The following is a 44,187-nucleotide window of genomic DNA, read 5'->3' on the forward strand; positions in this document are numbered from 1 at the left end:
CTTTTGTCTACAATCTGAGATAGCTAACAGATGTTAGCTATCTTCCTTCTGGTAATATTGAATTAATGTTTGCCTTTTCTCCTTTCAGCTAAATCAGCTGTAAGTTGCGCTGTACGTTTTTTGTTTAATGGATAACAGAATACAATAATTAGGAACACAACAGCAAGTATGATTGCAGGTACTAGAGTTCCAAGTGTATGAATTCCTTGAAGCGTATCAGCTGTTTGTGCTTTAAGAGTTGGATTATAACCAACAGCTGCGATTGCTGCACCACCAACGCCGCCAGCTACTGCTTGACCAACTTTACGTGCCATAGAATAAATCGAGTAAACGGTTCCATCTTCACGTAAACCAGTTAAATACTCATGATAATCAATAACGTCAGTAACAAAAGCCCAAATGACAAGGTTGAAAATTCCATAACCAAACATCCCAATTGTTAATACACCAATAAATTGTGTTCCAGTTAAATTTGGAAGGAAGTACAAAATCGCATATATAACTGTTGCTATTAATAAGCCACCAGAAGCCACTTCTTTTTTACCAAATTTCGCAACTAATGGTTTAACAAATGGCATACCTACAAATACTGCAATAGCTTGAAGAAGACCAACCATACTTAGTGCTTTCGCATTTCCGAAGTAATCTTTAAATAGATAAACGTTTACTGCACCAATTAGCATAAAGCAAACCAAGAACAATAATGAAGCAATGAGGAACCAAATTAATGGTTTGTTTTTTCCAAGACCTTTCATTGTTTGTCCCAAATTCACTTTTGGTTTAGTTGTTTCATCCATTACAATTCGTTCAACCGATAATTTATAACAAGCCATATAACAAGCAAGTGCAAGTCCACCGAAAATTAATGCAGCTAATATGAAGCGATTAGCATCTGGTTTGTTGTTAACAAACAAAATCATAGGGCCAACCACGTTAATAATTAAACCAGCCAAGTTTCCACCTAATGTTCTCCAGCTTGATAGTGCTGTACGTTCAACAGGATCGCCTGTGATAACTGAAGCCATTGATCCGTAAGGAATATTAACTGTACTATATAGTGTTCCCCAAATAATATATGTTACGTAAGCATAAGCAAGATAAAATCCATCTGACATTCCTGGAATGTGAACAAACATTAAAACACCACAAATAACAAGCGGGAAAGACATTCTAAAAATCCAAGGCCTGAATTTGCCATTTTTCCCTGCTTTTCTTGTATCAATAAAACGGCCCCATGATACGTCTGCTACTGCATCCCACAAACGGGCAAGTAAGAATAATCCACCGACTGCTGCAGGATTAATATGAAAGACATCTGTATAAAAAACCATTAAGAATGCGGCAACTAGAACAAAGAAGAAATCGTTCCCCCAATCACCAAACATATAACCAAGTTTGTCTTTCATTCCAAACTTTCTAAATTCATTTGCAGAACCTTGTACTACAGCGGCTTTTTTTGCAGTTTGACTCACTTTTGACCCCTCCATTATGCATTTAGTTTTTAATCTAACCCGATTACCTATACCTTTAAATCCTTAAAACTTTTTGAACCTTCAGTACTTTGAAATCCCTTTCAAAGATTATTAAAAAAATATTAGTGCATTTCTTTTAATTAGTTTATTGAACTAATTAATTAGTATAGTTGTATCTTATCATCGACTATTTACTCAGTCAACAGATTTTTGTAAGCGTTTAATAAAAAATTTTTCCAAATATTAAGGTCCCTTCTCTTACGTGATTAAGTGCTTAAGATAGTTTGTAGTCAGAAGTAGTATATTGATGTAATTAAAAAAAAATTGACACTAACTGTTCAAGAACGTCACAAGGGAGCCTTTTTTAATCTAACTTTGTCATAAATATCTAATTCATAGTATAATTGGAAAGATGCAAATAATTTATGAAATAATATTGCACAATAGCTCTAAGAACTTTATTCACTATTCCAGGAGAGTATGCATGTTAAAAGATTTTGTTTCAAATGCCTCACTATTAATTGCTTCCTTTTCTATTATGGGAGTGTTATTTAAAGATAAGCCAATTAATTCTTCCTCTCCGCTATCCTCAAAATTATATTGGGGATTTTGTTTTGGAGTTCTAGGGAATATCTTAATGTCGTTTAGCATTCAAATTAACGTAAACACGATTGCTGATCTACGCCATTTGGCAATAGTGATCGCAGCAACTTTCGGTGGGTATATCCCAGCATTATTGGCTGCTGTTCTTATTGCAGCAGGAAGAATCCTTCTTTTTGGTATGAATGAATCTTCCTTATTGGGAGCAATCGGGGCTGTATTAACAGGCATCCTCTGTGGTGGAATCGCAACATTAAACTATTCCAGAACTTTAAAGGCTTTCATAATGAATCTGATTGGTTTATTAATTGTTTCAATCATTTTCATTATCAGAATTGATAACTTCCAAATGCTCAAAAGTGTTTTAACCATACATTATTTAATTTCTCTCATTGGTGGTTTTTTTGCTTATCATTTTTTTGTTTTCGTGGTGAAGTCATACGAAGTACAAAATCAATTAAAGCATAATGTCATGAAATTGAAGGAAACAGAAGAACGTTTTCGCCTCATAGCTGAATATTCAAGTGACATGATTACAATGCACAACGAAAAAGCCGAATATATTTATATTTCACCCGCTGTAAAAGAAATTATTCATTTTGAGTATCCTGAACTTCTCGGAAAAAAAATGGAGGTTTTTATTCATCCAGATGATGTTGTACAAACAAAAGACATGTTTGAAAAAGCACTTCATGAGGGTGGGGCTGAATCAACCTACAGGTACCGTACGAATATAGGAGATTATGTTTGGATTGAATCTACTTTAAAAAGCGTTCATTTCGAAGAAGATGGAAGTAAGAAAGTCATTATTGTATCAAGAAATATTACTGATCGAAAACTTACCGAACAAAAACTACAAGAGGCAAATCAATTACTCAATCAACTATCCTACTCAGATGGACTAACAGGGATTGCCAACAGAAGATATTTTGACGAAACACTTAATAAAGCATGGGCTAATTCTTCTATAAGTCATACGCCAATCACATTAATTATGTTTGATATTGATTACTTTAAAAAATACAATGATACATACGGCCATCTAACTGGAGATTTTTGCTTACAATCAATTGCACAAGCTATTAACAATCAAATGGCTGTTAACTCTCATTATACTTTTTGCCGTTATGGAGGTGAGGAATTTGCTCTCATCTCTCCTTCTACCACCATGGAGGAAGGGATGAAAATTGCTTATCAAATTCAGGAGACAATTAAGTTACTTAAAATTCCTCATATTAGTTCTGACATTGCTGATATTGTTACGTTAAGTATTGGATTTGCCACAATGGTTCCAACAACTTTAGAAAAACCGCAAGCATTAATTCAAATGGCTGATTCGGCATTATATTTATCTAAGACAAAAGGTAGAAATACAATTTCATCTTCTCATTTAAGCATGGAAGGCTTGTAAATAATACAAGCCTTCCTTTTTTTATCAATTCAAAACATATTTTTCTAAATATTATGCAAATTTTGTTGTATAATGCGGAAAATACATGTAAAATTTTCCTATCAGCCCTTTTTGGATGGTGAGACAATGGAAATTACGAAACATCTTTTCTTAAACCTCTCAATATATATTATTTTATTGTTTTTTTGTTTAATTTTTTTCGATAATTTTAGAAAATTCACCCTATCCAAACCCTCACTTACGATTTTTTTTATTGCTATGTTATGGTTATGTATCAATTTCTCATACAATCCGATTCCTTATGCCAGATATGATTTAAGGATTATTCCTTTGGTTTTGGGGGCCCTTTATGTTGGAATTGGCCCGATTCTTATAGGAGCAATTATTATCATACGGGGTTTCTATGGCTTTGATTCAGGCTTTTTTCAAACCATTATGTTTTATGTACCTCTCACAGTAGTATTTTGGCGATTATATCCTTGGTTTTTAAAGCAAGTGCCAGCACGCCGCATTTTCGTGACAGTATGTTTGGGAATGATCCTCGGCATAGTGACAGTCATTGGGATGAGCTTCGCCCATCCCCATTCCTATTGGCTGGATGCATGGACTGCGTTCTTATTCATTCCCTCTCTCGGAATTGGGATCATTTCCTATGGGATTGAATTTGTTAGAAGAAATAATGAAATGCAGCAACAGCTGATTAAAGCTGAAAAATTAAAAGCAGTCGAACAAATGGGAGCGGCCATTTCCCATGAGATTCGTAATCCACTAACTGCAGCTAGCGGGTTTGTTCAGCTCCTTCAAGATGATTACCTTTCAAGGCAAAAACGGAAAGAATATTTATCGATTGTAAAAGAGGAGTTAATTTCGGCTGAACGGGTTATCCAAGATTATTTAACCTTTGCAAAACCATCGCTTGAGGCATTTGAGGAACTAAATGTAAAAAGTGAATTACGGCAATTAATAAATATACTTCAGCCCTTAGCCAATCAAAATTCAGTCGAGATTAGCACAGACTTTTCAGTGATTGGATTCATAAAAGGGGATGGCCAGAAATTCCGGCAATGCTTTGTGAATGTCCTCAAAAATGCGATTGAAGCAATGCCTAATGGAGGTTATTTAACTGTCACAACGGAGTATAGTAAAAACAATGTAACCATTAGTGTGAAGGACACAGGTGTTGGAATGACCATAGAACAGCTGGAGCGATTAGGAGAACCATTTTATTCCACAAAAGGAAAAAATGGAACAGGCTTAGGTATGATGGTGGTTTACAGCATTGCACGTGCAATGGATGGTACGGTTTGGGCTGAAAGTGAAGTGGGAATGGGAACCACTTTTCATTTTAAATTTCCAACGATTTCGTCGATAATGAAAAAAGAAAATATTATCATTTAAAAAACAAACCGACAGAAGATTAACTTTTGTCGGTTTGTTTTCACTTTATTTACCAATAAACATTTGGGTCCAGTGTTTGCCTGTCGCTTCAAATCCTACCCCAATATGAGTAAAATTTGAACTTAAGATATTTTTACGATGCCCTTCACTGTTCATCCAAGCAGTTACTACTTCTTGTGGCGTTCGTTGTCCTTGTGCGATATTTTCACCTGCAGATTTATAAGTCACGCCAAAGTCTCTCATCATGTCAAATGGTGATCCATAGGTAGGGCTTGTATGTGAAAAATAATTTTTTTGCTGCATATCCAACGATTTTTTCTGTGCAACACTGTTTAACTGTGTGTCCGCCTTTAAAGCTGGAAGTCCGTTTTTACTGCGTTGGGCATTTGTTAAGTCAATTACTTGTTGTACGTATTGACTAACTGTCCCAGTGGCAGGTGCATTATTTTGTGTAGCAGCTGGCTGTTTTGGTGCCGGTTGGGCTTGTGGTGGTGCTGGCCGTTGTTGCTTCGGTGCTGGTTGCTGTTGAATTGGTGCTGGTTGCTGTTGAATTGGTGCCGGTTGTTGTTGGACTGGTGCTTGTTCATTCGGTCTTTGCTGCTGAATATAAGGTTGGATCTGTTGGAGTGCCAAATTACCTAGTCTAGGATCGAGACGAATAAACTGGTACTTTGCATCTCGGATTAATACCGCTCTTGTATGAGGGTATTGATTACTGTTCAAATTTGTTTGATATGCAGAAATCATATCATCATTGTTGTTGTAATTCTTCTTGTTTTTTCGTTTATTGTTATAAAAATTTACATCAGAATCAGATTCGCTGTTATTATTGTTCGTATAATCCTCAGTTAAAGGACCATTGTGGTCGATCCCATCATCTCTCCCATTACGTACATCCATATAAGGGGTATTGTTTCTGTTATTCGTGTTCATTCCTATACGATTTGACCCTTGATCATTTATCTCTTTATTATCATTGTTATTACAAGCAGCAAGGCCCATTGTTAAGACCGCTGTTAACAGTAACCCAACTGGTTTTTTTATCAATCGAAATACCTCCTTCTGAAATTCATATTACTTTTATAGTGTTAATGTTTTTCAAAGAAAGTATTGATGGAAAATAAACGTATTTAATAATCGGGCATAATAACAATTTTCCACAAAAAAAACCAACTATTGAAACTGTCGGCTTGTTTTTAAGGGTCAATTTTCCAGCATCGGAATTCGGCCTTTATATTTGTTAATAAGATCTCGATTATGTTCTTCGGCACCATCTGCATTGCCACTTTTAAAGATTGGCGGTTCAAAATTATTTTCAATCATTAGGCTGATGGCTTCAACCATTATTCCGTTAACAATTGCTGTCCCTACAACCGTTGAACCTGAACCAAAGTTTACACCAATTGACTCGTGCTCCATTAATGCATCACCCACTTTAATATGATTATCAATGGAAAGGTCAGCCGTATGATACAAATATTTACCATTTTTATGTCTTGACTTCACGGTTTTTGTATAAACATACGATGTGACGCTAATGACAAATGCACCTTTATTTTTAGCAATCTCGGCCACATCAATTGGCACAGGATTCCTGCCAGAGGTTGATGCGACAATGACAATATCTTGAGGTTGAATCTTAACATTTTTCATGAATTGTTCTGCAAAATCATTTTCTTTTTCTAATTGAGAGGAGCGAACCGCCCCTTTATGCAGCATTAAATCTTCTATTAGGATTGGATTAATTGGAACCAATCCTCCAGCTCGGTAAAATAGTTCTTCCCCAAGCATATGGGAATGTCCGCAACCAAAAACATGAACAATCCCATCCTTTTGGATGCACTGGGCCACTTTCTCTGCAGCTGTTTTGAGGTTTTCATTTTCATCTTTTTCGATTAAACTTAATAATTCTTTAAGCTTAGAAAAATAAAGATTGAACAAGGTAAATAATCTCCTTTGTTTTCAGCGTTTCATCTGAATCATAAACTTGTAACGATCCGCACGATATACAGATTTAACAAATTCAACCGGGGTATTATCTTTAAGAAAAGTATTTCTTTGGATTAACATAACTGGTGACCCTTTGGTGATCTTTAAATAATTTGCCTCACTTTGGCTGGCAATTGATGATTCAATAATCTGAGAAGCGCTATCAATTTTTAAGTCTAACTGTCCTTCAATATGTGCGTATAGGGATTTATTTACAATTTGTTCCGTAAGTCCTTTAACGAGATTTGCTGAAATATAATTTGTTTCTAAGGCCATTGGGACACTATCTGCCATACGAATCCGTTTGATTTCATATACGGGTCCATATTCAGAAATCAAAAGCTGACCTGCTATTTGTTTTGTCGCCGGAATAATTTCAAAGTGGATTAATTGGCTCCCTGGTTCCAATCCTCTTGCCTTCATATCTTCTGTGAAACTTGTTAATCCCTGAAGGGGCTGTTCGATTTTTCTTTCTGCAACAAATGTTCCTTTTCCTTGCAAACGATATAAATAGCCCTCATTTACTAACTGTGTAAAGGCCTGTCTAACGGTCATCCGGCTAATTTGATATTTCTCCGCATATTCTCTCTCAGGAGGAAGAGAATCACCAGGTCGCAATTCGCCGTTTTCAATTAACTCTTTGATATATCCTTCAAGTTGATAATAAATTGGAATGGGAGAATTCTTATTAATCATTTTCCTCCAACTGCATCCTTTCCTTTACATTGGCACCTTTGCGCTATAGTGAACCTTTAGATCTGCTATTGCCTCTTTATCTGCAATAATTGTAACACAAGGGTGATTTTTCAACACGGATGCAGGAAAACTTTCATTAATTTCGCCGTTTAAGAGTCTAAAAAGTGCTTCTTTTTTCTTATCACCTGAAACCAGTAGAAGAATTTCTTTGCTTTTCATAATGGTTGAAATCCCCATCGTAATCGCTTTAGTAGGAACCTCTTCGATTCGGTTAAAAAATCTTGCATTTGCTTGAATGGTCGAAGGTGCTAACTTTACAATATGCGTTTTGGAACCAAAGGAAGTTCCTGGTTCATTGAATCCAATATGCCCATTACTGCCAATTCCGAGAATTTGTAAATCAACGCCACCATGCTTAGCAATTAAATCTTCATAACGATTGCATTCTTCTTGAAAATCAGCAGCAATTCCGCTTGGAATATTTGTTTTAGCTTTATTCATATCAATATAATTAAAAAGTTGGTTATTCATAAAATACCGGTAGCTGTTCTTATTATCACCTGATAGTCCCATGTACTCATCCAAATTAAAAGTGGTTACTTTCTGATAAGAGGTCCCATTCATTTTGTGATCCTCGATTAGACTTTTATAGGTTCCGATTGGTGTCCCACCTGTTGCCAATCCAAGTTTAATACTTGGATTCTGAACTACCTTTTCAATGATAAATTCAGCCGCTCTATTACTCATTTGTTGGTAATCTTTTACTTCAATAATCCTCATTTTGAGTTTTCCTCCCTTTTAAATGCAAGCGACCCATGGCAAAGTGTCATATAAACTTCCATTTCTTCATCAAGAATGACAATGTCTGCATCTTTTCCAACAGCAATACTGCCTTTCCGATCATAAATATTCAACTGCTTTGCTGGATTCACGGAAGCCATTTCAATTGCATCTTCAAGTGGACAGCCAGTATAAGCAATAATATTTTTTACTGCATGCCCCATTTTCAAAATACTTCCAGCAAGAGTTCCGTCCTCAAGGACTGCTTTTCCATTTTTTACTGTTACTTCTTGACCACCAAGATCATATTTACCATTTTTCAAACATTTCGCCCGCATGGAATCGGTTATTAAGATTAACCCTTCACTTTGCTTTTGTTTGAAAGCAAGTTTTACCATTTCCGGACGAACATGCACCCCATCCACGATAATTTCAGCTTTTAATTCATCTCGTAAAAAAGCTGCACCCACGACACCGGGTTCACGGTGATGCAGCCCCCTCATTTGATTAAAAAGATGGGTTACGTGGTTTGCACCAGCATCAATGGCTTCGTTAACTTCATCATAGGATGCATCTGTGTGACCAATTGATGCAATGATCCCATTTGACTTTAAATATCGAATCATTTCTAATCCACCTGGCTGCTCTGGCGCAAGTGTGACAAGTTTAATATTCCCTTTTGTAAGGTTTTGCCACTTTTGAAATAAAGCAAGGTCTGGGTCAATAATATGCTGTATCGGCTGTGCCCCTGCTCTTTTTGCGTTTACAAACGGCCCTTCAAGATGGAGGCCAAGTATTTCGGCCTTTCCATTTGGTTTCTGCTTTTCAATGTATTGCGCTGCATTTATTAAAGCATTTTCAATTTGTTTACCTTCTTGGGTCATTGTTGTGGCTAAAAAACTTGTGGTTCCTTCTTTCGGTAGAGCTGTAACCATTGTGTCTAGTGCTTCCATAGTGGCGTCCATCGTATCAGCACCATTGACCCCATGAATATGAACATCGATTAAACCGGGAATTGCTTTATAGTGCCCAGGAAGCTCAATAACTTCAAATTCATTCTCCTTTTCAAGTTCTTCCATTGATCCGATTTCCACTATTTTTCCGTTATTTATTTTAATAAATCCATTTTCAATTAATATATCTTCTGCATAAACTTGGATTCCCTTAAGCAAAATATGATTAAATTTTTGAATCATTGAAATTACTTCCTTTCGGGTATTTCTATACTATATATTAGCATTATCATTTTCTAGTTGTCTATACCAATTTAATTGAATCGATAAACTTAAATTTTCCATCTTTCGCCCATCAAGTATGGTAAAGGAATTTAAATATCTATTATTGAATTAAAAATTGGTATAGACATCTATAAGTATTTAGTGATATATTTACTAATGGAAAAGCGCTTTCACTAGAATGACTTTTAAAAAGGAGAGAACTATTATGTTAGGCTTTTTACAACGGATTGGTAAAGCATTAATGCTTCCGATAGCAGTATTGCCTGCTGCAGGGCTATTGCTTCGGTTTGGACAACCCGATTTACTAGATATTCCATTTATTGCGAATGCAGGAAACGCGATTTTTGCAAACTTAGCATTAATCTTCGCGATTGGAGTAGCCATTGGTTTTTCAAAGGATAACAACGGTGCCGCTGCATTATCCGGTGCAATAGGTTACTTGGTTTTAACTGAAGGAACAAAAGCAATTGATAAAGATATTAATATGGGAGTTCTTGGAGGAATATTAGCCGGGATTATTGCGGGATTATTATACAATCGCTTCCATGATATAAAGTTGCCTGAGTGGTTAGGCTTCTTTAGTGGCCGAAGGTTTATTCCAATTATTACTTCCATTGCAATGGTTCTTTTAGCTGGAATTGCCGGATTTGCTTGGCCGCCGATTCAGGATGGCATTAATGGGCTCGGCAACTGGATTATTGGCTTAGGAGCAATCGGGTCAGGTATTTTCGGTTTTTTAAACCGTCTGCTCATTCCTTTAGGCTTGCACCATGTATTAAACAGTTTATTCTGGTTCCAATTTGGAGAGTATGCTGGTAAAACCGGAGATATTGCACGTTTCTTTGCTGGAGATCCATCTGCGGGCGGTTATATGACTGGATTCTTCCCAGTTATGATGTTTGGACTTCCTGGTGCAGCGTTTGCTATTGTAGCTGCCGCAAAATCGGAGAAAAGAAAAGCTACATTAGGAATGTTTATTGGTCTAGCATTGACTTCATTCCTCACAGGGATTACAGAACCAGTTGAGTTTTCATTTATGTTTATTGCTCCATTATTATATGGTGTTCATGCTGTTTTAACAGGATTATCCTTTGTTATTACATCGATGCTTGGAATTCGTGATGGCTTCACTTTTTCTGCAGGTGCTATTGATTATGCATTAAACTTTAACATCGCTGAAAAGCCATTATTGTTATTAGTAGTAGGTCTTGTCTACGCCGTTATTTATTTCGTTATTTTCTACGGATTAATTAAAGCATTTAATATTAAAACACCTGGCCGTGAGGATGATGACGAAAACTTCGATAATGCGACTCCCGCTGCCACTGTTGGTAACAATGAATTTGAAACGATGGCTTATCATTTTATTAATGATATTGGTGGAAGAGAAAACATTACAACAATTGATAATTGCATAACACGCCTTCGCTTAAATATTAAAGATATGGAGAAGGTAAGCGAATCTGCCCTCAAAGCGCATGGTGCTAGAGGAATTATGAAATTAAATAAATCCAATCTGCAAATCGTGGTTGGGACTGAAGTAGAATTTGTTGCCGATGCTATGAAGAAAATTGATATGGACAATGTAAATCTTGATATAATTCCCAACGAAGACACATCAGTGAAAGAGAATCGGAAACTACCTCTTTCGGAAAAAGAATTTATTATGCCTATTGAAGGAGAAATTATTCCACTTCATGAGGTTCCAGACCAGGTCTTTTCACAAAAAATGATGGGTGATGGTTTTGCAATCGTTCCATCTAAAGGTTCAGTAGTTTCACCTGTTGACGGTGAAATCATTAATATATTTCCAACAAAACATGCCCTTGGACTCAAATCAAAACAAGGATATGAAATTCTCATCCATGTTGGGATGGATACTGTGAATTTAAAAGGAGAAGGTTTTACAGTTCTTGTAAAAGAAGGCGAGCAGATTACAAAAGGGCAAGAAATTCTAAAATTTGATTTAGATTTCATCAAGAAGTCAGCTCCATCTACTGTTACTCCTATTATCTTTACGAACCTAACAAAATTAAATGTAAAGAAACAAGGACACACGCCTCAAGGTCAAAGCGGTATTCTATCGATTGAATAAAAAAGAACGACAGGTGTCAGGCACCTGTCGTTCTTTTTATTATGCGAATAGTTTCGCTTCTTCGGCTTGGAAAAAGCTCTTCATCGCATGAAATACATGAAGTCCATGTTTATATGATTGAATTTATTTAATCAATCTTATAAATGGCAGTATGTTTACTTTTCTTAAAGAAAATTTTTTTTATTTGGTGCAATCACATCGCATCCGCATAATATGGATGAAAAATGACATCTTTTGATACATTTACAAAAAACAGGTTATAGTATGTTCTGATTTGCTTCAGGAAATGGTAAAATAAATTATCTATAAGTAAAGGCACCTGTTTAGTTAGGTGCCTTCATTACTTCAAAGGAGACATAAATGTTTTCTTCATTTTCATTTTTTGAGATATTTTTTAACAAATCTAGATGGATTTCCTTAATTCTTACTGGTCTGTTAACCGCGTTTGCTAGCGAAATCAAAGTAATTCCTTTCAATGGGGAGGCTTTTCGTTTCGGATTAGGAAGTATTACTTTTTTTCTAATAATTCTTATTCAGCCACCAGCTTCATTAGCTCTAACTGGGTTCTTCACTGGCATGATTGTCGTTTGTTTTCGCATTCTTGGAGATTTGATGATCGATCCCGTTCCTTTCTTGGCAAGCATAAAGAATCATCTGCCTGCATTTCTGTTTTATTTCTTGTTTGGTTTAGGGCTCAGCGTGATTAAAATAGAGAAATACAAAACTTTTCCCCTTCTACTTGGTTTTTTGGCTGCAGGAATAGAGTTTATCGCAAACGGCGCAGAGCACCTGATGCGCTACCTGTTATTAAATCATAAGAACTCAGGTTTTAGCGAATGGGCAATATTAAGCGGGGTTGCCTTATTCCGGAGCTACTTCGTTGTAGGACTATATAGTTCCATAACTGTTTCGGAACAAAAAAAACGAATGCAAGAAATGCTCGAAGTTGGATCGGAATTATATTCGGAAACTCTCTACCTTCAGAAATCAATGAATCATATTGAACAAATCACGGCATCTTGCCATGATTTATATCGAAAATTAAAGAAGAGCAATCAGGGCGAGCTAAGCGTGCAAGCATTGCTCATTGCTCAAGAAATACATGAAGTGAAAAAGGATTCACAGCGGATACTTTCAGGTCTGTCCAAGATAACGATTCAAAAAAGTAATGATGATCTTTTTCTTTCTGATGTGCTAGGATTTGTGGTTACAGCAAATGAAAAATATAGTGAAATGTTAGACAAAAAAATCTTGTTTAATCTGACAATTTCTACTGATTTTTATACCCATCAAAAAATACAATTACTGGCATTATTGAATAATCTGACCGCTAATGCTGTTGAGGCCATTTCGGAAAAAGGAAAAATCGATATAGATATCTTCGAGGAACTAGAGTTTATTTCTTTCACTATAAAAGATTCTGGAAATGGAATTCCCGAAGAGGACCTTTCAATCATCTTTGAACCTGGCTATACAACAAAATTCAATAATCATGGGGTTGGTGCAACAGGGATTGGTCTATCTCATGTACATGAAATTGTTCATACTCTTCAAGGCCAAATTGAAGTAGAATCACAAGATGAAGGTACTACTTTTCGAATCAAAATTCCTACCGATAACATAAGAAAGAAAGGTGAATAAAACTGAGATATTTTATAGTAGACGACGATAAAGCAAGTCGTAGAATGCTAAAGAAAATCATTTCAGAGGGCAAGCTAGGAGATGTAGTCGGTGAAGCAGAATCTGGCGCCCATTCGCTTCCGCTCATCCTTTCGATCCGTCCAGATGTTGTCTTAATCGACTTTTTAATGCCTAATCTCGACGGAATTGAAACAATTGAACAATTGAGGATTCAAGGATTTCAAGGACAATTCATCATGATTTCTCAAATCGAAAATAAAGAAATTGTCGGTGAAGCTTATGAAAAGGGTGTTGAGTTCTTTATTCATAAACCAATCAACCGATTAGAAGTACAAAGCATTCTGAAAAAAACAGTAGGACAATATCGCCTTAGACAATCGTTAATGACTATTCGGGAATCCCTGGCATACATGGAATCAGACAAGTTTACGCAAAAACAACGAAGTGTGAAAGAAATCGTATATTCCATATTAAATGATATGGGGATTATCGGAGAATCAGGAAGTGGGGATATGGTATTGATGATGGAATTTTTAATAAATCGCAATGATTCCACTGCACTATTGCCCCCTCTCAAGGATTTATACGAAGCTATTTCCAGTTCGAATAAAGCAGACATCCTGGATATTAAAAAAGAAACGAAATCGATTGAACAGCGTATCCGCAGAGCCATTATAGCAGCACTTAACAACTTGGCTTCATTAGGAACATTGGATTATACCAACCCCAATTTTGAATATTATGCACCCCGTTATTTCGATTTTCAAGAAATAAGGGTACGAATGAAAGAAATGAATCAAAATAGCAATGAAGCAACAAAAGTAAAAATTAATATTAAAAAGTTCCTCCAAGTTTTGTTCCTTGATACAGTAGAAAAATACTCTCAAACTTCATAAAAGAAACGATTTATTTCCCCAGATCTTTAGCAAAGTTCTGGGATTTTTTCTGTCGATTCAAAATAAGGTAAATATTTTATAATCAGTTATGTCGGATTTAGTAGGATTTAATAATCTCCTTATATGATTAACTTACATTTTAAAATTCACAGAAAAATTAGTAAGCGTTTACACTCTATATTTTAAGGAGGATATTGGATGAAAAAATTTAAGTTTGGCTTAGGTTATCAAATACTTGTTGGATTGATTTTGGGGATTATTGTCGGAGCCATTTTTTACGGAAATCCTGCAGTTGCAACCTATTTACAGCCCATTGGTGACATCTTTATTCGAATGATAAAAATGATTGTGGTTCCCATTGTTATTTCAACACTAATCCTTGGTGTTGCCGGAACCGGGGATATGAAAAAGTTAGGTAAACTCGGTGGGAAAACCATTCTTTACTTTGAAATTGTTACATCGATCGCTATTATAATAGGTTTGCTTGCAGCGAATATTTTTAAGCCAGGTGTAGGTGTGGATATGTCCAAACTGGCTAAAGGCGATATACAAACATATGTAGACTCAACAAGTGAAGCAACAAGTCATAGTTTTATGGATACATTTGTGAATATTGTTCCGAAAAATATCTTCGAATCTATAGCAAATGGGGACATGCTTGCTATCATTTTCTTTTCCGTTATGTTTGGGTTAGGAATTGCAGCAATCGGTGAAAAAGGAAAACCAGTTCTTGCATTCTTCCAAGGTACGGCCGATGCCATGTTTTGGGTAACAAATCAGATTATGAAATTTGCACCATTTGGCGTTTTTGCCCTTATAGGTGTAACGGTTTCAAAATTTGGAGTAGCGTCCTTAATTCCACTTGGAAAATTAGTTATTTGTGTTTATGCCGCAATGTTCTTTTTTATTGTTGCTGTGTTAGGTGTTATAGCAAAGATATGTGGGACCAGCATTCTTCATATTACAAAGATATTAAAGAACGAAATCATTTTAGCTTTTTCAACGGCCAGTTCAGAAAGCGTCTTGCCAAAAGTGATGGAAAAAATGGAGAAATACGGGTGTCCGAAAGATGTTGTTTCCTTTGTTATTCCAACAGGTTATTCATTTAACTTAGATGGTTCTACCCTCTATCAAGCGCTAGCAGCAATTTTCATTGCTCAAATGTACGGAATCGATTTAAGTATTTCTCAACAAATTTCTTTAATGTTAGTATTAATGGTTACATCCAAAGGAATTGCAGGTGTACCGGGTGTTTCTTTTGTGGTTCTATTAGCAACTTTAGGAACAGTAGGCATTCCACTAGAAGGCCTCGCATTTATAGCGGGTATCGATAGACTTCTAGATATGGCTCGTACCGTTGTTAATGTATTCGGTAACTCATTGGCAGCAATCGTTATGTCTAAGTGGGAAGGACGATTTGATTCAAAGAAAGGTAAAGAATACATCACTTCCATTGATAAAGCTGCATAAGATGGTAAACACAAAAAGGCGATGACACTCAGTCATCGCCTTTCATTTGTATTAATAATCGAACTTTTTATTATTTATTAGTGGTTTCCCAAGTAATATTAGGTTCAGAAGGCTGAGGATCATTTTTCAACAAGAACTGCTGCAAGCTAGCTATATCATCAGTATTAATAAAATCAACACCGACTTCAAAAGTTCCTTCCATATAGCATCTCTGTCATTCGATTGAATTTATTTAATCAATCTTATAAATGGCAGTATGTTTTTTGAATAAAAAAAATAAACGTATTATATACAAGTTATGAAAAGAATCTTGTATATAATCCACCTTTTCAGGGAAGATGCTTATTGCATTAAAGTACAGTTATCTACAGTATCATCGACAAAAGATTGATACAATGCACCTTTTATCTTTGTGTACATGTATGCCAAGATAAGTGGATAAGGACTTGACGTGGAGCCTCTGTGGGTACGATTTGTCTTGAAAGGCTAAACAGTTGTTTCATCAGGCAACCAAGCCTATCATACCCACCTCTCCACGTAAAGTCCTATCTTTGTGTACGTTGAAAACTATAAATAAACGGCAAGTGCCAGGCACCTGTCGATTTTTGGATATAATGATTGAATATTAACTTGTGTTTTTGGAGCCAGCAACTTAACAAAGCTCACCCACAATTTTTGTCCCGTGAACTTCACTAATATTTAACATACTTGCTATATTATTTAGGTTCTTGTCAGTTATTCCCCCTCCGGGAAGAATAATAATTTGGTCAGCCACAAAATCCACAAATTCCTTCAAACGGCTAAGGTTGTCTTCGATTGATTTAGTACTTGGTCCTCCGTGTGTTAAAATTCGATTCACTCGATGTTTCACAAGCCAATCAATAGCTTCAAACTGATATTCATTTTTTATCTGATCAAACGCCATGTGAAAGGTTACATCCAGCCCTTTCGCAGATTCTAGCAGTTTGAGCATGGCATCCTCATCAATCCAATCAGAATCATTTAAGCAGCCAATCACCACTCCATCTGTCCCTAACTGCTTGAAATGGGCAATATCATTTTGCATAATCTCAATTTCTTCTTTAGTATAAGTAAAGTTTCCGCCTCTGGGCCTAACCATGGTCATTACCTTCGTATTTTTGGAGTGACAATATGAAATGGTTTTTGCAGCTACCCCGTGACTAACAGTAGTGCCTCCGACAGATAGGTTGTCACAAAGCTCAATGCGATGTCCCCCCTTTTCAATAGCCACAGGAACCAAAGTAAAATTCTCTACACAAACTTCTTTTAGCATATACACCCACCTTTCATATAAAACTCAAAGAATACTCCCGGAAAACTAGGCAAATCAAATCTCCTGTTTTCTTGCAGGCTCATCATGTTATCATACAAGAAAAAAACCATTCATGAACCTTCCCTACTTTCCCCCTATCACTCGGTCCTCAAGTAACTGGCAATCGGCTTGGATGCTAAGCCTGAGAACTTCATGATTATTTATGCTATAGTTTGTACACTTATTTTCATATAAGCCTATGCGGAATGGACAAAAGGAAGATACAAATAAAAAAAATCTAAAAAGCCGGCATCTGCTGGCTTTTTGCTTACGCGTAAAATTTTGATTCCTCTTTTTGAATAAAGCTTTTCATTGTATGAAGGACGTATGCTTTTTACTTAAGAATATAAGTACGGAATCGTTCATCTTTAATATTTTTATAGGCTGACATTAGAGTTTTTAAAAAGTTAATGAATTTGTTTTCTGTTATTAACAAGTTCATAAATAGTTTTGGATTCCACTTAAGAAATCCGTATCTTCTGCTATCACCCTGTCATCTTTACCAATTCCACAAAGCTTAATGTAAAGTAACTTGTAGCAATAGCAAAAAACGACTGGTGCCTGACACCAGTCGTTTTTGTTAAGCAAATAATTTCGATTCTTCGGCTTGGAAAAAGCTCTTCATCGCATGAAATACATCTGCTTTTTGCTTAAGAATATAGTAGCGGAATTGATCATCTTTAATGTTCTTATAGGCTGACATTAAGGTTGAATGCCGATTGTATTGATTTACCTCTCCATACCCGAACATGTTTGACACCTTCATTAATTCCTCAACTAGCTTCACGCAGCGGGCGTTATCCGATGTGAGATTATCACCGTCTGAGAAGTGGAATGGATAGATGTTGAACTTACGTGGATTGTATTTGGCATCAATGATTTCTAATGCTTTGCGGTATGCAGATGAACAAATTGTCCCACCGCTTTCACCCTTAGAGAAAAAGTCCTCCTCAGTAACAACTTTAGCCTCAGTATGGTGCGCAATAAACTCAATTTCCACTGTTTCATATTTCGTTCTTAAAAAGCGTGTCATCCAGAAGAAAAAGCTGCGTGCCATATATTTCTCCCATATCCCCATACTTCCACTTGTATCCATCATTGCGATGACCACCGCTTTGGAATCCGGTTTAACTACTTCATTCCAAGTCTTAAATTTCAAATCATCCTTATAAATAGGGTGAAAAGCAGGCTTCCCGCTCATTGCATTCCTTTTAAATGCAGACATCATCGTTCGTTTCTTATCGATATTCCCCATTAAACCTGTTTTTCGTATATCGTTGAATTCAATATTTTCAACGAGATGCTCTTCTTGTTCTTTTCTTTTTAAATTTGGAAGCTCTAATTGTTTAAATAGGGCTTCCTCAAGCTCCATTAATGATACTTCTGCCTCAAAATAGTCTTCGCCTGCTTGGTCTCCTGCTCCTTGGCCTTTACCTGGTCCCTTTTGGCCGCTAGAACCGTCACGTGCAACGACATCACCTACTTGACTGTCACCATCACCTTGGCCCACGTGTTTGTTTTTGTCATAATTATAACGAATTTTATATTCGTCCAATGAACGAATCGGAATTTTTACTACATCTCGACCATTAGACATAATTATGCTCTCTTCTGTAATTAAGTCTGGAAGATTGTTGCGAATTGCCTCCTGGACTTTTTCCTGATGCCTCTGCTGATCATCGTGGCCTTTACGATGGAGGGACCAATCTTCTCTTGAAATGACAAATTGATGGTTGTTAACTGACAATGTAAACCCCTCCTTATTAATTTATTAGTTTCCAAAATGCACAAATTTTTATCAAATTCATAATATAACTCGAATGAAAAAATTAAGATAAATATGGATTACTTTATCCTATGCAGAAAAATAGAATAATTTACAAATTATTTTGACAATTGTGCTTTTGCCTGCTAAATTGGACAAATTATCCATATGGATGCACCGGGACTTTTCCTTATCATCATAAGGAAAAAAATAGACTGACAGATTACCTTCTGCCAGTCCTAGCTATTTTAATCCACTTATCTATTTAATAGACTACCAACATAACGCAGCAATTCATTAGCTGATGTTGTATTATAGCCATGCTCATCAACTAACCTGGCCACCACGTTATTAATCTTTTTCAATTGCTGTTCATCAGGTGTTTTCGATGAAGTGGTGATTTTTACTACATCCTTTAAATCTGCAAACAATTTCTTTTGAATGGCTTCACGCAGGCGGTCATGAGAGTTGTAGTCAAAACGTTTGCCTTTTCTTGCAAAAGCAGAAATTCTTATTAGTACTTCTTCCCTGAAAGCCTTTTTCGCATTTTCAGAGATGCCGATTTGTTCTTCAATAGAACGCATGAGCTTTTCATCTGGATTGATTTCTTCTCCAGTAAGTGGATCGCGAAGCTTCGATTTGTTGCAATAAGCTTCAACATTGTCAAGGTAATTATCCATTAACGTTTTAGCTGATTCTTCGTATGAATAAACAAATGCTTTTTGGACTTCCTTCTTGGCAATATTATCATACTCTTTACGGGCTAATGAGATATAATTCATATAACGTTCACGTAACTCTGTAGTGATGGACGGATGTTGATCCAGCCCATCTTTTAATGATCTTAATACATCAAGTGCATTAATTGAAGGTATTTCTTTACGAATGATCGTGGATGAAATCCGGTTAATCACGTAACGAGGATCAATACCACTCATACCTTCATCTGGATATTCCTTCTTAAGTTCATCCACATCCGCCGTATTAAAGCCCTCCACACTTTCTCCATCATAAAGGCGCATTTTCTTAAGTAAATCAATATCGCCTTTTTTCGGTTCCTTTAAGCGAGTAAGGATGGTAAACATCGCTGCTACCTTTAACGTATGTGGTGCAATGTGAACATCAGAAACATCACTCTCATTAATCATCTTTTCATAAATTCTCTCTTCTTGTGACACCTTCAAGTTATAAGGAATAGGCATAACAATAATCCTTGAGTGGAGTGCTTCATTTTTCTTATTGGAGATAAAGGAACGATACTCCGTTTCGTTCGTGTGTGCAACGATTAGCTCATCAGCACTAATTAAGGCAAACCGGCCTGCTTTGAAATTCCCCTCTTGAGTTAGAGACAACAAGTGCCAAAGGAATTTCTCATCACACTTTAACATCTCCTGGAATTCCATCATTCCACGGTTCGCCTTATTAAGCTCACCATCGAAGCGATAGGCGCGTGGATCTGATTCGGAACCAAATTCCGCAATGGTTGAAAAATCAATACTTCCTGTTAAATCGGCAATATCCTGTGATTTCGGATCGGATGGGCTAAATGTTCCGATTCCAGTTCGCTTATCTTCGGAGAAGAAGATTCTTTCTACTAAAACATCTTCGATTCGTCCACCATACTCCTGTTCTAGACGCATCATATTCAATGGAGAAAGATTACCTTCGATGCGAATTCCATACTCATCATGGAAATCCTTGCGTAAATGATGTGGAATTAAATGAAGTGGATCTTCATGCATTGGGCATCCTTTAATGGCAAACACAGAGCCTCTATCCGTGAGAGAGTAAGCTTCAAGTCCCCTTTTTAGCATGGTAACAAGAGTTGACTTCCCTCCACTTACAGGACCCATTAATAACAAAATACGCTTCCTTACATCCAGCCTTTTTGCTGCCGGATGGAAGTATTCTTCAACAAGCCGTTCCAGCGATTCCTCTAAACCAAATAATTGATTGCTAAAGAATTCGTACTTTTTCGTCTCTTTTTCTTCAGTAATTCCTGCATCTTTAAGCATATTATAAACTCGTGAATGTGCCGACTGTGCAACCCATGGCTTCTCTTTCAACAACTGTAAATAATCTGCGAATGACCCTTCCCACCGTAGCTTTTCTTCTTCTTCGCGATACATCTCGATTTTTTTTAGAATATCCATAAGGCCCTCCCCCTGTAGGTTAATCAGAGACGATTAATATACTCTATGCTGATAAGCTTTTGAACATGCGTACCATTCCAAGTAGCGTCTATCTTTTTTGTATTAATAAAAAGAATCTCCCTCTTTTCATTTTTATAAGATAGGCTATAATAAAACTATATGTGTGATAAAAATGAAAAATGTATGACGAAGGAGGATTACATAAATATGAACACTTTCATCGTTTGTTTAGTAATGGTCACGTTTTTAGCGGCAATCTTCACATCAGGTTATAATGACAAACCAGGCTCTTCAAAATAAAAAAACTGCCAATCGGCAGTTTTTTTATTTAAGATTAAGTTTATTTTTTTGAACAAACTCCTTCATATACATTCTACTCTTCCTATCAAGCATAGTAGCTATTTGGTCAGTCCAGCGGTCCTTTCTTTTCCCATTGGTCCGCTCTTCATAGTAACACGAAATCAAATCATCATATTTTTGCAGTTGACTTAGATAAACTTCAGTGCTTTGTTGATATTCATCTTCATGGTAAACATGTTCATACGGGAGCCTAGGTTTTTTGTCTGTCAATTTGGTTGGTACTCCAACAGCTAGCCCAAACAAAGGAATAACCCGCTCAGGTGTCTTTAAAAGCTTTTTAACTTCTTCTAGGTTATTGCGAATTCCACCTATGTAACATATTCCTAACCCAAGTGATTCCGCTGCAATCGCTGCATTTTGTGCAGCTAAAGAAGCATCTATTAGAGCAACCATGAACTTTTCAGTACTTTCGATAGATGGAGTAACATCTTTTTGTTCCTTCTCCCCAATAATGGTGTGACGATAAAGATCGGCGCAAAAAACAAAAAAGTGACCATTTTTTTCAACATATTCTTGGTTACCAGCAATCTCAGCCAATTTTTTCTTTTTCTCTTTGTCCTTAACACCAATAATAGAGTAGGCTTGAATAAAACTTGATGTTGCCGCTGCTTGGGCACTAGTAACAATCGTTTTGATTTGTTCATCTGTTAATGGCTTGTCCTCAAAATGACGAAGGGAGCGATGATTAAGAATTGTATTGATAACTTCATTCATGACAAACTTCCTTTCATTCATCAAAAGGAGGCCCGATAGGACCTCCTTTTATTATTTTAGATGAGCATAGTTTTGCTGACGAAGTGCTTCATAAATTAGAATGGCAGCTGTATTGGATAAATTTAAGGAACGAATATTTTCATTCATAGGGATCCGCAAACTGACGTCTTTGTTATTTTCAATAACATCTTTCGGAAGTCCTGTTGTTTCCCGTCCAAAGATAAAATAGTAATCTTTGCTTGAATTACTATAATCAAAGCTGCTAAAAGGCTTTTGACCAAATTTTGTGATATAAAAAAAATCACCGCCAGCATTCTTTTCATAAAAGTCATCAAGTGAATCATAGTAGACAATATTAACGTGTTGCCAATAATCCAAACCTGCTCTTTTTAACATTTTGTCATCGGTCGAAAAACCTAATGGACGGATTAAATGTAAATTGGTATCTGTTCCGGCGCATGTTCTTGCTATATTTCCTGTATTAGAAGGAATCTGTGGTTGATATAATACTACATTTATTGACACGTTTCTCACCTCGATAAAAAACTCTACATGCCATTATACCACTATGATTTATCCTTTCAATAATGATGCATTTTTAACCCAGAATCGTATAAAACTTATATTTTATTTTAGGTGTGTAGGCAGATGAATCTTCGTATGCCCAATACCTCATTCGGCTATTATAGGTATGGGCGTTCACTAACGGCATTCCATGTGCATCCTTACCCGTAACAATTGTATTATGATTAAATCGTCCATCCCCTTCAAAATCGTAACAAATAACATCACCTAATAATAATTGATCAGGACTGCTGACTTCTCGTGCCCGTAAACCACTTTTAGAATGTGCAAAATAAAGCTTAAATGAGTGTGCCACCGCCCAGCTATAGCTCCAATTCTTATTTTGGAGCCACCACCCTTTGCCCCGATTTGGATAGCCTCTCATCGGCGCTTCGCCCGTATGGAGGCATTGTGAAATAAAGTTGGTGCAATCATTCTCAAATTTTTTGTAGGCAGGATTGTAGCTGTTCCACCAGCGTTCCGCATATTGTACAGCTTTTAAGCGGTTGTATTGAAAGCTTAATCGTTCATCACTATCCTCTAAGCTCTGTGTAATTGGTACTTGATAAGACTCATGATGATCATAAGGGTTGATTTCCTCATCCATCACTAAAGCCTCTTTATAAAACTTAGCTAATCTTTCTTCGACTTCTTCCTCCATGTAAAGAATACCTTTTTGCTTAATTAAATATTGATAATGAGCATGATATTTTACTGTTTGAAATTCATCCTCTTCATTTCTTTCTATTATTCTGCCGGCTGCTTTTACTTTGACAATTTCTGCAGACCTTTTTGACAATGCACTTTGTTTTATTTCAGCCTTTGGAAAAAATACTTTATGTTTTCTTTTATCGGAGACAAATTGATTTACTCTTTTATCAAATAAATCTTGTATCAAATGAAGCATATTTCTCACCCCTTTCTCTCATACATATGAGAGAAGACAGGATTTCAATCAAAAAAAATGAGCGAACCCTTGAGTTCACTCATTTTTACCTATAATAACTTAAACCTTTTTCTATTTCATTTTGTACTTCCTGATCGGTTTCAAGCTCTTGAGCTTTTTTTAAGGCAGCGAAAGCAGTTTCACCGCCAATTTTCCCAAGGGCCCAGGCAGCTGTTCCTCTTGATACTGGGCTTCCCTCATTTTCTAATACATCTACTAATTCGGGAATTGCTGTTATATCCTTAAAATGGGCAAGCGCGATAATCGCATTCCGTTGAATCGGCTTTTTCCCTCGCCATGAACCAGCAATGTAGCCAAATTTAGCTTTAAATTCCCGATTACTTAATTTTAAGATTGGCTTTAGTAACGGTTTGGCAATATCAGAATCCGCTTCAAGTTCCTCATGGAAATGAAAATTCTTCCCTTTGTTAACCGGACATGCTGTTTGGCAGGAATCACAGCCATAGACGCGGTTACCAATTTTGTCTCTAAACTCATCTGGGATAAATGTTTTTGTTTGTGTTAAATAAGAAATACAGCGCTGTGCATTAATTTGTCCACCTTGTACAAGAGCCCCTGTTGGACAAGCATCCAAACACTTTGTGCATGACCCGCATTGATCTTCAATTGGTGTATCTGGTTCAAAAGGGATACTGGTAATCATTTCCCCCAGATAAACATATGATCCGAACTCCGGTGTAATAATGGAACAATTTTTTCCGCTCCAACCAATTCCAGCACGCTCGGCAACAGCGCGGTCTGAAAGTTCTCCAGTGTCAACCATTGATTTTAACCTAGCTTCTGGCATTTTTGCAGAGATAAACTCCTCAAGTTTGTGCAGCCGGTCCTTGAGAACATGATGATAGTCGAGACCCCAAGAGGCCCTGCTGAAAATCCCTCTTCTCTCACCCTTTTTACTCTCAACACGGTTATTCATTTTGGAAGGGTAAGCAATGGCAATGGAAATGATCGAACGAGGTTCCTCTAGTAATAATGAAGGGGTCACTCTTTTCTCTATATCTGGTTCTTCAAATCCTGATTGGTATTTGAGTTCCTGTTGCCTTATTAATCGGTTTTTCAATTCAGTAAACGTGTCTGCGGTTGTGAAACCAATTTTATCGATTCCAATTTCTTTACTATAGGCGATGAGTTCTTCCTTTAAGTTTAGGACATCCATTTAAACCCCACCTTCCCTAGAAGTCATTTATTTTAATAATTGGCTTGTTATATTATTAGATGCGCATCTATTTATGATAAACTATTTTCAATGAATTTTGGAGGTGGAATGGTTGGAAATTCAACTCTCACAGGAATTATTTGAGCAAATACCTAACTTTAAGCTGGGGATAATTGAATATAAAGATATTGTGGTCGGGGAATCGCAGCAAATGATAAAAGGAAGACTCCAGATGTTCCAAGAATCTATTTATTTTGATTTAGAAAATAAAAATGTTACTGAACTCTCTGGCATTCAGGAATGGCGTACTATTTTTAAAAAGATCGGTAAAGACCCGAACAGGTATCGACCCTCAGTAGAGGCGTTATACAGGAGAGTACAAAAACAAAATTACCTTACTTCCGTTCAGAGTGCGATTGATATTAATAATTTTTTCTCTTTACAATATCAAGTACCAATCGGAATATATGACCTGGATCTCATAAAGGGACGGGTGAGCATTCGGTTGGGAATGGTGGGTGAGGAATATAACGGATTGAATGGGCGAATAAATTCTTTAAATCGTCTAATTGTATCTTGTGATGAACAGGGGCCATTTGGAAGTCCATTCGTCGATTCTGATAGAGCACCAGTAACTTTTGCTACTAAAAATGCACTGCAAATTATTTATTTGAGACCTTCAACCGACGTTGAAAACGCGATGAAACTAACAGAATCTTTAATGAATATGTTTACAAAATTACATGGAGGAGAATCTTCCTTCCAAATCCTTAGGTGTCCATAGGGCATCTTTTTCTTTGTATAGAAAAAAACGCAATGCATCGTTCTCTTATGTAACGATACACTGCGTTAGTTAATATGTATGGAGCGGGTGATGGGAATCGAACCCACTACATCAGCTTGGAAGGCTGAGGTTTTACCAGTAAACTACACCCGCACTAATAAGTGACAAATTTTTGAATCATCAACTGACCTTTTCTATATTACACACTATTTTTAGTATCGTCAAGGGAAAAATGCAAATTTTGTCGAATTTATTTCGTTACATAGAAAATGAACTAACACTGTATTTTCTATGACTAGGTTATTACTCAAAAGGTAAAGAAATGACTTTTTTCTGTAAATCCGCTTATAGTCTTGCAAAAAATATCAAGAGGATCTGTATTTTATTACTAATACGGTTGGTGATAATAACGTAAAGTAGATTAGATTTCATACATGCACAAGATTTATTAATTTCCCTTGGTTAGCGTTGGTCTATTTTTTCATTCAGCGGGCTGCTGACGCTTCCTCTAGTTACCGTTGAACTGTTTTTTCACCAGCGAGGGGCACGAATAGATTCTATTATCCTTTAACATAGTAAATAACTTAGATGTAACTCTGTTAGTGGATTAGTGGTCAATAAAGCACTAAATTTTCGCAAAAAAAAACATTTCTCAAATTAATGAGAAATGTTCTTTTAAAACAAATTGATACCGGTGATCGGGGTCGAACCGATACTCCTCACGGAACACGATTTTGAGTCGTGCTTAAAATTTATTTACGAAAATATTTACGAGATATGCCGTCCATTCAACGTTTTCTTACGTTCAACTGCTGAAATCGAAAAAGTTCATACGCACGATTACCTGTTTAAATTCACTATATCAATTTTACATACACTTGTACAGACTCTAAATCAACTCGACGAAACTAGGTAGACGAAATAAGCCCGCCTTCGTTAAATTACGATATTTAACACGAGACTTAACTGGTTCAATAAACGCAAAATCCTTCTCTTCACGAATCACCGGCTTAGAGTAAATTTGCTTCCGAGCTAACGAAGGTACACCGAGTTCCATAACACCTGCATAACGGCCATCGTCGAATGCCAACAGTAAACCGAAATTCTTTGGCTGCTTACGATACCCAACGACAAAGACATCTGAGAACTGGTAGTTAATAACCTTCAACCACGAATTTGAACGTTTGCCGACTTCATAACGTGAATCCTTACGTTTTAATACGATACCTTCAAGCGCTTGTTCCTTTACAGCGTCAAAATAAGCCTCACCATGACCTTCAATGAACTGCGTCTTAGCAATCAACGTATTATCCTCAGGGACTATCTCTGCAAGTACATCCTTACGTTTAAGAAGTGGTAAGTTTGTGATCCGTTCACCTTTGTGCTGGATTACGTCAAAAGCGACGAAGGTAACTGGTGTCTTATCCTTAGAACTCATAAACCTACTCATTACGGCTTCAAAGTCAGGCTTACCCTTATCGTCACTTACGATTAGTTCTCCATCAAGGACAGTTCCAGGCGGAATGTCTAAGTTATGAAATTCAGGGAATTTCGATGTAATCTCGTTTTTGTGCCGTGAATATAAATGAACTTTACCTGCGTCATCAACTGAATATATTAAACGGATGCCGTCGAGTTTAAGCTCCGTGATGTAATCATTCGAATCAAACGGTTCCTTCGATCTATGCAGTAGCATTGGCGAAATAAACATGTTATACACCTCACTACTATTCTAACAGAGACAAAATGTAAATTTAATGGAAACTAAAGGGTGTAAAGGTTTGTTACTAATGTGAATTTTTAGTATGTGATAATAACTAATGTTTCTCTTTTGTTCATATTATTCCAAAAGTGACATATATCCTTTTACGAATCTTAATTAAAATGGAGTGTCGAAGGTAACTCTTTCCAAACCTTATTATCATAGCTTACGATATAAGTAAAAAAAGGAGATGTATTAGATGGGAAATGATCTAGAAAAAGCTAAAAATACGCTAGATACAATCTCGGACAAGTTAAAAAAGTATATAGATATTAAAAACAATATCTTGGATAACGAATATGTTCAGGTATTAGGGGATGCATCTAAGGTTGTTGGATTATTACGGAATGCTAGCACTCTAATTGCACAAAAACGTTTTGAAGCTTTTTTAAAGGGATTTAAACCCGATGATGTTCCAACTGAAGAACAATTAGCAAAGTTACGGGATTACATCGATAACGAAGAAAAGGCACAATTTATTTCGGATACCCTATCTAAAATATTGTTATCTAAATCTACAAAGTCTTGCACCATATTAGGCATAATTATGTACGAAGTGATTGAAAATAAGCAAAACATTTCGCACGATTATTTAGTCTGTATGGATGCGTTAATGAACCTTTTTGATAAAGATATTGATAACATTAAATTTATGTATCAACATCTAGATACAACAAAATACGGTAGATTTTACCGTTTTGGTAAGCCTTTTAAAGAGGCGTGTAACACCGCTGGCATAGATAAAAACAGTATGGAATTAACTTTAGATAAGGCGATAAATTATCAAATTATAAAACGTACTTACGAAATTGATTTAAATTTAGATATAGACGATGATACGCCTTCCTCTAGCGATGGAAGTGCTGAAAATGACGAATATATTCATAAATCTAATCCAGGAAAATTATTAAACCGTTTCATTAAAACTATATCCTGAATAATTTTAAACGGGCAAGCATTTAAGCAAGCCCGTTTATTTACGCCTTTACTAACGTACCTTTATCTAATTGGTATTCGTATGTGTTAAACAAGAACGTTACTATGGTTTTTGCGGAGTTAATAACTACTAAAGCATGGTGTTGGTCTACATCATACCTTCTATGGTGAGCATCACCATTCTCGTTCCTGATTTCAGCTAATCCGTTAACTATGTTAATCAGCCCGCTTATAACCTGCTTTAACGGTGCTTCTAGATTGGGGTTAGTCGTGTTTAAATTAAGGTGTTTACGCACTTTCTTAAACAACGCAGGCAAATCAAGCTTATCTTCAATCTGTTCGCCCGTTATGTTTACTATTATTTCGTTACATACTCCCTCTACTAACGAACGAGCACTTGTAATGGCACCCGAATAATCCTCTTCGTTAAAACGCTTTTCACATTTAGCTAAATCTTCTTTAATATGGGCAAACGTTAAGCGGGCAGGGATTTGGCTAGGAACGTGTATAATCCTTACGTCAATTTGCTCATCTTCCAGATAGTCTAAATATTCGTTAAAGCAGGATCTAACATATTGTTTTAACGTATATTCATTTTCATCTCTATCCAAATTCGTAGTTAAAAAATATACGGCTTCAGTAAGATTTCTACTAGCCTGTGTAAAATCTGGTACTTTAATGTTTTGTTTGCGTGCTATGGCTTTAATAATATTTCGGCTTTCTTCATAAAAGTTTTCCTCTTCAATTTGTGCTACGTAAAGTTCTGTAAAAGGTCCGTTATTCCAATATTGTTCTATCAATTTACAGAGATTAACCTTCGTTTTTTCAAGTTTATTTAAGGCGTTCATATATCGCTCTCCCGTTATTCCATTATTATCCTTAAAATCTATTATACCACCGCATAAGCATAAGTAATAATGCTATCAGATAATTAAAACAAAACGGTAAGCATTAAGCCAATATAGGCAAAGTTAATACAGTGCTACGGCGTAAACGTAACGTTTAACCCTCCGTTTTTTAAAAATCTTGTAGCAAAATTTTACGGGCTAGAAAACGGAGACGATTCTTCACTCCTCCCTCCTTTTTGCCTTCCTCCGTTGATACCGCACAATACCTATTTTAACGGTATCATTACGCTATCCCTCCGTTGTGTATTACGTTGTATTCTTCTACGTTCATTAGTGCGTGTAACAAACCTTTTACGTAATAACGTAATAGTAGTACCTGTAACAAACGCATATACCAACGTTTATATACGGCTACATTATTACACTATTACCTACGTTATACATATTTACGCACCCCCACGCACGGAAGGCTTGCTGAGCTGGTATTTAGCGGTATACAATACGTTAGCTACACGTTACCCCTTACGTTACCTACACGTAAAACACCCGTATTTTTTAACCTCGGTAGCCTATATTAACACCAACATTTAACGCATATAACAACGTTATTATACGTAAAGTAAAGGTACTTCACATTAACTATCTATTCCCCAAGAATTCTAGGTACTCAATATTATAGAAATCTAGCGCTGCCTTCCATTCCGCTTTCTTGTACCCACGGGCAACGGGATCATCGTTTTCATCTACATAAATAAGCCTAAATTTACGGTTATCCTCTATTTCCTCACCGTTATAATCGAACACTAGCTTTATTTCAATTTTACTTATAGCAGGTGCTGTATCTGTTACGCTAACCAACTCGTAACCAACTAACTTTTTACCTTTAAATATTTCACGTAACCTACCTGCTAACTTACCCTCGGTTAATACTTTATCGTAGTTTGTAGTCATTTTAGCAAGAGTGCCGTAATTACCCGCTTCTATATAACCAAGATATTCTATAACGGATTTTTCAGGAGTATCGTCACCGTATTCGGTTAAGCTACCGTTAGCAGGTATATCATCCCCTACTGTTATTTCACGTGGTTTCCAACCTTCCATAAACTCACTTTGCCTTCTACTTTCTTGCCATAACTCCAACGATTTTGCTAACTGTTCGGTTGTTTCTTCTATTTTAGGCGGTTCGTATTCTTTCGTAATACCTTTTTTACCTTCTTTTATACCTCTAGCCCAATCCGCTAATGATAGTAAGGTAGCTAACGCTTTCGAGGAAACTTGAATGTTACCGTAACCTAAATCTCTACCGTGTAATATCCCGTTTCTAAACGGTAAGTTAATTTCTTCATTTGTAGTTTTTTTACGGCTCTTACCTAATATTTTTGCAACCGTACCTAAACCACTTTCGTGAGCTGCGATTGTATCCCAAACTGAAAGGTCTACCTTTTCAGCAAAGAAACCATACCTTTCAAATTCGTTAACAAAGCCATCTATAAGCATTAAAAATAACGGTACACTTGCGTAATATCTACCGCTAAAATGATCGTCCAATGCGTTTATCAGTAAATCTCTTCGTGGCTTAAATTCTTCGATATATTTTAGGCGATTTGCAAGGAAGTTAACATTTTCCCTCTCCGTAAAAAAGCCTACCAATTCTCGTTCAGCATCATCTGTTCTACCATCTTCTGCGAGTTTTACGCACTTTTCCATTAATTCATGATTAAGTGATTCAAAAGCTATCCATCCTTTTTTAGCAAAGAAATGATTAAATCTATCAAGTGTTTGTGTTAGCTCCTTAAACTGTTTGCTTATAGTAGGTACATCCTTAAATAATTCTTGGTTAATGGAAGTTCCTAAACCAAACTGTTCAGCAACCGCAAACAATTCTTGTAAACCTTGCATACCGCTAATGCTTGTTTCCATTTCTTTAAAACTATAATTATCTTTAATTCTTGGTTTATTATTATTTTTCTTTTTATGTTTCTTTTTAGCCAATATACTTCCCCCTCAGACATATTCCTTGCTTATATTACAAATTCTAACAATATATTTTTATCCCTTCAATTTTTTACAGAAATAAAAAAAGCTACCATTAGGCAAGCTAATTACACTATCTTTTTAAATTGTTCAACGGGCTAAATTTCTTATGTCCTTCGGCTACTCCATCGCTAAATAAGTCAAGGAATATTTAGTCATTTCTAGCGTTGTATGCCCGAGTATGGTTATTAATTGAAAGGCGTTAGCACCGTTAATAACGCATAGTTTTGCGAATATGTGTCGTAATGTGTGGCAACTAACTAAACACCCTTAATACCTAATTTGTTACCATTATATCTGTTGAATCAGTAATCCATATCCGCTTGAATTTATAAAGGTTTCTAGATTCCTCGCCCATGTTCGTCCATCTCCAGGCACATGTCCGTCACAACACATCCCCCTTAGTTATGATACGGTACCCCCATTAATCTCTTGATTCTATATAGTTCTCTTCGGTTTACATACGATTGACAACATAATCTAACTTTTTGTCTTTAAGAAAAAAAAATACCCTTATTTAGACGATCTTGTTCTTAAACAAAAGAGCTCTATTAGCGGAATTCTAAATGTCTCGTGTCAATTGCCGTTTCTCATCTCTCTTTCGCAAATACTATAATGGTAGATTGATAGAACGGAGGTGTTTCCTTTGCCAATCACTTTGACAACAGGTCCGGTATGGCAAAATCCTGATACGCAGAACATTGTAGTTAATGTTTTGAATGTATCGGACAAACCTCAGAAAGTCACTGTTTCAGTCATTGACCATTCGGATTGTACTAACCCTGAGTTGGGTAAGGTAGCGTTTTTATGTGGACAACCAGTAGCCCCAAACGGTATGCAAATAACTACCCAACCATTAGTCGAAGACTGTGACTGCTTATCTGACCCAACGTGTTGTAACCCTAATCCAGTCTTCACACCCGTTACTTTTACAATCCCTCCAAAGGCTACTCTGGCGGTTTATGCTATTTCAAATCCTTTCTTTCCGCCGAATCCTTGTTTTGAAGCACGTGTAACAGGTCCGTTTACTCCATCGATATTTCCACCAAGCCCTTGCCGTATCAGCTTAGTTGGTGTCAATGCAGCGGGTGTACCACAGTTAGGGAACATTTTTTATCACAGTAACTTTGTTGTTGCCCCACCTTCACCAGTCTAGGATGAACGAATGATAACTGTAATCGAACGGTAGCTTAATTAGCTGCCGTTTTTGTTTTGGGTTAAGTCAGGAACAACGCATTACTACCAGGTAGTCTTTATAGTATGACCCCCGAGATTTCCAAATCTGAAAAAATTTTTTAAAACGGATTTATCTATTTTGACCAATGATTTTATAGAAACGGGGGCATACCTCTCGGATCAAGGTTTCGTGATTTGTCGTCCATGTGTGCATTACACCAGGCAAGTGTCGATATGGCATGGGGGCTGTGTTCGTGATAGGGTAGCCCTCCCCCTGTTTTGATCATTAATAACAAACAAAAAGCGAACCATCATTCAGTTCGCCTGTATCGTCTCATATTCTTTTATTAACTTATAGTACGTTGTCCGTTTCACATCTGCTCTTCTCATTGCTTATGTCGCCGTGATCCGCTCTGCTTTCCATTCTTTATATACCTCTATAAACGCATCCGTTATTTCCGCCTTCGGCCTACCAAACTGTACTCCATTTTTCAACGCAACATCTATTCCTTCTCGTTGACGCTTCTTGATCCGTTCTCTTTCTTCCTCTGCTAACCAAGATAGTATCTGAAGTACCAAATCGGAGATAAACGTTCCAAGGCTGTCCTTGTATTTCGTAGTATCCAATAAAGGCATATCGAGTACAACAATATCAGCATTAATGGTTTTAGTTATATCCGTGCATTCATTAAAAATTTCTTCCTTGTTCCGCCCAAATCTGTTTAACTGGTGAATGTACAATGTATCTCCTGAACTTAAATGCTGTTTTTACTACTTAAACTCCGATTAAAATCTTTACCACTTTGCTTTTAGATAAAAATGTCTCAGTCGCTGATGCAAACCTCTATCATAGACTGTATTTGCTATTAGTTTCTATTTAACAACCAAGTATTAAATTGTTCTTCTGTATTACCACCGTAGCTATAGATTGAGTGAAATTCCTTGTGACAAGTCTTACATAGAGTAATTCCGTTATCTACATCAAGCCTTCGATCAGAAAACTTATCCCATCCATTCTTATGATGAGCTACTAAATTCCCGCCCTTGCCATCTCCACAACACTTACAAGTATATAAATCTCTTTCATAGACAGATGTTCTCCACTTTTTATACCCTTCTAACAAACGTTCTTTAATTCGTTCTTCATGTGGTTTATCTTCACGCCATTTAGGATTATTGGACCCAGAAAAATATAATGACCAACCCATATCTTTACATTCCGTTGAGCAATAAAAATACTTCCTAGATTGTCTTTTTGTCTTAGTGGCATATATCGGTTTACCGCATATTGAGCAAGGATACATTTCTCCTGCTTTTCTGTTAAGGTTATACTCAGCCAGTGCCCACTCATAACACCTTCTAGAGCAGTATTTCTTTATACTTCTTTTTGCTGCCCCCGGCTTTCTCGGGAATACCTTTCCACACACTTCACAATCCAAAGTAACCCTTACATAATTAGGGTTTAAATCACCTGTCATAAGGATTCTACGATGTTCTCTATAACATTCATCGGAACAGTATATATGTTTTTGATTATTTACTTTGTAAGGAATCTCATTTATCTCTTTTTGACAATATCCGCAATTAGTTATTACCCGATTATAGTTTGGATTCCCCTCACCTTTCATCAGTTCTTTTAAATGTAGGGTTCTACAGTCTTGATTACAATAGACGTATTCACGGCCCTCAATTTGCGAAACCGGTCTTTCTACTTCCTCACCACAATACGCACATGGTACTGATATTTGTTTCTTTTGAGCCTCTCCCCTACATTTCGTACTACAAAACTTGGTATCGTTGCTATTTGAAGGGAATTTTTTACTGCAAATTGTACAAGAAAGTTCATATTTTTTTCTGTTGTTTCTTCTACATACTTTACATTTATTTTCATAACCGTCTTTGATATATTTGGAAGAAGGAAACATAAGAATCTCTAACCTTTGATCACATTGCTTACAGATTTTATGCGTTAACACGAATTCCGCCTCTTTCATCACCCATTGTTATTGATGTAATTCTTCCCGAAAAATTCGTATGTCAATCGTCCAAACTATCACACTCCCGAGATCTCCAAGTCCAAAAAAAATTTTTCAATCGCTTTTTTCCTATGTTTTCCTTCTGAATTTACATGACAGGTACTTACTCCCTTGCTGAATCGTCAAGGTTCGAATATTAGCGTCCATATTCGTCCACCGTCAGGCATAGTGCGATATGACATGTGTGTCACTCTCGAGATAGAGTGGCCCCCATACCTAACATAAAATCACTTTTTCTCGTCTCCAAAGATGTCAGTTAAATCAATTCCCTAAACCCGAATTTTGTTCGTATTTGAATTTCTCATTTTCTAATCGATTTATTGTGTCAGTTAAAATGACAGTATTCATTCACTACGATAAAAGTCGTTTCTACCTACTATTACAAGGGAGGCAACTTACCGTTACTTCAGCAGTTTACCTACCAATAGTATCTTTACACCTTGAAAGTATCATAACTTAAAAGTATTGACACCGTTTTGACGATGCAGTACTATCAAGGCATCACACAGTGTCATAACTTAGATTCATAAATCAAAGGGGGAATTACATATGAAATACGGCTATGCGAGGGTAAGTACGATTCAACAAGACTTAGAAGCACAGTTACAAACATTAAAGAACGAAGGTTGCGAGGTTATCTATTCAGAGAAGTTCACTGGTACAAAGGCAGAGCGACCAAAATTCCAAGAAGTTCTTTCGAAACTAGTAGAAGGCGACACACTTGTGGTAACGAAATTAGACCGCTTTGCTCGTTCTACTGTCGATGCAATCAATACTGTAAAAGCGTTATTCGAAAGAGGCGTAAAGGTACACGTTCTGAATATGGGGTTAATCGAAGACACGCCTACTGGAAGGTTAATACTAACCATTATGAGCGGTTTCGCAGAGTTTGAACGTGACATGATTGTAGAACGCACTCAAGAAGGCAAGGCAATTGCTAAACAACGTGATGATTTCCGAGAAGGTCGACCTAAAAAATTCGAAATGAAGCATATTGACCACGCTTTAAAACTACTAGAGACACACTCTTACAAAGAAGTTGAAGCGATGACTGGAATATCGAAGAGTACGCTGATCAGAGCGAAAAAGAAGCTAAAGGCAATTGAGTAACCATACTGCTTTTAATGCAGGGTGGTTTTTCGGCACACAGCCCTAGCTAAACGGTAGAGATTTTTTTTGTTACGATGTCATACTGTCAAGTAAATTTACTTTACATTAAGTTTCACAATACCTACCAACCGCTTGGTACATCTAGGTTTTCGATTTGATGATCCGTAGACCCCGAGGTTTCTAGAAACGCCATTTTCGGTCAAGCTGCATCAAGTGAAGTACCGATTCATACCGTCCACATTAATCGTATATACACATGCTAAATTAGATGCCGTTCATTCGTTAAACATACATGCTGAATCGTTACATAGGCGTTCATAGCAGCATTAACGGTTAACAACTACTAACTCATTAACTCCTTTTTAAGCGTATTCTTCCGTTAACCTCATCCCGTAAAATGACGATTTTAATTTGGTTATGTTAACGTATAATCGTTTAATCGTAACGTCGTAATAAACCTCGCTAACGCTCAGTTGAATCCTGCTTAGGCAGTCTTCTAATAAAACATACCGTTTATAATTTTCTAGATGTTACTGAAGCTGATAAGTTTTGGTTACATCACCAAGCCGTTAGGCGAAGGTTATACATATATACTTTTTAACGCTTATTCTCGTTTGTTAGAAACATGAATATGTTAAACGACATCTATAAGAATAAGAGTTAAACACATGTAAAAAGTGCCCTCCGCCTTACAGCCCCATGGAATTAACCGTATTTTTTAAAGTATCATATTTGCACAGAAATAGGGCATTGGAGTATCATATTTGCACAAATGCCTCATTTTCATTTCTTGTTCGAATAAGATTTCATTGCCTTTTCTTTCTGATACAGTTTCATAGTTTCCTGAAAATCGGCTCGAACCGCTACAGTAAATTCTGTTTCTTTATCCATACGGTACATTAGGTCGGGATTAACACGGTAGATCGAAACACTGTGAGAACCAATTTTCGTGGTAACACCACGTCTAGATAATTGATTCAACAGCCTGTTGATTGTTGACCGGTCTGTACCAAGCAATTCGGATAATTCGCATTCAGACATTGGATCAAGTGCCTTGTCGTCCTGTTCATTTGGATTATTACACAACAGAAACGTCTTATAGTGGAAGTACGGTAGGATTGCGTACAGTAGCCCTGCTAGTTGAATCGTCAAATCGTATTCTTCTTGCAGCTTTAAAGTAAACTGCTGATATAACTTAGTGAAATGAACAGTGTGACCCTTGCCAATTCTGTGATATTCCGTAGATACGCCATAAACGATACTGCGTCCTTCACGTTCCTTGTAGAGTACACCTGTCTCAACTAGCTTAGGAAGTAACCTTTTCGTCTGTGGAACGCTTTTACCGATTGCCTTTGAGATACTAGTAACATTCATTTTTTCGCCCCGAATGGTTAACTCACCTTTTCTCTTTAAGTTCATATACGGAAGCAGCAGAAATACTGCTCCCATCTCTTCAAGCGATAGTCTACTAGATAACGACTTTATTGCATCATGGTAACAGGCGACCCAGTTCTTTGATCGTCCATTTATGATCGCATTTTCACGTTCAATCTTCTTCAGATAAGCGTCTCTTTGTTGATTAGAAGTAATCGTGAATTCAGACGGATTGACTAAGTATTTAACTTCGCCAGTTACATTGTGAGCCCAATGTTCCACTCCGTTAATTGTTGTATGAAATTTCGTATAACCTACATTTGATTCCATTTATAGTTCACTCCAATTGTGGTGGTAAATTTTTTTCAGTTGGGAATATGTCGTTGTAGTCGTTCGTTATCGTTTTGTAGTCGTTAGGGTCGTTTATTGAGCGTTGAGGATCCGTTTAGGGGATTCTTTTTAGACGGCGGTTTGTCTTGGGATGTGGGTCCAAATTTCGTATTTATTGGCGGTACTATTTGTACTCTGGCTAACACTAAACATTTCTCCAGGTTCATTAGGCGAGTAATTTCCTGTGCTAAACAGATATAAAAACTTATTTAATTTCTGTTCATCTAGTTTCGAATTGCCATTTGATTGTCCTTTGACTAACCATCCAGTTGCTTTAGCGTGGGCACGTTGTTCTTCCATTGTCATTAAATCTAGATTGTGTGAACCGTTTTCCATTTTAACCCTATTTTTGTGGTTAACCGTCAGGTCTATTAACGCCTTTCCTAAAAATTGGTAAGCCACTAACTCATGGACTTTGTAGTTATGGCTTTGTCCTTTGTAACTAAAAGAAACAACTTGATACCCTTCTGGTGTAACACTAAGTTTTAACCACGCACCTTTCCGCTTATTGGACCAAACTCGACCTGTATCAGTACAGATGTAATAATCTCCTGTGTTTATAATTTCTTCCAATTTCTGATACCTTTGCATATTCATTATTTTGTTCCTCCATTTTGTTTAATAAGTTGTTTTTATTTACGACTAAGAATCAATTAAAAAAGCCGAGAGCGATATGCTCCCGACCTATTCACATGTTGCTATTAAATTGTTGATTTCCCGATATAGCTTAGTTAAACGACTAATCATATCATCGTTTAAACCAATTTCACTGCGAATTTTACGTTCTAATCCTACGCTCAGTGGACGCTTACCCTTTTCTACAGCTGAAATCATTGACTGAGTAACGCCTACTTTTTTAGCTAATGATGATTGGTCCAGGTTTATTGCCGATCTTATGAAAGGTAATGCGTTCGCTTTGATGTTCATAATTTATCACCTCCTTAAAAGTCGTATTCTATGACGAGAGAACCAAATAAAAAAGGCCGTTCCCCCTTTAGGAACGACCCTTATACTGAAAGAATGCTACTTAGTTAAATATGCCCTCATATATATAAACAATGAGAAGACAAAAAAGTCGTCAAGATTTCACTAATACTTTTCGACATTTTCCGCAATAACAACTTTAGACCTAATAATATCCCCTCATATATATAAGCAATGAGAAGACAAAAAAGTCGTCAAGATTTTTCAAATATTTTTCGACAAAATTTTCATCTCGCACAAAACCCTTATGTATCAAGGTTTATAGAAGTTGTCTGAAAATAAAAACTTTTAGTTAGTAATCTCGATTGTGTCTAGTGGTCACTGGTTATTGTCAATTCGATCCAATATGTATGTCATGGAACCAACAATCTCTATGTTATTTCAGTAGGCATATTCCCAAATGTAACGACGGCATCGGCTTGGTTCGCATCAGCAACAGGAATAACGATGTTATACCGTTTACTACGTTAGTCAACGTTGGTACGTGTGGAACGCAATCTCATCATCAACTTCTATGCGGCATAAATCGTTTACTATATAGTTAATCTGCAATAATTACCTTAAATACAATGTTTAGAGGCCATTCTAATCAATTATAGCGGTAAATAGAGAAGGAATATGCTCTAACAAGAAGAATTATAATTGTGTATGTAATGAAAAACAGGAGGTTATTTTTATGAACACTGAGACCTGCCAAAAATGCGGCAAAGATTTTAACTACAAAGTTACTGATATGGGTGTTCCAGGAGGTAAAGAGCGAGAGTATATAGATTGCCCTTATTGCGGTGAAACAAGTGGATCGGTTGTAACAAGTGGTTTTGTTTATACCTATAAAATTGAGAGGATTTCTAAGAATTGATATTATCGAAGAGCCCTAAAAAGGGCTTTTCTTTATTATCTAAAGAACGACCTGAACTCCGACCACATCCTTCAACGCAATCCGGTGGTATTCGCCAATCTCGACTTCAATTCGAAGCTGGTGCGTAATCGGGTCAACGTAATGAACACGTCCATTTATATCCAACGTAAAGCCATCGTCCCAGACGGTTATCTTTACCGCAAGGTTAAACTCCATCGCATAGCATATCCGCTGATCGAATTCCTCCGCTTGATTTTCGTCTATTATTGGCCGTGCTTGTCGTTCCTGGTCCTTAAACATCTCACGCTGCATTTCGAATGCTAACGGTAAAAAGGACGCAGGCTGCCATTTAAGTTTTCCTCGATCACGTATTGTCATTTCGTTCATCTCCTTCGTTACCATCGCACACGAACAAACGTTCTAATTGTAAAAAAAATAAAAGACCACTTTTTCAGCAGTCTTTAACTTTCTTATTCAATTAAAGCACCCGTTACTTTAAGTGAAAACTTTCACAATGTGCCATATATAAGAACAAGATTCAGTGCTTTTATTTTTAGGAAATTTGTGATAATTTGATTACTTGTTAGAAAAGCTTTTTGTATTATGACTAAAATTATTTATAAATTGAAAACCATAAAGCAATAATGCCCTTAAAGAGTTAACTACTAAGAATTGAAATTTTGTTAATTTTACTAAGGAACCAATTTTATAACGGTCTAACAATTTTAATCCACCTAAAAATGTAAAACTAATGTGAAGAATTAGGTTAGAAATTATATACAATGGGAATTTACCAAAAGTCAGTTTTAACATCCAAAGACTTGTAACAATATATGGACCGAAATTAAAAAAGGTCATACCATCCAATGGTGGCACTACCTTATAAAATCGCCACCATTTTTTCTTTTCACCGTATAAATTTATTGCTTTGTTGAATGTTGCTATAAATATTGATGCTGGAAGAAATTTTTTTAATGAATTTCGACCAAAGAATGGAACTGTTAGCCAAGGTAAAATTAGTAAAGCGAAATAAAATAATTTTGGGTTTTTCATTATATCACCTCCTTATTTATGGTGTGTGCTTTTTTACCCACTTATCCAGATACTTTTATAAAAATTTATTTCACAAACCTGCTCCGTTAGTGGAACAAGAAAAAGAGCCGCAGATACGACTCTTTGTTAAACATAAGTAACCAGTTAGTTAAAATTACTTTGAGGGTTCAGTAATGTAATAAACACTTATTGACAAAATCATCAGTAAAATTAGAAGGGCGTGAAGACTTATTCCTACTATGCTACAAACCTTTCCTGAAATTGCCAAACCTCTACCATTTTCACTTAAATTATCAATCTCTACAATACTTTTAGATGATAAAACAAGCCCAATAATACCAAGGACTAAACCAATGTAAGGCACTATTATTGATAATATGCCCAACGTAAGTGCAGCGATGGATTTATTATTTGTTTTCTTCACGTTAAACCCCTCTTGTTATAGAAATTTTCTTTTTCTATCTTATTTGACGAATTATCCTCTTATTACAAAAATACTAGAAATATTTGGTTAAACTATCCTGCCCCGTTACTTCAATAAGAAAAAAGCATTACCGTTGTTCCAGTAATGCCCCCGTTAGCCCAATAACATTTACTTTTTTCTGCTAATCAAATAAAGAGTAAATCCAATGAGTATTGATGCAATTGCACCAATTAATACTTTTATATCTGAAACTCTGGCAACGAAGGTATCCTCACTTGTTTGCTCAATATAAAGGACTGTCAACCACTCTTCTCCAGTAGAAACATAAATTCCCCAAAGAAGCCAAGCTAAAAAGAGAAACAAAGAAAATAAAGAGATAGCAATTTTTCTATTCAATATTGATCACCCCTTAAAATTATATATTCGATTTTTGTAAGGGTAATCCCTGTATCTTATTAAGTTAACCTGCCACGTTAGTTTAACAAGAAAAAACGCCACCCGTTAAGGTGACGTAAGCTATCGGGCTTACTTAAATTCGTAATTCAACGGTGAATGAGGGCTGTGCTGATTCTGCACGTCCAAGTTCGTTTTTTTGAACGTTACGACGCACCATATTCATATGCCAATGGCGGAAAATAAGTTGAAGACAAACCCTATTCGTATGGCGTAAATTTCTACTTTTATCAGTCAAGGGTTGATTAAGTTATCCAACATCCTTAACGGTGAAAATTCCCTATGCCGATCTCTTACGTCATTCCCGAAAAGGTTAACGTATGTCTTAACTATCTCAAACGAAGTATGTCCTAAGATTGCTTGCAACTCAAATATGTTCGCACCGTTCTGCACCGACAATTTGGCAAACGTATGACGAAATGTATGAGGACTGCATCGAACTCCTTTAATTCCAGCTTCATTTCCATACTTCTTTATCTGATTCTGAAGGCCACGTTTAGACAACGGATTGCTATCGACTGTGACAAACAAAGCATTCGTCTCAATGCTACCTCGTATAGTGATATACTTCTTCAGTTGTTGCCTCATTGGTTTCGTAATAGGTACTTGTCGTTGACGATAACTTTTAGATTGTCTAATTATGATTAAATCATCTTCCCATAGAATGTCCTCAATCGATATGCCTACCAATTCGCTAGCACGTATACCAGTTTCCAATAACAGCATTAGTATCGTGTAATCACGAACTCCAGTGAAAGTTTTTAAATCTGGTTGCTTAAATAGCTTATTGAGCTGTTCCTTCGAAAATGTCGCTATTACTGTCTTCCTATCTTTCAATAACGTAATGCCATCAAAAGGATTTTGTGGAATATGTTTCGCCTTAAACAGATAGTTAAAGAACGCCCGTAATGCTCGTAATCGTGTATTAATCGTCACTATTCGTAAACCCTTTTGATGACGCATATATGCAATTACATTTTCTTTTATATGTTCCTGTGTAACAAGTACGGGCGACAACGTTTCAACGTTAATCCCCTGCTCCCTTAGTTGATTCAAACATGCGTGGATTTCATTTTGATAGTAACGAATGGTATGTGGACGTAAATTACGTACCTCACAGTCTTTTAGAAATAAATCCAATGCAGCGGCAAACGACTCTACGTAAGTCTTCACCTTTGTTTCCATAATCCGTATTTCCCGTTGATTTAACTCGTTTTTTCTCCTGCTCATCGATCAGTCGACCTCCACTGCGTATTAACAGGTGCGTCAGATTTGAACTTATTCGTAGACGGTTTTTAGGGCAACGAAAAAAGCGTCCCTACCGTAGCAGGAACGCTTAAAACGTTGATATGACGAGCATTCTCGTTTTTCTTTCGTAAACAAATTGATACCGGTGATCGGGGTCGAACCGATACTCCTCACGGAACACGATTTTGAGTCGTGCGCGTCTGCCAATTCCGCCACACCGGCGCGTATAAAATTGTTTTGATAAAGCAATGCCGAGGACCGGAATCGAACCGGTACGGTAGTCACCTACCGCAGGATTTTAAGTCCTGTGCGTCTGCCAGTTCCGCCACCCCGGCAAAATCTAATTACCTGTTTTTATCCATACCTAGCAAATGTTTTATGGAGGCGGCAACCGGATTCGAACCGGTGGTAAAGGTTTTGCAGACCTCTGCCTTACCACTTGGCTATGCCGCCATATACATTGGAGCGGAAGACGGGATTCGAACCCGCGACCCCCACCTTGGCAAGGTGATGTTCTACCACTGAACTACTTCCGCAAATTGGCTGGGCTAGCTGGATTTGAACCAACGCATGTCGCAGTCAAAGTGCGATGCCTTACCGCTTGGCTATAGCCCAATGTTATTCTAATTATTTAATAATAATATTATGGGGCGACTGATGGGAATCGAACCCACGAATGCCTGAACCACAATCAGGTGCGTTAACCACTTCGCCACAATCGCCACAATATAATTGGCAGGGGTAGTAGGAATTGAACCCACACCAAAGGTTTTGGAGACCTTCGTTCTACCTTTAAACTATACCCCTATAAATGGTGGAGGGGGACGGATTCGAACCGCCGAACCCGAAGGGAGCGGATTTACAGTCCGCCGCGTTTAGCCACTTCGCTACCCCTCCACATATTATATTCACTGTGTAACTTCTGGTGCCGGCGAGAGGACTTGAACCCCCAACCTACTGATTACAAGTCAGTTGCTCTACCAATTGAGCTACCCCGGCATTTTTTTAGTTTAAATGGTGGCTCAGGACGGAATCGAACCGCCGACACAAGGATTTTCAGTCCTTTGCTCTACCGACTGAGCTACTGAGCCATATTAGGATTACATCCTACAACCATTCTTGTTAAGTCCTTTGCTCAAAAGAACTTTCGTTCTTTCTCGCAGATTGCCGCAGAAGCATTTCCAGTGAAGTGAGCAATCTGCTCTACCGACTGAGCTACTGAGCCAACATTAATGGCGGTCTGGACGGGACTCGAACCCGCGACCTCCTGCGTGACAGGCAGGCATTCTAACCAACTGAACTACCAGACCAATTGCGGGGACAGGATTTGAACCTGCGACCTTCGGGTTATGAGCCCGACGAGCTACCGGACTGCTCCACCCCGCGACAATGAAAATATAACATTTTTGAAAATATGGTGGAGGATGACGGGCTCGAACCGCCGACCCTCTGCTTGTAAGGCAGATGCTCTCCCAGCTGAGCTAATCCTCCACAAATCAATGGTGACCCCTACGGGACTCGAACCCGTGTTACCTCCGTGAAAGGGAGGTGTCTTAACCGCTTGACCAAGGGGCCATATCTTTTAAAGAAATTATGGCGGAGAGCAAGGGATTTGAACCCTTGAGACAGGGTTACCCGCCTACACGATTTCCAATCGTGCTCCTTCGGCCACTCGGACAGCTCTCCATAATGGCTCCGCAGGTAGGACTCGAACCTACGACCGATCGGTTAACAGCCGATAGCTCTACCACTGAGCTACTGCGGAATAATAATATTACAGCCTGGCAACGTCCTACTCTCACAGGGACGCATGTCCCAACTACCATCGGCGCTGAGAAGCTTAACTTCCGTGTTCGGTATGGGAACGGGTGTGACCTTCTCGCCATTATTGCCAGACCATTTATACGACACTATTTTATTATAATGTCTTTTTCATATTTTTCAAGAGGAATTTTTTTTTTTTTCATTCCCTCAAAACTAGATAATGCAGAAGAAGTTTGTAAAAACGAGTATGCCTT

The 44,187-nt window shown here is 37.0% G+C and carries 37 protein-coding genes, 17 tRNA genes, 1 rRNA gene and 1 pseudogene; 11 read left to right on the forward strand and 45 right to left on the reverse strand.

What is annotated here, in order from left to right; genetic code table 11:
* Positions 1-62: 62 nt before the first annotated feature.
* On the reverse strand, positions 63-1,472 hold the full coding sequence (locus J7E67_RS17520; RefSeq protein ID WP_214713320.1) for an MFS transporter: 1,410 nt from the start codon (positions 1,470-1,472) through the stop codon (positions 63-65).
* Between the two features lie 484 nt (positions 1,473-1,956).
* Between J7E67_RS17520 and J7E67_RS17525 the strand changes: the two genes are divergently transcribed.
* Both J7E67_RS17525 and J7E67_RS17530 read left to right on the forward strand, forming a co-directional pair.
* A complete protein-coding gene (locus tag J7E67_RS17525) occupies positions 1,957-3,483 on the forward strand; it encodes a diguanylate cyclase domain-containing protein (protein ID WP_214732519.1) in 1,527 nt (508 codons plus the stop codon).
* 330 nt (positions 3,484-3,813) lie between these two features.
* Positions 3,814-4,881 carry an ATP-binding protein gene (locus tag J7E67_RS17530; protein WP_308160459.1) on the forward strand — a complete coding sequence of 356 codons (1,068 nt, stop codon included), beginning with the start codon at positions 3,814-3,816 and terminating at the stop codon, positions 4,879-4,881.
* 45 nt (positions 4,882-4,926) lie between these two features.
* Here J7E67_RS17530 and J7E67_RS17535 read toward each other — a convergent pair whose 3' ends face one another.
* The 5 genes from J7E67_RS17535 to nagA all read right to left on the reverse strand — a co-directional run bounded on the left by J7E67_RS17535 (position 4,927) and on the right by nagA (position 9,542).
* Entirely contained in the window at positions 4,927-5,928 is a 1,002-nt protein-coding gene (locus J7E67_RS17535) for a CAP domain-containing protein (protein ID WP_308161439.1), read from the reverse strand.
* A gap of 156 nt (positions 5,929-6,084) precedes the next feature.
* Positions 6,085-6,822: an SIS domain-containing protein gene (locus J7E67_RS17540; RefSeq protein WP_214713323.1), complete on the reverse strand. Its 738-nt coding sequence runs from the start codon at positions 6,820-6,822 to the stop codon at positions 6,085-6,087.
* A 21-nt stretch (positions 6,823-6,843) separates the two neighbouring features.
* Positions 6,844-7,566: a GntR family transcriptional regulator gene (locus tag J7E67_RS17545; RefSeq protein ID WP_214713324.1), complete on the reverse strand. Its 723-nt coding sequence runs from the start codon at positions 7,564-7,566 to the stop codon at positions 6,844-6,846.
* A gap of 24 nt (positions 7,567-7,590) precedes the next feature.
* Positions 7,591-8,346, reverse strand: a complete 756-nt coding sequence (gene nagB, locus J7E67_RS17550; RefSeq protein ID WP_214713325.1) for a glucosamine-6-phosphate deaminase — start codon at positions 8,344-8,346, stop codon at positions 7,591-7,593.
* Positions 8,343-9,542: an N-acetylglucosamine-6-phosphate deacetylase gene (gene nagA / locus J7E67_RS17555; protein WP_214713326.1), complete on the reverse strand. Its 1,200-nt coding sequence runs from the start codon at positions 9,540-9,542 to the stop codon at positions 8,343-8,345. Before nagA ends, nagB begins: the two co-directional genes overlap by 4 nt.
* A 247-nt stretch (positions 9,543-9,789) precedes the next feature.
* Here nagA and nagE point away from each other — a divergent pair, with 247 nt between their 5' ends.
* The 4 genes from nagE to J7E67_RS17575 all read left to right on the forward strand — a co-directional run bounded on the left by nagE (position 9,790) and on the right by J7E67_RS17575 (position 15,686).
* Positions 9,790-11,679, forward strand: a complete 1,890-nt coding sequence (gene nagE / locus J7E67_RS17560) for an N-acetylglucosamine-specific PTS transporter subunit IIBC (RefSeq protein ID WP_214713327.1) — start codon at positions 9,790-9,792, stop codon at positions 11,677-11,679.
* A gap of 360 nt (positions 11,680-12,039) precedes the next feature.
* Entirely contained in the window at positions 12,040-13,320 is a 1,281-nt protein-coding gene (locus J7E67_RS17565) for an ATP-binding protein (RefSeq protein WP_214713328.1), read from the forward strand.
* Positions 13,321-13,322: 2 nt separating this feature from the next.
* Positions 13,323-14,216: a response regulator gene (locus J7E67_RS17570; protein ID WP_214713373.1), complete on the forward strand. Its 894-nt coding sequence runs from the start codon at positions 13,323-13,325 to the stop codon at positions 14,214-14,216.
* Positions 14,217-14,414: 198 nt separating this feature from the next.
* Complete coding sequence (locus J7E67_RS17575) at positions 14,415-15,686, forward strand: cation:dicarboxylate symporter family transporter (RefSeq protein ID WP_214713329.1); 1,272 nt, start codon at positions 14,415-14,417, stop codon at positions 15,684-15,686.
* A gap of 70 nt (positions 15,687-15,756) precedes the next feature.
* On the opposite strand, the gene J7E67_RS31870 is transcribed toward J7E67_RS17575, so the two are convergent.
* From J7E67_RS31870 to queG, 8 genes are all read right to left on the reverse strand, one after another.
* Entirely contained in the window at positions 15,757-15,888 is a 132-nt protein-coding gene (locus tag J7E67_RS31870) for a hypothetical protein (protein WP_285290503.1), read from the reverse strand.
* 450 nt (positions 15,889-16,338) lie between these two features.
* Positions 16,339-16,980 (reverse strand): copper homeostasis protein CutC, encoded by a 642-nt coding sequence (locus J7E67_RS17580; RefSeq protein WP_214732520.1) that lies wholly within the window; start codon positions 16,978-16,980, stop codon positions 16,339-16,341.
* 619 nt (positions 16,981-17,599) lie between these two features.
* Positions 17,600-18,766, reverse strand: a complete 1,167-nt coding sequence (yhbH, locus tag J7E67_RS17590) for a sporulation protein YhbH (RefSeq protein WP_168242317.1) — start codon at positions 18,764-18,766, stop codon at positions 17,600-17,602.
* 275 nt (positions 18,767-19,041) lie between these two features.
* Positions 19,042-20,937: a PrkA family serine protein kinase gene (locus tag J7E67_RS17595; RefSeq protein ID WP_214713331.1), complete on the reverse strand. Its 1,896-nt coding sequence runs from the start codon at positions 20,935-20,937 to the stop codon at positions 19,042-19,044.
* Positions 20,938-21,261: 324 nt separating this feature from the next.
* Positions 21,262-22,011, reverse strand: coding sequence for an oxygen-insensitive NADPH nitroreductase (gene nfsA / locus J7E67_RS17600; protein WP_214713332.1), 750 nt, complete (start codon positions 22,009-22,011; stop codon positions 21,262-21,264).
* 51 nt (positions 22,012-22,062) lie between these two features.
* A complete protein-coding gene (gene trmL, locus J7E67_RS17605; protein ID WP_088085886.1) occupies positions 22,063-22,536 on the reverse strand; it encodes a tRNA (uridine(34)/cytosine(34)/5-carboxymethylaminomethyluridine(34)-2'-O)-methyltransferase TrmL in 474 nt (157 codons plus the stop codon).
* A 73-nt stretch (positions 22,537-22,609) separates the two neighbouring features.
* A complete protein-coding gene (locus tag J7E67_RS17610; RefSeq protein ID WP_214713333.1) occupies positions 22,610-23,482 on the reverse strand; it encodes an amidase domain-containing protein in 873 nt (290 codons plus the stop codon).
* An 85-nt stretch (positions 23,483-23,567) separates the two neighbouring features.
* The gene (queG, locus tag J7E67_RS17615; RefSeq protein WP_214732521.1) at positions 23,568-24,698 is read right to left on the reverse strand and encodes a tRNA epoxyqueuosine(34) reductase QueG; all 1,131 of its coding nucleotides are present in this window, start codon (positions 24,696-24,698) and stop codon (positions 23,568-23,570) included.
* Between the two features lie 112 nt (positions 24,699-24,810).
* On the opposite strand from queG, the gene J7E67_RS17620 reads away from it, so the two are divergent.
* Positions 24,811-25,482 carry a B3/B4 domain-containing protein gene (locus J7E67_RS17620; RefSeq protein ID WP_214713335.1) on the forward strand — a complete coding sequence of 224 codons (672 nt, stop codon included), beginning with the start codon at positions 24,811-24,813 and terminating at the stop codon, positions 25,480-25,482.
* A gap of 79 nt (positions 25,483-25,561) precedes the next feature.
* Here J7E67_RS17620 and J7E67_RS17625 read toward each other — a convergent pair.
* Positions 25,562-25,635, reverse strand: a tRNA-Gly gene (locus J7E67_RS17625).
* A 736-nt stretch (positions 25,636-26,371) separates the two neighbouring features.
* Positions 26,372-27,193, reverse strand: coding sequence for an ATP-dependent DNA ligase (locus tag J7E67_RS17630; protein ID WP_214732522.1), 822 nt, complete (start codon positions 27,191-27,193; stop codon positions 26,372-26,374).
* A 250-nt stretch (positions 27,194-27,443) separates the two neighbouring features.
* On the opposite strand from J7E67_RS17630, the gene J7E67_RS17635 reads away from it, so the two are divergent.
* Complete coding sequence (locus J7E67_RS17635) at positions 27,444-28,181, forward strand: hypothetical protein (protein WP_214732523.1); 738 nt, start codon at positions 27,444-27,446, stop codon at positions 28,179-28,181.
* Between the two features lie 40 nt (positions 28,182-28,221).
* Here the strand turns inward: J7E67_RS17635 and J7E67_RS17640 are convergent, their stop codons facing one another.
* Both J7E67_RS17640 and J7E67_RS17645 read right to left on the reverse strand, forming a co-directional pair.
* Complete coding sequence (locus J7E67_RS17640; protein WP_214732524.1) at positions 28,222-29,028, reverse strand: abortive infection family protein; 807 nt, start codon at positions 29,026-29,028, stop codon at positions 28,222-28,224.
* 639 nt (positions 29,029-29,667) lie between these two features.
* Entirely contained in the window at positions 29,668-31,020 is a 1,353-nt protein-coding gene (locus J7E67_RS17645; RefSeq protein ID WP_214732525.1) for a DUF2612 domain-containing protein, read from the reverse strand.
* Between the two features lie 688 nt (positions 31,021-31,708).
* Between J7E67_RS17645 and J7E67_RS17650 the strand changes: the two genes are divergently transcribed.
* Positions 31,709-32,218, forward strand: coding sequence for a hypothetical protein (locus tag J7E67_RS17650; protein WP_214732526.1), 510 nt, complete (start codon positions 31,709-31,711; stop codon positions 32,216-32,218).
* A 335-nt stretch (positions 32,219-32,553) separates the two neighbouring features.
* On the opposite strand, the pseudogene J7E67_RS32140 reads toward J7E67_RS17650, so the two are convergent.
* Together J7E67_RS32140 and J7E67_RS32145 are read right to left on the reverse strand one after the other, a co-directional pair.
* A pseudogene (locus J7E67_RS32140) lies at positions 32,554-33,059 on the reverse strand (recombinase family protein).
* A gap of 45 nt (positions 33,060-33,104) precedes the next feature.
* A complete protein-coding gene (locus J7E67_RS32145; RefSeq protein ID WP_308161441.1) occupies positions 33,105-34,214 on the reverse strand; it encodes an HNH endonuclease in 1,110 nt (369 codons plus the stop codon).
* Between the two features lie 609 nt (positions 34,215-34,823).
* On the opposite strand from J7E67_RS32145, the gene J7E67_RS17665 reads away from it, so the two are divergent.
* Positions 34,824-35,384 carry a recombinase family protein gene (locus J7E67_RS17665; RefSeq protein ID WP_214732527.1) on the forward strand — a complete coding sequence of 187 codons (561 nt, stop codon included), beginning with the start codon at positions 34,824-34,826 and terminating at the stop codon, positions 35,382-35,384.
* Positions 35,385-36,167: 783 nt separating this feature from the next.
* Here the strand turns inward: J7E67_RS17665 and J7E67_RS17670 are convergent.
* The 3 genes from J7E67_RS17670 to J7E67_RS17680 all read right to left on the reverse strand — a co-directional run bounded on the left by J7E67_RS17670 (position 36,168) and on the right by J7E67_RS17680 (position 38,075).
* Positions 36,168-37,088 (reverse strand): helix-turn-helix domain-containing protein, encoded by a 921-nt coding sequence (locus J7E67_RS17670; RefSeq protein ID WP_214732528.1) that lies wholly within the window; start codon positions 37,086-37,088, stop codon positions 36,168-36,170.
* Between the two features lie 129 nt (positions 37,089-37,217).
* Complete coding sequence (locus J7E67_RS17675) at positions 37,218-37,745, reverse strand: hypothetical protein (protein ID WP_214732529.1); 528 nt, start codon at positions 37,743-37,745, stop codon at positions 37,218-37,220.
* Positions 37,746-37,832: 87 nt separating this feature from the next.
* Positions 37,833-38,075: a helix-turn-helix transcriptional regulator gene (locus J7E67_RS17680; RefSeq protein WP_214732530.1), complete on the reverse strand. Its 243-nt coding sequence runs from the start codon at positions 38,073-38,075 to the stop codon at positions 37,833-37,835.
* A gap of 733 nt (positions 38,076-38,808) precedes the next feature.
* Here J7E67_RS17680 and J7E67_RS17685 point away from each other — a divergent pair.
* Complete coding sequence (locus tag J7E67_RS17685) at positions 38,809-38,991, forward strand: hypothetical protein (RefSeq protein WP_214732531.1); 183 nt, start codon at positions 38,809-38,811, stop codon at positions 38,989-38,991.
* A gap of 39 nt (positions 38,992-39,030) precedes the next feature.
* Here the strand turns inward: J7E67_RS17685 and J7E67_RS17690 are convergent, their stop codons facing one another.
* The 22 genes from J7E67_RS17690 to rrf all read right to left on the reverse strand — a co-directional run bounded on the left by J7E67_RS17690 (position 39,031) and on the right by rrf (position 44,065).
* The gene (locus J7E67_RS17690; protein WP_214732532.1) at positions 39,031-39,369 is read right to left on the reverse strand and encodes a YolD-like family protein; all 339 of its coding nucleotides are present in this window, start codon (positions 39,367-39,369) and stop codon (positions 39,031-39,033) included.
* 198 nt (positions 39,370-39,567) lie between these two features.
* Positions 39,568-40,044, reverse strand: coding sequence for a hypothetical protein (locus J7E67_RS17695; protein WP_214732533.1), 477 nt, complete (start codon positions 40,042-40,044; stop codon positions 39,568-39,570).
* Between the two features lie 154 nt (positions 40,045-40,198).
* Entirely contained in the window at positions 40,199-40,468 is a 270-nt protein-coding gene (locus J7E67_RS17700; protein WP_214732534.1) for a DUF4190 domain-containing protein, read from the reverse strand.
* Positions 40,469-40,636: 168 nt separating this feature from the next.
* Positions 40,637-40,864, reverse strand: a complete 228-nt coding sequence (locus tag J7E67_RS17705) for a hypothetical protein (protein ID WP_179602067.1) — start codon at positions 40,862-40,864, stop codon at positions 40,637-40,639.
* Positions 40,865-41,155: 291 nt separating this feature from the next.
* Positions 41,156-42,151: a tyrosine-type recombinase/integrase gene (locus tag J7E67_RS17710; RefSeq protein ID WP_214732535.1), complete on the reverse strand. Its 996-nt coding sequence runs from the start codon at positions 42,149-42,151 to the stop codon at positions 41,156-41,158.
* A gap of 158 nt (positions 42,152-42,309) precedes the next feature.
* Positions 42,310-42,391: transfer RNA gene (locus J7E67_RS17715), tRNA-Leu, on the reverse strand.
* Positions 42,392-42,418: 27 nt separating this feature from the next.
* A tRNA-Leu gene (locus J7E67_RS17720) sits at positions 42,419-42,504 on the reverse strand.
* A 44-nt stretch (positions 42,505-42,548) separates the two neighbouring features.
* Positions 42,549-42,622: transfer RNA gene (locus J7E67_RS17725), tRNA-Cys, on the reverse strand.
* Positions 42,623-42,630: 8 nt separating this feature from the next.
* Positions 42,631-42,705, reverse strand: a tRNA-Gly gene (locus J7E67_RS17730).
* Positions 42,706-42,709: 4 nt separating this feature from the next.
* A tRNA-Gln gene (locus J7E67_RS17735) sits at positions 42,710-42,784 on the reverse strand.
* Between the two features lie 31 nt (positions 42,785-42,815).
* Positions 42,816-42,891: transfer RNA gene (locus J7E67_RS17740), tRNA-His, on the reverse strand.
* An 11-nt stretch (positions 42,892-42,902) separates the two neighbouring features.
* Positions 42,903-42,976, reverse strand: a tRNA-Trp gene (locus tag J7E67_RS17745).
* Between the two features lie 5 nt (positions 42,977-42,981).
* Positions 42,982-43,066, reverse strand: a tRNA-Tyr gene (locus J7E67_RS17750).
* 26 nt (positions 43,067-43,092) lie between these two features.
* Positions 43,093-43,168, reverse strand: a tRNA-Thr gene (locus J7E67_RS17755).
* Positions 43,169-43,184: 16 nt separating this feature from the next.
* Positions 43,185-43,260, reverse strand: a tRNA-Phe gene (locus J7E67_RS17760).
* A 142-nt stretch (positions 43,261-43,402) separates the two neighbouring features.
* Positions 43,403-43,479 (reverse strand) — tRNA-Asp (locus J7E67_RS17765).
* A 2-nt stretch (positions 43,480-43,481) separates the two neighbouring features.
* A tRNA-Met gene (locus tag J7E67_RS17770) sits at positions 43,482-43,555 on the reverse strand.
* Positions 43,556-43,584: 29 nt separating this feature from the next.
* A tRNA-Val gene (locus J7E67_RS17775) sits at positions 43,585-43,660 on the reverse strand.
* A gap of 9 nt (positions 43,661-43,669) precedes the next feature.
* A tRNA-Glu gene (locus J7E67_RS17780) sits at positions 43,670-43,744 on the reverse strand.
* A gap of 19 nt (positions 43,745-43,763) precedes the next feature.
* Positions 43,764-43,855 (reverse strand) — tRNA-Ser (locus J7E67_RS17785).
* A 4-nt stretch (positions 43,856-43,859) separates the two neighbouring features.
* Positions 43,860-43,934: transfer RNA gene (locus J7E67_RS17790), tRNA-Asn, on the reverse strand.
* A gap of 14 nt (positions 43,935-43,948) precedes the next feature.
* Positions 43,949-44,065 (reverse strand): 5S ribosomal RNA (rrf, locus tag J7E67_RS17795).
* Between the last annotated feature and the right edge of the window lie 122 nt (positions 44,066-44,187).

Source organism: Bacillus sp. ISL-46 (genome assembly GCF_018613205.1).

Coding starts and splice junctions, on each gene's coding strand:
- J7E67_RS31870 (WP_285290503.1), bottom strand. CDS start 15,888: ATGGAAGGAACTTTTGAAGTCGGTGTTGATTTTATTAATACTGATGAT.
- nagA (WP_214713326.1), bottom strand. CDS start 9,542: ATGATTCAAAAATTTAATCATATTTTGCTTAAGGGAATCCAAGTTTAT.
- J7E67_RS17610 (WP_214713333.1), bottom strand. CDS start 23,482: ATGCTTCATTTGATACAAGATTTATTTGATAAAAGAGTAAATCAATTT.
- J7E67_RS17635 (WP_214732523.1), top strand. CDS start 27,444: ATGGGAAATGATCTAGAAAAAGCTAAAAATACGCTAGATACAATCTCG.
- nfsA (WP_214713332.1), bottom strand. CDS start 22,011: ATGAATGAAGTTATCAATACAATTCTTAATCATCGCTCCCTTCGTCAT.
- J7E67_RS17640 (WP_214732524.1), bottom strand. CDS start 29,028: ATGAACGCCTTAAATAAACTTGAAAAAACGAAGGTTAATCTCTGTAAA.
- J7E67_RS17580 (WP_214732520.1), bottom strand. CDS start 16,980: ATGCTAAAAGAAGTTTGTGTAGAGAATTTTACTTTGGTTCCTGTGGCT.
- J7E67_RS17670 (WP_214732528.1), bottom strand. CDS start 37,088: ATGGAATCAAATGTAGGTTATACGAAATTTCATACAACAATTAACGGA.
- J7E67_RS17545 (WP_214713324.1), bottom strand. CDS start 7,566: ATGATTAATAAGAATTCTCCCATTCCAATTTATTATCAACTTGAAGGA.
- J7E67_RS17685 (WP_214732531.1), top strand. CDS start 38,809: ATGAACACTGAGACCTGCCAAAAATGCGGCAAAGATTTTAACTACAAA.
- nagE (WP_214713327.1), top strand. CDS start 9,790: ATGTTAGGCTTTTTACAACGGATTGGTAAAGCATTAATGCTTCCGATA.
- J7E67_RS17575 (WP_214713329.1), top strand. CDS start 14,415: ATGAAAAAATTTAAGTTTGGCTTAGGTTATCAAATACTTGTTGGATTG.
- J7E67_RS17665 (WP_214732527.1), top strand. CDS start 34,824: ATGAAATACGGCTATGCGAGGGTAAGTACGATTCAACAAGACTTAGAA.
- J7E67_RS17675 (WP_214732529.1), bottom strand. CDS start 37,745: ATGAATATGCAAAGGTATCAGAAATTGGAAGAAATTATAAACACAGGA.
- J7E67_RS17525 (WP_214732519.1), top strand. CDS start 1,957: ATGTTAAAAGATTTTGTTTCAAATGCCTCACTATTAATTGCTTCCTTT.
- J7E67_RS17565 (WP_214713328.1), top strand. CDS start 12,040: ATGTTTTCTTCATTTTCATTTTTTGAGATATTTTTTAACAAATCTAGA.
- J7E67_RS17680 (WP_214732530.1), bottom strand. CDS start 38,075: ATGAACATCAAAGCGAACGCATTACCTTTCATAAGATCGGCAATAAAC.
- nagB (WP_214713325.1), bottom strand. CDS start 8,346: ATGAGGATTATTGAAGTAAAAGATTACCAACAAATGAGTAATAGAGCG.
- J7E67_RS17710 (WP_214732535.1), bottom strand. CDS start 42,151: ATGAGCAGGAGAAAAAACGAGTTAAATCAACGGGAAATACGGATTATG.
- queG (WP_214732521.1), bottom strand. CDS start 24,698: ATGGATGTCCTAAACTTAAAGGAAGAACTCATCGCCTATAGTAAAGAA.
- J7E67_RS17630 (WP_214732522.1), bottom strand. CDS start 27,193: ATGTTTATTTCGCCAATGCTACTGCATAGATCGAAGGAACCGTTTGAT.
- J7E67_RS17595 (WP_214713331.1), bottom strand. CDS start 20,937: ATGGATATTCTAAAAAAAATCGAGATGTATCGCGAAGAAGAAGAAAAG.
- J7E67_RS17690 (WP_214732532.1), bottom strand. CDS start 39,369: ATGACAATACGTGATCGAGGAAAACTTAAATGGCAGCCTGCGTCCTTT.
- J7E67_RS17695 (WP_214732533.1), bottom strand. CDS start 40,044: ATGAAAAACCCAAAATTATTTTATTTCGCTTTACTAATTTTACCTTGG.